The sequence below is a fragment of the Pseudomonas sp. BT-42-2 genome, assembly GCF_025847435.2.
GTDB lineage: Bacteria > Pseudomonadota > Gammaproteobacteria > Pseudomonadales > Pseudomonadaceae > Aquipseudomonas > Aquipseudomonas urmiensis.
In genome coordinates, this window is sequence record NZ_JAOYTM010000004.1 from 273,145 (window position 1) to 328,585 (window position 55,441).

Genomic DNA, 55,441 nt, shown 5'->3' on the forward strand with positions numbered 1-55,441 from the left:
TGCGTTGCTCTGGGCAGCCATTGAGGCTGACACCGGGCAAGGCCAGCAGGCCGTTACGCAGGCGCGCGCTCAAGGCCTGGATGCGTTGCTGCTCGCTGTCGCCGGGCTCGCCGGCGAGGGCGAAGGCGCTGCCCATGGCAACGATTTGATGGGTGGCCAGGGTGCCCGAGCGCAGGCCGCGCTCGTGGCCGCCACCGTGCATTTGCGCGTACAGCTTTGGGCGCGCACGGGCGCCGACGTAAAGCGCACCGATACCTTTGGGGCCATACACCTTGTGCGCCGAGAACGACATCAGGTCGACAGCCTGCTCGGCCAGGTCGAGGTGCACCTTACCCACGGCCTGGGCCGCGTCGACATGCAGCAGCGCACCGTGGGCGCGAACCAAGGCGCCAATTGCAGCGAAGTCAGTCAGCGTGCCAAGTTCGTTGTTCACCGCCATCAGCGACACCAATCGGGTGTCTTCGCGCAATGCCTGGTGCACTGCCTCGGGCTGGATCAAGCCGGCCGCATCGGGCTTGAGCCGGGTCACTGCCCAGCCTTGGCGTTCAAGTTCTGCGACGGTATCCAACACGGCCTTGTGTTCCAGCAGGCTGGTGATCAGGTGGCCTGGTTTACCACCGCCTTGGGCGACGCCTTTGAGCGCCAGGTTGTTCGATTCGGTGGCGCCGGAGGTCCAGACCAGATCGTCCGGTTGCGCGCCTACCCGTTGCGCCACTTGCTTACGCGCCTGCTCGACCAGCTCGCGTGCGGCTTGTCCATAAAAGTGGCCACTGGAGGCGGGGTTGCCGAAGTTCGCTTCTCGTCCAAGACAGGCGAGGATGGTTTCGATAACCCGGTCGTCGACCGGGGTAGTGGCGGCGTAATCGAAGTAGAGCGGGGCGCTGGGCATGATGAGGCGAATCCGTGCATGTCGCCTTGGAGGTGGCGATCGATGCAATTCATGCTACGCGGTGTCGTCGGAAAGATTTTTCCATCTGTTCGGCTGTTTGCACTTTTAGTAGAAAATACTTCTCCAAAACGAGGCGGATATAGCAAGAATTCGCCAGTGCCTAGCCTAGAGAGGTTCAAGCGCCTTTTCTTCTTCGATCACCACCCGCTCGCAGAGCTCGATAATTTGCTCGCGCATCCAGCGGTTGGCTGGGTCCTGGTCAGTGCTTTCGTGCCAGTACAGATGAGTTTCCAAGGGCGGCACTTCCACCGGCAGCGGCAGGTGACGCAGTTTGTGGCGGCGGGCGAAGCGTTCCGGCACGGTCATTACCATGTCGGTCTGTTGCAATACCTGCGAGGCCATCAGGTAGTGCTGCGAGCGCAGGGCAATCTTGCGCTGCACGCCCATCTTGCCCAGGGCCAGATCGACATAGCCCAGGCCGTTGCGGCGGCTGGAGATATGGATATGGGTCATGCCCAAGTAGTTGTCCAAGCTCAGCTTGCCGTCGGCCAAGGGGTGACCTTGGCGCAGGGCGCAGACGTAACGGTCCTGCATGAGTTTGACATGACGCACCTGCGGATCGGTGTTCAATGGCGCGTCGACGGCAAAGTCCAGGCGCCCGGCGGCCAGCTCCTTGGTGGTTTCACGGCGTTTGCACAGGAAACTCTCGATCATCACCGCAGGCGCCAGGCGTCGCAGACGCTGGAACAGCGGTGGCAGGATCACCGCCTCGGTGAGGTCGGTCATGCTGATGCGAAAGGTTTTGTTGGCCTGCTGTGGATTGAAGATGCGGCTCTCTTGCACCGACACCCGCAACAGCGCCAGCGCGTTGCGCACCGGGCCGATGATGTTTTGCGCCATCGGCGTGGGCACCATGCCTTGGGCGGTGCGTACGAACAGCGGGTCGTTGAAGGTCTCGCGCAGCCGCGACAGCGCGTTGGACACCGCCGGTTGGGTGATGCCGACAATCTGCCCGGCGCGGGTCAGGTTGGCTTCGGTATAGATGGCGTCAAAGACGATGAACAGATTCAGGTCAACCTTGCTGAGGTTCATGGGCGCCGCTCGTTGTTGGAGTTATGGCTCGATCATATATCGGTTATGAATGTTTATACACGCGGAAAATAGACTAGGTGGATCGACTGCAGCTGTTCTAGTCTCTGGCCCATGTTCTTCGTCCCGTGAAGGTAGCCCCAATGGATTTCGCCTATTCGCCCAAGGTCCAGGCTCTGCGTGAGCGCGTCACTGCGTTCATGGAGGCCTACGTCTACCCCGCAGAACCGGTGTTCGAGCGCCAGGTTGCCGAGGGCGACCGCTGGCAACCCACTGCGATCATGGAAGAGCTCAAGGCCAAGGCCCGCGCCGAGGGGCTGTGGAATCTGTTCTTGCCTGAGTCAGAACTTGGAGCCGGCCTGAGCAACCTGGAATACGCGCCGCTGGCCGAGATCATGGGCCGCTCGCTGCTGGGGCCGGAGCCGTTCAACTGCTCGGCGCCCGATACCGGCAACATGGAGGTGCTGGTGCGCTACGGCAGCGAGGCGCAAAAACGCCAGTGGCTCGAACCGCTGCTGCGTGGCGAGATTCGTTCGGCGTTCGCCATGACCGAACCCGACGTCGCCTCTTCGGACGCCACCAACATGGCAGCCACCGCAGTGCGCGACGGTGATGAGTGGGTGATCAATGGCCGTAAATGGTGGACCTCCGGCGCCTGCGATCCGCGCTGCAAGGTGATGATCTTCATGGGCCTGTCCAACCCGGACGGACCCCGCCACCAGCAGCACTCGATGATACTGGTGCCCACCGATGCGCCGGGGGTGAAGATCGTCCGCCCACTGCCGGTATTCGGCTATGACGACGCGCCGCATGGCCACGCCGAGGTGCTGTTCGAGAACGTGCGGGTGCCTTATGAGAATGTTCTGCTCGGTGAGGGCCGCGGCTTCGAGATCGCCCAGGGACGCCTGGGGCCTGGGCGCATTCACCACTGCATGCGCTCGATCGGCATGGCCGAGCGCGCCCTGGAATTGATGTGCAAGCGTTCGGTCGAGCGCACCGCGTTCGGTCGGCCACTGGCGCGTCTGGGCGGCAACGTCGACAAGATCGCCGATTCACGGATGGAGATCGACATGGCGCGGCTGCTGACCCTCAAGGCTGCGTACATGATGGATACCGTCGGCAACAAGGTGGCGCGCAGCGAGATCGCTCAGATCAAGGTAGTGGCGCCCAACGTCGCCCTGCGCGTGATCGACCGGGCTATTCAGATTCATGGGGGGGCAGGGGTCAGCGGTGATTTTCCGTTGGCCTACATGTACGCCATGCAGCGCACCCTGCGCCTGGCCGATGGTCCGGATGAAGTGCACCGGGCGGCGATTGGCAAGTACGAGATTGGCAAGTACGTGCCTAAGGAGATGTTGCGCGGGCACTGATAGCGCCAGGCCGGTCTCTTTAGTGGTAACTGGCCGTGTGCAGCACTGCCAGTTACCGGTGTGACGCCCCTCAGGGATCAGGGTGTTTTCAGGTCCACCAGCAGATCCTTGGCCGCCTTGGTGGCCAAGACGCTCATCAGCCTACTCATCTCATCCTGGCGGCCGATGCCTGATTCAGCGCCGCCCATCATCACGTTCGGTACTGGGGCTTTGGCCGCCGCTTCAGCCCATGCGCGGTTGATCTGCACCAGCGCGTCGAGCTTGTTTTGCAGGGCACCATCGGCCTTGAGCGACGCCTCGCGGGCGTAGGCTTCGGCGTCGGCACTGATCTTGGTGGCTTGGGCATTGACCTGGGCTTTATCGCGCAGCAGCTCAGCAGTCTGCTTATCGATCTCGGCGCGGCGTTTTTCCCGATCGGCATTGATCAAGGCCAGCTGCTTTTCCGTCTCCGCCTCGGTGGTGCGCTCGATCTGCTGGCGCAGACTTTCCTGGCGCTTGGCCTCGACGTCCTTGGCGCCACGAGCGGACACCAACTCTTTTTCCTCTTCTTCCTTGAGCCGGTTTTGCCGGGCCACCGCCAGTTCCGCCAGCGCCTGCTGCACCCGCACCATACGCTCTTGATACTGCGGGTTGGGGTCGATATGGGTTACCCGAGCATCGACGACTTCGACGCCAAACAGGCGAAATTGCTGCTGCTTGCGCAGCTCTTGGCCATCTTTGTCGAGCTTCTTTTCGATGACGAAACGGGTGGCGCTGTTGTCGCCGAAACTGCCCTGGTCGGTGCCGGCCTGGAGTACGGCGGTCTGGGCTGGGAAGTGGTCGCGCTGTACGCGGATCTCCTTGCGACTGGTCAGGTACAGGCCATTGCGCAACTGGTTCTCGAACTCGGCACCAAAGTGGCTGCGATTGCCGGCATAGTAATCGTCGGCGCTCATCAGTGACGCCGTGGCTTGCAGGGTTTCCTTGACTGCCGGCAGCAGCGCACGCTGGAGGAAGTTATCCGGCGTGCGGTACTCCTGGGCAATCTTCAGGAACGCGTCCGCTGAGGGCAGGCGAAACTGGGTGCTGAACTCGGCCTTGGCGTCGACATTGCCCAGGAACACGATGGGCAGGTTTTCCAGGGTTACTGACGGATGACCACTGCGATTGCCTTCCTCGTTGTCCGCTTGCAGGGCCGACTGGACGCCGATAGTGCGCCGCCAGGAGGTGCTGCGGCCGAACCATTTGGTTGCGTAGCCCACGTCCTCGACGACTTTCTCCTCGCCGAAGATCGTCCGTACATGGGTCATCTGACCTGCTTCGTTGTAGAACAGCACTTGGTTGAACAGCGCTGCCAAAGCGGCGCAGGCGAGCAGCGGGGTGGCGATGACGGCAATGAGCTTGCGGTTGACGCGCAGTTGGCTGAGGTCAGGTATCGGTGGCTTTTCCATGAGGGCACTCCTTGTGAAGGGACGTGCATGCTGGTTAACAAGGGACAAGCTTCACAGTCAGCCAAATCATACGTGGCTGTAGGAAGCTTCTATTTTTGTTCTGCAAATACCTCCAATGCTCATCCATCACGTGGCAGCTGCGCTACACTCGGCGGCATGATCTATCTAGCCCAATCCACCCTGATGTGCACTTACATGACCGCCTCTGGCGGGCCATGAGGTCACGGCTGCCTAGCATCCCCGGATAGAACCTGAAGGCCCCGCCAGCAATGGACGGGGCCTTTTGCTGCTCCGTTCGCACAATTAAATGGAGACAGAGCATGTTCGAAATTCGTCGCGCCACCCGTGATGACGCCCAGATCGCCTTCGACATTCGCCGACTGGCCATCCGTGCCCAGTGCATCGGCCCCTATAACCAGCAAGACATGCTGGCGTGGACGCGGGGATCACTCAACAAGTGGTTTACTGATTTGGTGCAGCAGCACTTTCAGCTGGTGTGCGCGCAGGGCAGGGTGGTCGCTACCGGCATGCTGGATGTTGAGGTGGGTGAAATCGGCGCGATCTTCGTTCATCCCGAGTTCATGGGACGTGGCATCGGACGGCTGCTGATCGAGCATCTCGAAGGGCTGGCGCTTGAGGCGAACCTGGCCCAGATCAAACTGGATGCCACGCTTAACGCGGTGGCGTTCTATCGCGCGTGCGGTTTCGTCGGCGAGGAGCGGTCGATCTATCAGTCACCTTCGGGCTTGCAGCTGGCCTGCGTGCCGATGCTCAAAGTGCTGGGCCAGTAGGTGAGGCGGTGAGAAAAGTTTAACTTTTTGCCTCAGCGATAAAGAGCTTTCCGCAAGGCGTGTAGGATGTGTCTGTTTCTGGGTTCCGAGGGAAAAAGGACGCCCTGTAACTGCTAGGTTCCGTTGCTCTAGCCAGCATAAGGAAGTTGCACATGCGTGTAGATTTGGGGGGTAAAGGGCAGGCGCTGGACGGTGATCTCACCACCACCGGCGCCACCTGCATCGCCACGGGCGCGAGCTATACGTCCAATGGGCGAATGGTGTTGCGCATGGGTGACAGCACCACAGCGTGTCCGCTGTGTGATGAGATCGGGAAGGTCGTTGAAGGCGTTTCGTTCTTCATCTCCGATGGTCAAGCCGTGGCCATGGATGGCGCGCTGGTGGCCTGTGGTTGTCCGAGTGGAAGTAACCGGGTCGTGGCCCCGCTAAACCGCGTTAAACCGATCGCGCGGGCGACGCCACTGGCAGATTCGTCGTACTCGCAAGCGACCACAGCAACACCGAGCAGCCTGGCCAGCTCTGCGCCACGCCACGCGGTTGATTCGCTGCCGTTCACTCAAGAGCCGGGTTTCTACCTCGTGCCGCGCAGCATGTCCTTTCCACAGGTCCTGATGCACCTGGCCGAACAGGACAGCACTTTACCCATCTCGCGTTTGCAAATGCTCAATCCTACCTACCAGCAGGGCTTCAAAGGGGGCGAGATCTTTGTCATCGGCGATCCGGACAACGGCCATGCCTGCACACGCGAGGAAGGTCAGCTGATGGCTGCGGCGCAGCAGGCCCGTGAATCATTGGCGCGGCTGGACCGTGGTGAGGCGGACTTCATGATGCTTCACCAAGCCGAGATTGCCGGGCTGCTCAACGGTGCCAGCCAGTCGATGGGCGTAGGCAAGGACATGCTCGAGCAGGGTCTGGGGCAGGTCAGAGCCACCTTGGTGGATATCGAACGCCTGCATCAGCAGCAGTTTGCGCGCCACGGGCATCTGAACAGCCCGGCGTTCTTTGCAGCGCGGCAAGGACTGCTCAAGCAACTGGACGGCCAGTTGAAGACCGCCTTTCTCAATAAGCAATTGAATCTGGGTAGTTACGAGAAGTTGCGACGGACTCTTGGAATTTCCACCAAGAGCCTCGTTCACCATTGGTCGAGGGCGGGTGGTCCAGGGCAGATACCGGGGTATGCGATGCATTTGGATGAGGTGGCGAAAACGGCGAAGTACCTAAAGTATGGCGGGGCTGTCGGCACTGGGCTGGGAGGGGCGGCGTCCTATCTGAAGGTGCAAGAGGTTTGCCGCGCAGGAGAGTCGGCTGAGTGTAGAAAAATTCGGATGACGGAGGCTGGGAGCTTCGCGGTCGGAATGGGTGGAGCGACGTTAGGCGCAAAGCTCGGAGGGGTTGCAGCAGGTGCGTTATGCGGTGTGTTCTCCATAGGAACAGGTGCTCTTGGTACGCCCATATGTGCCTTGGTTCCGGTGGGTGGCGGGTCAGCAGTTGGAGGGCTTGGAGGTAGCGCGGCAGGTGAAAGGCTGGCAGAGGAGTTATATGAATTCGGACATGATTGATTTTGACAGTTGGCCTCAGCTTGTAAGAATTGCCTTCTTGGCAGGGCCGTTTTTAGTTGGATTGCCAGGTGTTGCCATGAGCCTGTACATCGCCAGTACTCGCGAATTCCACATCATGTTGTCTGCCATTCAAAGTCGTCCATGGTTTGAGCAACAGAAACGAGGGTGGGGTATTGGCGGGTTAAAGTCTCGCTGGATGCTGGTCTGTTTCGTTTGCGGCTTGCTCTTACTCCCTGGACCACATATACGCAGGGGGGAGCTAGATATTAACGAGCTGCGCAATTTTCCTCGGGGTTTAAAACGAAGGATGCTGGGTTCTGTATGGCTTACCATAATCGGATTCACGTGGATGTTGGTTGCCTTTGTCCTCATCAGACTGTCCCAACCATGAAGCTTGGCGGCATTATGCTTTGAACGGGCAACTCAGACCCGCAAATGCGGGTCTTTCTTTTCTTCAGTGCTAGACGTTTGGCCGGGTTTGACTGCCTGTGAATCGGTAACTTCACCTGTTTCGATGGAGCTATGACCAGCGTCCTCTTGCTGACTGTCCCGCGTCTTGAACAGCGACAACAGCACCCCGCCGAGCAACAAGCCGAACGTCACCCCCAGTGACAGCAACGCCGGCACCTTGCCCACCATCCCGTGGTAGAAAATCTTGCAACCGATGAAGATCAGCACCAGCGCCAGCGCATATTTGAGATAGACGAAGCGGTGCATCAACGCCGCCAAGGCGAAGTACAGCGAACGTAGGCCGAGGATGGCAAAGATGTTCGAGGTGTAGACGATGAAGGGGTCTTGGGTGATGGCGAAGATCGCCGGAACACTGTCGACGGCGAACACCAGGTCAGCCAGTTCGATCAACACCAGGGCCAGGAACAGCGGCGTGGCATAGCGCAGCGCCTTGCTTTGCCCCGGTGGGGTGAGGTGGACGAAAAAGTGCGGGCCGTGGATCTGGTCGGTGACGCGCATATGCCTGCGTACGAAGCGCAGCACTGGATTATTGGCCAGGTCCGGATGGCTGTCTTGTTTGGAAAAGGCCATCTTCACCCCGGTGAACAGCAAGAACGCGCCGAACAGATAAAGCACCCAGGCAAAGTTCTGCACCAAAGCCGCGCCCACGCCGATCATGATCGCGCGCAAGAACACCACCCCGAGAATGCCCCAGAACAACACCCGGTGCTGGTAGCGGCGAGGGATGGCAAAGAAGCTGAAGATCATGGCCATGACGAATACGTTGTCCATCGACAACGACTGCTCGACCAAAAAACCGGTGTAGAACTCCAGCGCTGACTGCGCGCCCAATTCAAACCATACCCACACCCCGAACAGCACGCCCACGCTGAAGTAGCCTGAATACAGCAGCAGGCTTTCGCGCATCTCGATTTCTCGGTCTTTGCGGTGCAACACGCCCAGGTCCAGCACCAGCAGACCAATGACGATGGCGATGAATACCAGCCACAACCAGGCGCTGGTGCCGAGCAATGGGGTGGTGAGATAGGTGTGTAGAGCCGTCATGAGCCCCTCCTTGATTGTCGACGTTGCATGGCAACAGTGATCCGACATGGCGGCTTGGCAGCCGTCAGAGGGGCCCGGTATCACATGGGTTTGAGCCTAGACCCATTTCCCCCAGTGCTCGAATGCGACGCTGTTACATTTCTTTGCTTGGATCCTTGCCCCGGGATGAGGCCAGTACTGGCCAACTCGTCAATACACCCAAACCTCAACCCGCCGATTGCGCAGGCGCCCCTGTTCCTGATCGTTGTCGGCCACCGGCAGTTCATCACCCATGCCGGTCACCTCCTTGATCTGCACGCCATCGCGAGCCAACTCCCGGCGTACCGCCATCGCCCGCAAGCGTGAAAGCAGCGCGGCGCGCCCTGGCGTCTCCTTGGGGTCGCTAAAGCCGACCAGCACTGTCTTGACGTGCAACTTGCCCGTCTGGCGCAGGTAATCAGCCACCCGCCGCACATCGCGCAGCGCCTTGTTGTCGAGGCTGGCACTGCCTTGCTGAAAGCGGAAATTGACGGTCAGACGCTGCGCCTCCTCGGCCAGGTTGCGGTAGCGCGGCGGCATATCCGCTTGGGTGGGCACCGCCAGTGCCTTGACCTGCTGCGAGACAAACCCCTGTTCAGCGACAATCGCCTGGCCTGCCGGGCTCTGCGCGAACTCGGCCAGTGCCCGGGCCAACGGCTGCGGGTTGCTGGGCAGGTAAAAGTACAATCGCCGCGACAGCGGATAGTCTTCGCTGGCCACCCGCGCGCGGCTGGGCAGCAGGGCCGGCGCGTCGCCCTCGGCGATGGCCAGCACCTTGGCCCCGTGCACCGCAGCAAGGCTGCTAAAGCCAATCGCCTGGCGATCAGCCTTGACCCGCTCCGCCAGTTGCTCACTGGATTCAAAACGCAGCGCCTGGCTGTCCAGCACGCTGGCGTGAGTGTCCAGTACCAGCGCCTTGAAGGTTTCGAAAGTGCCGGAGCGGTCATCGCGCGCGTACAGACGAATCGGCCCGCCGGGCACGCCTAACTGCTCCCAGCGCGACACCTGGCCTGAGAACACCTGCGCCAGTTGCTCGGTGGTGAGCTTGGCCAGCGGGTTGTCCGGATGCACGATCAGCGCAACGCCGTCCAGGCCGATCACCTGCTCCTGGGCCGGGCTACGTAGATCGCCCAGTGCCCGCAGGCGCTGGGCTTCGGCTTCGCTGATGGGGCGCGAGGCGGCGGCAAGGTCGGCAGCGCCACTGCCTAGCGCGGCAAACCCTGTGCTAGAGCCATGCGCTGCGATCGCGACGCGGATCAACAGGCCCTTGAGATCGCGCGCAGTGATGTCGGTTTCATTAGGGGCCGCCCCTGGCGCCTGCTCGATAGCGCTGGCGCCTTGGGCTTGCAGCATGCCTTGGATCAGCGCTGGACCCAGCGCCGCGCCGATGGTGTTGGAGCCTTGCACATGCAGCTGCGCCGGCTCAGCCAAGGCCAGCAGGGGCAGAATACACAAGAGCAAGACGCAGAGGCGGTGCATGCCGGGGACCTGTGGCATAGAGATGCACCGCAGATTACGACAGTGGGATGACCGCTAGATGACAGACAATTTGACAGCGGTTGCGCCGCGGGTAATCCAGCGGGGCTGGAGCAGGCAGGTAGCCGCGCTACCTGCCGGGCGACGGCCTCAGTGTGCTTGCGCCGCCAGCACAGCCCCCTTTGAGCGAGGAACAATCTCAGACTGTTGCGCAACCCTGGACCGCAACTGTGTCGGTCCGGCGCCAGCAAAAGCCCTTATGCTGTAACGAAATATGTCTAGAACAGCCTGAAGAAGGAAGTCGCAATGCCACTCAAGGACCTGCTGATTGCCCTGGTGGTGATCATCGTCTGGGGAGTCAATTTCGTGGTGATCAAGGTCGGCCTCGACGGCCTGCCGCCCATGTTGCTTGGCGCCTTGCGTTTTCTGCTGGTGGCATTCCCGGCGGTGTTGCTGATCAAGCGGCCGAACTTGCCCTGGCGCTGGCTGATCGCCTATGGCGCAACGATTTCCCTCGGTCAGTTCGCCTTCCTGTTCCAGGCCATGCATAGCGGAATGCCGCCGGGGCTGGCTTCGCTGGTGTTGCAGTCGCAGGCCTTCTTCACCCTGGGCTTCGCCGCGCTGTTTCTCGGGGAGCGTCTGCGCCCGGCCAGCCTGATCGGCTTGTTGGTGGCTGCGAGCGGCTTGGCCCTGATCGGCAGCGAGAACAGTAGCCATGTGCCGCTGGTAGCCCTGTTGCTGACCCTGTGCGGCGGTGCCATGTGGGGCATGGGTAACATCATCACGCGCCGTTTCGGTTCAGTGAACCTGGTGGCGTTGGTGGTCTGGGGCGGGCTGATTCCGCCGCTGCCGTTTCTGCTGCTGTCCTGGTGGCTGGAGGGGCCGCAGCGCATGGCTGATGCGTTGAGCAACATCGGCTTGAGCTCGGTATTGGCCCTGGCATTTCTGGCCTACGCCGCGACCATGCTCGGCTACACCCTGTGGAGCACGCTGCTGTCGCGTCACCCTGCGGGCAAGGTCGCCCCTTTCTCGCTGTTGGTGCCGGTGGTGGGCTTGAGTTCATCGGCCTGGTTGCTGGATGAACGACTGAGTGCCATGCAGGGCTGGGGCGCGTTGTTGGTGATGCTGGGGCTGCTGATCAATGTATTCGGTCCGCGGATCAGCCAGCGCCTGCGCCCGGCCAGCGCGCAATAAGCGCTTACGAAAACGCCGCAGACCTTGCCGGGAGGGCGGGCAAGGTTTGTTAGCATGCGCTTCTTTTGCCTAATCCAAGGGAGCGCCCGTACATGATCATTTCCACTACCAGCCAACTGGAAGGCCGTCCGGTCGCTGAATACCTTGGCGTGGTCAGCGCCGAATCGGTGCAGGGCATCAACTTCGTGCGCGATTTCTTTGCTCGCTTTCGCGACTTTTTCGGTGGCCGCTCGCAGACCCTGGAGGGCGCACTGAAGCTGGCGCGTGAGCAGGCCACTCAGGAGTTGATGGCCCGGGCACGTCAATTGCAAGCTGACGCCGTGGTCGGCGTGGACTTCGAAATCAGCATGCCGTCGGTGCAGGGCGGCATGGTCGTGGTGTTCGCCACCGGTACGGCGGTGCGTTTGAAGTAAGGCCATGTGCCACTGGTCGGGTCCGTGGATTTTGTCCGGGCGGTCCGAGAATGACCGGCTAGTCTCACTTCAACAGGCCGCTGTTCATCTAGGCAAGTACGCTGCTTGCCGACACGGTCACCTCTGGAGGGAGACAGGGCATGAGCGAATCCTTTTTCGAAGACATGAATGATGCATTCCCGATCAACAGCCAGGTCCGTTGCGGCCAGACGGCTTTGCGCCTGGGCTTTGCCAACATGACCCTGGACGAATCGGAGCAGCTGCAGCCTGCGTCGCTGCAGCGCATCAAGAAGGGTCGCTTCACTCCACGGGTGCCGACCAAGAAGTAAGCCGACCGCCAACGCCCCGCTCAATGGCGGGGTTTTTTTTGCCTTTGTTGATCCTGCTCATGGTATCGGCGTGTTGCCCTCGCACGCGACTCGATGCTGTGGTCTTCTTGCGCGGCATTTCGCCAATGGAGGATTGATTTCGATGCGAATCAGGGAAGAGGCCTACTGGCAGTGGGCCGATGCGCAGTTGCACAGTCGCAGCCACGATGAGGAACTCAGTGATGGCACCAGCATTGATGTGCAGGTGCGCCTGTCGCGCCTGGGGGCCACGCAGTTGTTCCTGGGGCTATATGCCAAGAACGGTGCCGCGTTGCACGAAGAGTATCATCCGACGCGTCCGGGCGAGACCATGACACGAGCGCTGGTCTGGGGCGTTGAGCGCGGGCGGGCGCTGGCCACTGGCGCCTTGCCATTGCCGCAGGTGCAGCGGCCTAGGCTTCAGGCCTGAAGGACGGCGGTTGCAGAAGCGGCGAAACCGCCCATGAAAAAGCCCGGCCTTTGTGGGCCGGGCTCAAGTAGCGGTGTACAACTCAGTTCAGTGGGTCGATCACCTTGACTGCCTGCCGCTCACGGGCGGCGGGCCATTCTTGTTGCAGGGTCTGCAGCACGCGGCCAACGAACTCGGTGTCGGCGGCGGCTTTCTTGCCGACGTAGCCTTGGCCACGGCGGTAGACCTTGAAGCGGGCGCGCATGGTTGGCAGGTCCGCTTCGAATTGATCTTCGACGCTGTTCGGCGGCAGGCGGTCGAGGCGTACCTCGCCGGTCTGGCTGAGCCACAGCAGGTGGTCGTCAAGGCTGTCCTTGCGCGCGGCGAACAGCTGGGCCAATTGGTCGATAGTCGGTTTGTCGTTCAAGTTCATCATAAAGCCCCCATTACCCGTCGATTAGTGATTTCACACTTGGCGCTACCCATGTAGCGCACTACCAAGGCTGCTACAGCAGCATTGCAACAGGGGCTTTCTCACGCTGCCTTTTGGACAGATCCCTCTCCATGGACGGCCTGCGTTACCGCGCAGGCCGTCTGGAACACCCTTGCCACCGCTCCCGATCAGGGAGACGGCTTCATCATGCCCAAGGCCGATTCACGTCGTCAACAGTTTTGTAGTGAATATTTTTTCTCACTACATCTTGTCTGACAATCCACTCGACAACGCCCTGGGCGATGCCCCCGAACAGCGCTAAAAGCTAGATTATTCAGGCGCCTGGATCTGCGTGAGGATGCGATATGCCGCCTCTACCCGGGCCTCGTTGGGGTAGTTGCGATTGGCAAGCAGGGCAACACCCATACCCTTGGATGGGATGAAGGCGACGTAAGCGCCAAAGCCTGCGGTAGACCCGGTCTTGTTGTACCAGGCGGCTTGCGCTGCAGGGCTTGCCGGCAGTAGCCGTTGGGTGGGCTGGGGCTTGAGAGCAAAGTCTGCGCCATTACCCTTGCGCAGGGTGTCGAGGCTGACCGGGTAGGGGTAGCGCTCCCAGCCAAGGCCCTGGGTCATGGCGCCGACCTGGAAGTAGCCGGTGTGGGTGATGGCGATGGCCTGCTTGAGCGTTGGGCTGAGGCGGTCGGGCTGCAGTTGCAGGCGCACGTAGCGCATTGCATCGACCACATTGGTTTTGATGCCGTAGGCCTCATCAGCGAAAGGTCCAGGATTGACCCGCACCGCTCGGTCCTGCGCATCGTAGCCCTGCGCGTAGAGGCCCTGCGCAGCAGAGGGAACCGCCAGGTACGTGTGCTTCAAGCCCAGTTGCGGCAGCACGGTTTGGCTCATCAAATCGGCAAACGGGCGCTGCTGCGCGCGCGCGGCCAGATCGCCGAACAGCCCAAGACTTGGGTTTGAATAGCAACGCTGTGTGCCGTGCTCGCCACGGGGTTGCCACTGTTGGTAGAACGCCAGAGCCTGGGCCGAGGTAGTGACCTCATCCGGGAATTGCAACGGCAGGCAATCGGCGCTGTAAGCGCCAAACTCCAGCACGCTGGCCTTACCCAGTGGCGCACCTGCCAGGGCCGGCTGGTAGCGACTGGCGGGGGCGTTCAGATCAAGCTTGCCTTCGGCACTGGCCAGGGCTGCGAGGGTAGCGGTGTAGGTCTTGCTCAGCGAGCCGACTTCGAACAGCGTTTCGCGGCTTACCGGCTGGCGCTCTTGCTTGTTGGCCAGGCCGTAGGTGAAGTAGTGCTCCTGGCCATTGACGAACACCGCCACCGCCATGCCGGCAATGGCATGGTCGCGCATGAGTGGTTGAATGATCGCGTCGACCTGGTTGTGCAGGTCATCGGCCAGCACCTGACTGCTGGCAAGGGACAGTACAAGGCCCAACTTGAGCAGGCGAACAGAGGTATAGCGCATGGGGTTTCCTGGTCTGAAGCGTGCGCAGTGTCCGTTGAGCGACACTGCTGGGGGTTCCGGCGTTAGCGGTAAAGGTGGCCAGACCTTATCGTCTGCCCTTGCACAATGACAAGACGGAACCTGTGATGAAGTACTTGCGCATGCTCTTTGACAATTTCACCCTGGCCTTGCTCGGGGTCGTGCTGATTGCCACGTTACTGCCATGTTCAGGCGAGGGCGCGGTACTGTTCGGCTGGTTGACCAACCTGGCCATCGGCCTGCTGTTCTTTCTGCACGGCGCCAAACTGTCGCGCGAGGCGATCATTGCCGGTGCCAGCCACTGGCGGTTGCACCTGCTGGTGTTCTCTTGCACGTTCGTGATGTTCCCGCTGCTAGGGCTGGCGTTCAAGCCACTGTTCGTGCCGTTGGTGGGCAACGAGCTGTACCTGGGCGTGTTGTACCTGTGTGCCTTGCCAGCCACCGTGCAGTCGGCGATTGCCTTCACCTCGCTTGCGCGGGGCAACATACCTGCTGCGATCTGCAGCGCGGCCGCTTCCAGCCTGTTGGGGATCTTCCTGACGCCATTGCTGGTGATGCTGCTGCTCGGTGCCGACGGCGATACCGGTTCGGGCCTCGATGCGGTGCTGAAGATCACCCTGCAACTGCTGGTGCCGTTCGTGGCCGGCCAGATGGCCCGACGCTGGATCGGTGATTGGGTCAAGCGCAATGCACGCTGGCTGAAACTGGTCGATCAAGGCTCGATTTTGCTGGTGGTCTACACCGCGTTCAGTGAGGCGGTGGTCACAGGCCTTTGGCATACCGTGTCGGCGCAGCATCTGGCGGGGTTGTTTGCAGTCTGCGGGATTCTGTTGGCCGTGGTGCTGGTGGGCACGCGACTGCTGGGACGGGTGCTAGGGTTCAATGTCGAGGATCAGATCACGATCCTGTTTGCCGGCTCGAAGAAGAGCTTGGCCACCGGCGTGCCGATGGCGCAGGTATTGTTCGTTGGCAGCGGGATTGGCGCAATGATCTTGCCGTTGATGCTGTTCCACCAGATCCAGTTGATGGTCTGCGCGGTGTTGGCGCAGCGTTATGCCAGCCGGGAAGAACCTGCCGAACAGGTCTCGGCGGCGTCCTGAAGTTGACGTGGAGCTGTGCCGGCCTTATCGCGGGGCAAGCCCGCTCCTACAGGGGTTGAGGAGGTTGTGTGGGAGCGGGCTTGTCCCGCGCTAAGGCCGGCACAGCCTAGCGCAAGGTCCGCTCGATCCCACCCAGCAACACACTCTCCATCAGCGCAAGGCTCTGATCTTCAGGCAAGCCCCGGCCATGCAGCCACCCTGGCAACTGATTGAGCAGGGTCGCCAGCACATGCGCAGTGGCCGCCAGCCTCTCACCTGCCAGCGAGGTCTTGGGCGCAATCAGGTGCAACAAGCCCGCCTCGTAACGCTTGCGTGCGACCAGCAAACGCGCTTGCTGGCTTTCGCTCAGGCAGCACAGGTCGCGCTCGGCCAGGCGAAACTGCAGCGGCCGTTCGGCATGCAGTTGCCAATGCGCGGCTACCAGGCTTGCCAACACCGGCTTGCCTCGCGCCAATGCCCGTCGCCCTTGATCGAGGGTCGCTTGCAGCTCCTCGTACAACTCCTCGATCAGGTCGTAGAGCAGGTCCTGTTTACTGGGGAAGTGGTGGTACAGCGAGCCTGCCGTCAGACCGACATGCGCCGCCAGCTCGCGCATGCTGACCTGGCCGAAGCCTTTTTCGGCAAACAGTGCCATGGCCTTGTCGCGACGCTCATCGAAGTTGGCACAGCGCAGGACAGCGTTGGCTGGCATGGCACTCGCTCCAATCAGTAGGTGAAGAACCCGCGGCCACTCTTGCGCCCCAAGTAGCCGGCGGCAACCATTTCCTTGAGCAGCGGGGCAGGGCGGTACTTGCTGTCGTTGAAGCCCTCATGGAAGGCCTCCATGATCGCCAGCAGCGTGTCCAGGCCAATCAGGTCAGCCAATGCCAGCGGGCCGATCGGTTGGTTGCAGCCAAGGCGCATGCCGGTATCGATATCCTCGGCGCTGGCCAGGCCCTCCTGACGGACGAAGATCGCCTCGTTGATCATTGGCACCAGGATGCGGTTGACCACAAAGCCTGGGCGATTGCCGGCGGTGATGGGCGTCTTGCCGAGCTTCTCGGTCACCAGCAAGGCCTGGGCGTAGGTGCTGTCGCTGGTTTGCAGGCCACGAATGATCTCGACCAGCGCCATCATCGGCACTGGGTTGAAGAAGTGCACGCCGATGAAGCGCTCGGGCTGCTCGATGCTGGCGGCCAGCTGGGTGACCGACAGCGACGAGGTGTTGGTGGCGATCAGGCAATCGGCGCTAACGTTGGCCGCCACCTGCTTGAGGATGCGCAGCTTCAGCTCGAGGTTTTCGGTCGCGGCCTCGATCACCAGCTGCGCGCTGCTCAGGGCGGCGTAGTCGGTACTGGTGCGGATACGCGTCTTGGCCGCCTCGGCCTGATCAGCGGCGAGGGTACCTTTGCTGACCTGACGCTCGAGGTTCTTGCTCAGGGTGGCCACGCCGCGTTCCAGGGCAGCATCCGAAACGTCGATGACCAGCACCTGGAAGCCCGCCACGGCACACACCTGGGCGATCCCATTGCCCATGGTGCCGGCGCCGATCACGGCGATCTGTTCAATGCTCATGTTGACGATTCCTTACACGCGTTCGAAGACGACGGCGATGCCTTGGCCGCCGCCGATGCACATGGTAGCCAGGGCGTAGCGGCCCTGGATGCGCTGTAGTTCATGGATGGCCTTGGTGGCGATAATTGCCCCGGTGGCGCCTACCGGGTGGCCCAGAGAAATGCCCGAGCCGTTGGGGTTGACCTTCTGCGGGTCGAAGTCCAGCGCGCGGGCGACCGCGCAGGCCTGGGCGGCGAAGGCTTCGTTGGATTCGATCACGTCCAGGTCGCTGACCGACAGACCGGCTTTTGCCAGCACCTTCTGCGTAGCCGGAATCGGCCCTAGCCCCATCAATGCCGGTTCCACCCCCGCATGGGCGTAGGCCACCAGCCGCGCCAATGGCTTCAGGCCCAGTCGGCGCACCGCATCGCCGGTGGCCAGCACCAGCCCGGCGGCGCCGTCATTGATGCCGCTGGCATTGCCCGCGGTGACGCTGCCATCTTTCTTGAACACGGTCTTCATGCCGGCCAACTGCTCGGCGCTGACATCGCCGCGCACATGCTCGTCCACGGCGAACTGCACGCTGCCCTTACGGGTCTTGAGCTCCAGCGGCACGATCTGGCTGGCGAAACGGCCTTCGGCGATGGCGCGGGCGGCGCGTTGCTGGCTGGTCAGGGCCAGTTCATCCTGCATTTGCCGGGTGATGCCGTGCTTGGCCGCAACGTTCTCGGCAGTGATGCCCATGTGGAAGTGTTCGAACGGATCCTGAAGAATGCCGACCATGTAGTCGATGCCCTGCAGGTCGCCCATGCGTGCCCCCCAACGAGCTTGCGGCAGTAGATAGGGGCCGCGGCTCATCGATTCGGCACCCGCAGCCAAGGCTACATCGCAATCCCCCAGCAACAAGCCTTGGGCTGCCGAGACGATTGCCTGCAGGCCTGAGCCGCACAGGCGGTTGACGTTGAACGCCGGGGTTTCCTTGGGGATGCCAGCGTTCATTGCCGCCACCCGGCCCAGATAGGCGTCGCGCGGCTCGGTGGGGATCACGTTGCCCATGACCACATGACCGATCTGCTCGGCCGCCACGCCTGAACGCTCGATCGCCGCACGGGTAACCGCGCTGGCCAGATCTGCCAGGGGCAGGTCCTTGAGCGAACCGCCAAAGCCACCGATGGCTGAACGCACGGCACTGACAACGTAGATTTCTGCACTGCTCATATGAGGCTCCAATTGCGAAGGCGTGGCGGGATAGGGCCTGGCTCTGCGAGAATGACCGCGGTATCCACAATGGGTCGAGTCTAGGCAAAGGTCGAGGCAGGGCCTATGTCGGATCTGCTCAGTCAACCTGGCATTTTTTGCCACTCAGCCTAGACAGTGAACATCAACCATGCGCGATAGCGATTCGGTCGCGGTGTACTTTCTCAATGCCATGGTGCATGCCCTGCGCGATCAGCCCGAGCAGCGCGATGGCCACTTGTTGGCCGTTGGCATCGACCCCGCCTTGCTCGATCAGCCCCAGGAGCGGGTGCCGGCCAAGGCCTTCGCGCGCCTGTGGCTAGACCTGATCCATGCGCTTGACGATGAGTTTTTCCGCCTCGACAGCCACGGCATGCCGATTGGCAGCTTTGCCTTGATCTGCCGTGGGCTGGTGCAGGAGCCGAACCTGGAGAAGGCCCTGCGTCAGTGCCTGGGTAATTTCGCCCTGTTTTTGCGTGACCTGCGCGGGAGTTTTTCGGTGCGCGGCGGGCGCGCGGTTATCAGTGTGCAGTCGAGTATCGAAGACCCGCTGACCCGGGTCTATGCCGAAGAAACCTACCTGGTGTTGGTGGTCGGTTTGCTGTGTTGGTTGGCGGGGCGGCGTATCGTCATCGACCGCACCGAACTTGCCGTCGCCCGACCCACCCAGGAAGACGACACGCTGTTGTGGGGGCCTGATCTGCGTCTGGGCAGTGGCCGCACCGAGGTCGAGTTCGACAATGCCTACCTGCGCCTGCCGGTGGTGCAAGACGTGGCAGCCTTGAAAACCTTCTTGCGTACCGCACCCCAGGGGCTGGTGATCCGCTTTCGCAATCAAAATGGTTTGGTCGCCGAGGTTTACCGGCATTTGCGCGCCAGGCGCTATGGCCAGTGGCCGACGCTGACTGCCCTGGCTGAACGTCAGGGCTTGAGTGCCAGCAGCTTTCGCCGCCAGCTGGAACGTGAAGGGCGCTCGTACCAGCAGATCAAGGATGAAGTGCGCCGGGCCATGGCCTTCGAGCGTCTGCGCGAGGGCAGCCTGAGCATCGCCGAGATCGCCGAGCAGACCGGCTTTCAGGAACCCAGCGCGTTCCATCGCGCGTTCAAGAAGTGGACCGGGCATAGCCCGGGCAGTTACCGCTCGCGGCTCAATCGCCACGAGCGCTAGGCGCTTTCAGTCTTCGAGTTTGGCCGCCAGTACTTTCATCTGCTCCAGATCGCCTTTGGCCACCTTGGCCACACCTTCGCCATAGGCCGGATCAGCCTTGTACAGGAACGACAGGATGATCAGCTTGCTTTCATCATCGGCTGCTGCCAGCGACTGGCCAAAGCTGTTGATCAGGTCGCGCTGCTCAGCCTCGGAGAAGGAGCGGAACAGCTCGCCAGCCTGCTTGAAGTTCTGCTCACGGGCGATCCCTTGCTGCTGCGTGCTGCCCGCCAGTGGCAGGGCACTGTAGCGCGCCGCCTCAGGCGTGGTGCGTAGTTTTAGGCGGCTGGGTTGATAGTTGACGCTGTCTTTGCTGCGACCGGGGTTGTGCGCGCCATCCTGGTTGCCATTGTCTACCGCTGCCCGTGGCTGATTGATCGGCAGGCTGCTGGCGTTGGCGCCGACGCGATACATCTGCGTATCCGCATAGGAGAACAGCCGACCTTGCAGCAGACGATCCTCGGAAGGCTCGATCCCGGCGATCAGGTTGGACGGGGCCAGGGCCACCTGTTCGGTTTCCTGGAAGACGTTGTCGACGTTGCGATTGAGCACCATTTGGCCGACACGACGTTCGGCTACATCGGGCCAGATCTTGGTGGGGTCTAGTGGGTCGAAATCGAACTTGGCCAGCGCCTCTGGGCTCAGGGTCTGAATGTACAAGTCCCATTTGGGGTGTTCGCCACGACTGATGGCGTTGATCAGGTCAGCGGTCATGTGGCTGAAGTCTTTGCCTTGGATCTGCTCAACGGCGGCTGGGTCGAGGTTGACCTGGCCCTGCAGGCTTTTCCAGTGAAACTTCACATAAGTCGTCTCGCCCTTGGCGTTGACGAACTTGTAGGCGTGCACGCTGTTGCCGTCCATGTGCCGGTAGCTTTTTGGCGTGCCTTGGTTGGAGTACAGCAGGGTCAGCGTGCGGGTGGCTTCGGGCATGTGCGAGAACAGGTCGAAACGCCGTTTGTCATCGCCCAGGTTGGTGCGTGGATCGGGCTTGAAGGCATGCACCATGTCCGGGAACTTGATCGCATCGCGGATGAAGAAGGTTGGGAAGTTGTTGCCCACCAGGTCCCAGTTGCCGCTGGCGGTGTAGAAGCGGGTGGCAAAGCCGCGTGGGTCGCGCAGGGTTTCTGGCGAATGCAGGCCATGCACCACCGAGGAGAAGCGCACGAACACCGGCGTGCGCAGGCCAGGTGTGAACAGCGAGGCTTGGGTCAGCTCGCCGAGGTCTTCGAAGGCGGTGAATATCCCGTGGGCGCCCGTGCCGCGGGCATGTACCACACGCTCTGGGATGCGCTCGCGGTCAAAGCGTTGCAGCTTCTGGATCAGCTGTACGTCCTGCAGCAGCACTGGGCCTGCAGCGCCGGCAGTCTGCGAGTGCTGGTTGTCGCCCACGGGCGCGCCATTGTCGCGCGTCAGGTGGGCGGCATACAGGCCGTTGCTGGCGAACAAGGCCGAAGCGAGCAGCGCGGCTGCCAAGCGGGTGGGACGGGTTACTGGCATCTGAGGAGCCCTTGTCTAGTGGGTCGGGCCTGCGATGCTAAGTAGCTTGCTGCGCCACCACTGTCGGATCTTTCTCCTTCTGCGCGATGCTTTTTAGACGGCTCTTATCAGGCATCGGCTTATTCAGGTGGCCACTGAGGTGCATCCAATCTCTTCATTTCAGCCACAGCCCGCGAGACGGGATAATGCTGCCCTCTGCAACAGGAGTAGTGCTTCATGTCCAACCAACAGTTCATGCGCGAGGCCCTTGATCTGGCCCGCGCCAATATTCAAGCCGGTGGCCGTCCGTTTGGCGCCGTACTGGTCTATCAAGGTCAGGTGCTCGCCCGCGCGGTCAACGAGATTCATCGCAGCCAGGACCCGACTGCCCACGCCGAAATGCAAGCCATTCGCCAGGCCGCGCAGGCCTTGGGCCGGCCACGCCTGGATGGGGCCGAGATCTACGCTACTGGCCACCCTTGCCCGATGTGCCTGGCCGCGATGCATTTGTGCGGCATCGAGCGGGCCTGGTTTGCCTATGACAACGACGAAGGCGAGCCCTATGGCCTGTCTACTGCCGCAGTCTATGCGCAGATGGCCAAGCCACCGCAGCAGCAAAGCCTGCCGCTGCGCCCGCTCAAGCCGGCAGGCGAAGCTGATCTGTACCGCCAATGGCAGCAGGTTCAGCAGGCATGAGAGGCGCTTTGAATCTGCTGCTGGTGGTCTTGTTGGCGCTCAACCTGCGGCCGATTCTCACCAGCATAGGCCCGCTGCTCGAACCGATGCGCGCCAGCACTGGCCTTGGCTATCAACAAGCGGCGCTGCTGACAGCACTGCCGGTGCTGTGCATGGGCCTGATGCCCTTGCTTCACCCGTGGCTACGCCGCTGGCTGAGTGAGCATGGCGGTATGCTGATGGGCTTGGCGGCGATTGCCGTGGCCTGTCTTTGGCGCTTGCAGCTGGACACGGTCAGGGCGCTGATTGCCAGTGCGGTTGTCGCAGGCCTGGGGGTGGCAGTGGTGCAGGGCATGATGCCGGGGTTGATCAACCGCTGGTTCCCCGGCCGTCTGGCGGCAACCATGGGGTTGTACTCGGCGGCCTTGATGAGTGGTGGTGGCTTGGCTGCCGTACTCGGCCCGCACATCAGTGGCTATTTCGGCCATTGGCAGGCGGGCCTGGGTATCTGGGCAGTGCCGGCCTTGCTGGGGTTGCTTGCCTGGGCAGTGCTGCGTCCGCGCCAGGACACGCCCACGTTCGCCAACGGCGGCGGTGGGCACTGGTTCGGCAACCGTCGTGCGTGGCTGCTGGCGGTGTACTTCGGCTTGATCAACGGCGGCTACACCAGCATGGTCGCCTGGCTGCCGGCTTATCATTTGGAGCACGGTGGCACTGCTCAAGGTGGCGCCGATCTGGTGGGCCTGATGACCCTCTTCCAGGTTGCAGGCGCACTGGGTTTGCCGCTGTTGCTGCGGCGTTTTGCCGATCGCCGTCTGGGGCTTTGGCTGGCGTTGTCGATTCAGCTGTGCGGTTTCCTTGGCCTGCTATTGGCGCCGACTGCGGCGATGGGGCTGTGGGTGGCGCTGATCGGTCTGGGCCTGGGCTCGTGCTTCAGCCTAAGCCTGACCTTGACCCTGGAACACCTGAAAACCCCGGCCGAGGCTGGTAGCCTGGCCTCGTTCGTACAGGGCATCGGCTTTATCATCACTGGCATCGTGCCCTACATCACCGGCTGGCTGCGCGATGTCAGCGGCGACTTCCAGGCTTCGTGGATGCTCCTGACCTGCACGGTACTGGCCATGCTGCTGGTGACCGCGCGGTTCGCCCCGCAGGGCTACGCTGGCGCTATCGCCCGACCCGAGCGGGCAGCCCAAGCGCTTAGCTGAGCTGATGCAGGGTATCGCGCACCCGGTCCAGCAGTTCGTTGGCGCTAAAGCCCGGGGCCAGCCCGGGTCGCACCGGCGCTTCGCTGAAGAACGGCGCCAGAGAGTACAGACCTACCTCGACCTTGCGGGCCAGGCTGATCAACAGCTCGACCTCCACCCCGGGGCTGGCCAACGCGCTCAGGTGAAAGCCGGCGTTGGCCGGTACCGCCGTCAACCAGGGCGCCAGGTCGGTGTCCAGGCGCGCCAGGATCCTACGACGGGCTGCCAAGCTCTTCTGGACTCATCCGATTGAATTTTTCTCCCATTGGATACCTCAATAGCGCATGACTAGGCAGGGATTGTTGTGCCAGCACTTGCACGTACGTGATCGACCACGAACTGCACGGCAATCACCGGATTTATCATTTGCCTAGAAAAAATGGACAACGCCGTCACCTGGTATTGGGCCAGTTGCGATGCCGACGTCGGCATCATCCCCAGGTTCAGTGCTTAGTGTTGGACACCTGACCCATTAGCTTGGAGGTTTAGTCATGCAACCAAAGACCGAGGGCACCGAAGAGAAGGGGCCAAGCGATGTCCCCTTCATCAATGACCCGCAAAAGCCTACTTCGCCACCCTTGAATGACGCTGACGCCACGGATGCAGCGGAAGCTGAAGAGGATATACAGGACGATGGCCAGTCAATTTAGCTGGATGAGAAGACTATGGATAACTATCACCTAAACCCGACGTCGGATGGATGGGAGTTGAAGAAAGCCGGTGCTGACCGGGCATCCAAGCGGGCTGCGACGAAGCAGGAACTGGTCAGCATGTTGCCAGCCTTCTTTGAAGGCAAAACGGCTTCTGTGAAAATTCACCAAGCAGATGGCACGATTGAAGAGGAGCGCACTTACCCTCGCTCAGCTGACCCACGTCGAACCAAGGGGTGAACACTGTCACAGCGCGTGATCTCGGAATCGATCTGACCAGTGCCGACGGTTTGTTCAGGTGGTTGCTCGCCAGTTTCCTGATGGGGAAGCGGATTCGCTCAAGCGTCGCAGTGCAGACTTATCGAGTCCTGGTCGACCAACAAGCTGCCGATACACCGGGTAGACTCGCTCGCTGTTCGCATTCGACACTCGTCCGTTTGCTGGGTGAGGGAGGTTATGCCCGTTACGATCAGTCGACTGCCCGGCGTCTCCATGCGCTAGGCTGCACCCTGGCTTCAGAGTGGGAGGGTCAACTTCAAGACATGCAAGCGGGTTCTCTCAGTAGCGACGATTTTAAGCGCTGGCTGCTGAGCTTCGAAGGCGTGGGCCCTAAAACATTGGAGATATTCATGCGAGAATTTTCTCAGCACCATCATTAAGGCCTGTGCGGCAATTGGGTGGCGGCCGGAATCAGTTATGTGTAGATCTTGGGCTCCATATTCTTTCTAATATTTGAGCGCGTTGAATCTGCTGCGCAAAATAACACGATCCTGTTGGTTGATTAAGTTTGACCTGCAGTAGTTATACCATTCGTCTGCTTTTCAGATTTTTGTCCGCACATTTCCTTTACGTATTGCCTCCCATAATAACGCCCGGCAAATAATCGTATTTGCGGCGCTGTATTTGCCGTGGAGGCATAATATGTTCATTCATAACAAACGTTTACAGTATACGGTGCGCGTTGCCCAGCCTAATCCTGGTCTGGCCAATTTGCTGCTGGAACAATTTGGTGGCGCGCAAGGGGAATTGGCCGCGGCGAGTCGATATTTCACCCAGGCGCTGGCGGAGGACGATGCTGGCCGCAAAGACCTGCTGATGGACATTGCAACTGAGGAATTGAGCCATCTGGAGATCGTGGGGTCGATTATTGTCATGCTTAATAAAGGGGCCAAAGGACGCCTGGCAGAAGGGATTGAGGAGGAGGGAGAGCTTTACCGTGCCATCAATGGCGCCGGTAATGACTCGCATATCACCAGCATCCTGTATGGGGCCGGTGCACCACTGACCAACTCTGCAGGCGTGCCTTGGAGTGCTGCATATGTCGACACCATCGGTGAGCCGACTGCAGATTTCCGCTCGAACATCGCCGCCGAAGCGCGCGCCAAAATCGTCTACGAGCGGTTGATGAACGTGACAGATGATCCAGGCGTCAGGGAAGCGTTGGGCTTCTTGATGACACGTGAAATCGCTCACCAGCTCTCATTCGAAAAAGCACTACATGCCATCCAGCCGAATTTCCCCCAAGGCAAGCTCCCGGGCATGCCGGAGTTCACCAACAAGTATTTCAACATGTCGGGTGAGCCTAATGTGCGTGGCCCTTGGAACGAAGGCAGCGAGTGGGACTACGTCGAGGATCCCGCCCCAGCGGTGGACGGTGGGGATGGCAGCGCTTCGGTAACCCTCTCCGAGATGGAGTTAGAAGCGGTTGAGGCCATGAAGTTGCGCACGACCTCTCAGCCGGACAGTAATCCGATTACCGGCGCTGACCTGGGGTCGGGGTTGGTGCAGGGGCGCGACAGCGAGTAGTTCCGATGCGAACCCGAATACAGGCCGGCAATGTCACAAAAGACAAGGGCGCTGAGCTTGCAATGCGCAGGGCCTTGATGGCGTTTGAAGTGGACTCGCGCCTGGCGTGCAGGGCATTGCGAATCCGCATGGCCATGGTGATCTTCGGCGTTGGGACACTGCTTGCGAACGATGTGCCCGAGCCGCCACGCCTGCCAGCTACCCATGGAAAGCATTTTTAACCGATAGTAGTTTTCTGAGGAAATACCCATGCCTGCACGTAAAAGCGTTGAAGATTTGTTCATTCACGAGCTGTCGGATGTGTATAGCGCCGAGAAGCAGATCACCAAGGCCCTGCCTCGTTTGGCGCGCGCCTCGACCAATCCACTGCTTGCTGAAGCCTTCCTCTCTCACTTGGAGGAAACGCAGGGTCAGATCGAGCGAATTGACCAGCTGGTTGAGCTTGCAGGCTTGAAACTCAAGAGAATGAAGTGCGTCGCCATGGAGGGCCTGATTGAAGAGAGCAAGGAGCTTTTGGACGAAATTGAAAAGGGTGCTGTACTGGATGCCGCACTCATCGGGGCTGCACAGAAAGTTGAGCATTACGAGATCGCGGCTTATGGCACGCTTATCGCGATGGCTAAACACTTGCGAATGAAGGAGGCGGCTCAGTTGCTGGCAGACACACTGGTAGAAGAAAAATCTGCCGATGAGAAGCTTTCAGCGATTGCCGAAGAAGGGGGAAATCAGGCGGCTACTCTAGACAAGTAAGTCGCAGGGTGGGAAAGCTCAGCGCATTTTGCTGGGCTTTTTTTTAAGCTAGGCCGTCGGTTTCGAGCTCTTTAATGGCTTCCCTGGCTTCGCGTATCTGCAGTAGGAGGGTTGCATAGAGTGGCAGCGGCATTATGGAATTCACCCAATTGGCATTTATGAAGTGGCGCGCATTCGTACGGCATTGTTTCCTACGGTGTAATTTTTCGGGCTGAGCATCAGTTGACTGGGAGTAGCTCAACTATCGTCCGGCTAAGCGCTTCCAATGTGCAAGGTTTAGCAATAAACCGCGCATTGGCTGGTAAAAAGCCAGGAGGCAGAACCGTATTGCCTGACACGATTATAACCGGTAACTCAGGACGCATAGACCATAGGGTTTTGGCTAAACCGATACCATCACATTGTCCTGGCATCACAACGTCGGTTATCACTAAATCAAATGAATCATTAACGTTCAGCTTAAGCAAAGCTGCGTCAGCGCTAATGCACCCAGTCGCTTCATACCCCAGATGCATAAGGGCTTCCGTCATCAGCCACCTCAGCACATCGTCATCCTCGACGATCAGCACGCGATTAGGCATAGCATTTACTCCTGGGTGTTCCTGTTAGGTGTGGCTTATAGCGAGTCGTTTCAAAAGACAGACAGAAGGTTCACTAGCTGTTGCTATGCGGGCTTACGGCATGGGCTAATCTTGGAGAATGCCTACCCTGCGAGCATCTAGACCGCTATGCGACTGCACGATTTCATCGAGAACAGCATGGAACGTATTCTCCAGGCATGGGAAGACTTTGCTCGATCGGTAGAAACAAAACAGCCGGATCTCGATGCAACCGGGCTGAGAAATCATGCAGAGAAAATTCTGCGAACGATCGCCGCAGACATGCGCAAAGGGCAGACTACACGCGAACAAGCGGAAAAGGCCCAGGGCCAGGGCCCCTTAAATACCAGTGAAACGGCTGCTCAGACGCATGCACTGACGCGCTTGGTTGCCGGGTTCTCACTGGATCAAATGGTCTCCGAGTACCGCGCGCTACGTTCCAGCGTGCTATCGCACTGGCTTGCGCAAGAAGTGTTTGAAGAGGAGCACCATGTTCGAGACATGATCCGCTTCAACGAAGCGATAGACCAAGCCCTCGTGGAATCCATCGCGGCCTACGGATCGGCCTTGGAATCAACGCGTAAGATGCTACTCGCTGTGCTGAGTCATGATCTGCGCTCCCCTTTGGGGGCGGTGCTAATGGCGGGCGGCTTGATCCTCCGCCAAGAAGGCTTGGATGAGAAAGGGAGGGAGCTGGCAGCCCAAGTCTGTACGAGCGCGCGACGCGCCAACAACATGGTGAACGATCTGCTTGATCTTGCTCGTTGCAACATCGGCACCGGCATTCCAGTGCAGTTGGAGCCAGCTGAGCTGAATGAGATCTGTCGCTCGGTTATCGAAGAGCTACGCATTGCCTTCCCCGACGCCAGGATTGTTTTGAGTGAACAGGCGGTCATCCCAGGGCTATTTGACCCCGCACGGATGGCTCAAGTCTTTTCGAATTTGATTAGAAACGCTATCTGCCATGGTGATCCAGCCCTTCCGATCCATGTGAAGGTATTTGACCATCAAGGTGACCCGTGCGTCAGTGTCCATAATTGGGGAGAAGTCATCCCCCCTGAGGCCATGCCGCATCTCTTCAAGCCGGAAGGACGTTACTCGAGCTACGCGGCGGGTGACAGGGGGGTGTCAGCGGGGCTGGGCCTAGGGTTGTTCATCGCGGCGGAGATAGTGGCCAGCCATGGAGGCAAAATCCAGGTCAGCTCATCTGGCGAGGATGGAACCGTCTTCGAGGTAATCATGATTCATGCATCATCGGCCCCCTGAGTTTCCTTCGTATAGGCTAACCATGTCTTTGGGTAAGCTCCTCCAGTCCCTGAGATTCCAAAACGGGGATAAGTGTGCTGACACGCCAGAAATAGCCGAAGGCAAGCGGGTTGGCGAGCGCCGGCAGAACTTGTCGGGGTAGGTTTTCTCGAACCGTTAGCCGTTATAGAAAATCGTGAGCGCGCCGGGCAAACCCCTTGGAAAAAGCCGGATATCGAGGAGCATTGGTAATGATCTACATCGGGTGCGCCGGCTGGAACCTGTCACGGCCTTCTTTGGAAGAATTTCCCGTTTTGGGTAGCCACTTGCAGCGTTACGCGACTCGCCTTAACGCGGTAGAGGTCAACAGTTCGTTCTATCGATCGCATCGGCCCCAAACCTATGCTCGGTGGGCAGCGTCGGTGCCAGAAGGTTTCAGATTCTCGGTCAAGGCGCCACAGACAATCACCCACGAACGGCGGTTGATGAATTGTGAGACACCGCTGAAGGACTTCCTAGAGCAGTGCGGCCAGCTCGAAGGCCGTCTCGGTTGCATTCTGCTGCAGTTACCACCGTCACTGCAGTACGAGGCAAAAATTGCTCAGAACTTTTTTGAGCTAATGCGCAAGCACTACGCGGGGCCACTGGCGCTAGAACCTCGACATCCATCCTGGCGGGATGCAGACGCTAAATTGTCGGCATTTCAAATCGCCCAGGTAGGCGCGAGTCCACCCCGTTTCGGTGACGATGAGCAGCCCAGTGGTTGGCCAGGCATGGTGTATTGGAGACTGCATGGCGTCCCCCGGACTTACTACAGTTCATACCCGAAAGCGTATCTGCAGCGCTTGTCGCAACGGCTCGAAGTGAGTAGGGCCAACAATGTGCCCACCTGGTGCATTTTCGACAACACCACGTCCGGCGCTGCGTTAGGCAACGCTCTTATGATGCAGGCATTGCTCAACCCTGTTGAGGCCGCGAGACAGCGAGTGAGTGTGGCACCAAGTAAGGCGTGTTAGACCAGTGAAGGTCCTGGGTAGCAATTCGCTCTCAGGGATTCACGGCTTGATGAGTTCAGGCGGCATAAGCTGCTATGAGAGACTGTGGCAGGTGGAGCATTGCTCAAGAGCTTGCAGTCGAAGTCCCTGCCTTCTGAATGTCTTTATTTCAAACGGCGCCTGCAGTGTGTGAAGTATTTTTCTCAAATAGCAGATCTGAACGTCGATGATCTTGGTGCCAGGGTTGAATTGATATCCCCAGACCTCGCTGAATATCGTTTTTCTGCTCATCACCGTCCCTTGGTTGAGAAGGAGGAGTGCCAAGAGACGGGCGGGCGTCGCCTGGAGCAATAGGCATCGCTCATTGACGCGTAAGAGATTGACGCGTGTATCCAGGATTAGAGTCGCATCCATGCCGACAGCAGATATCTTTATCTGGCCAGCTTCGCTGTACCAGAACCGCTGTTCGATACTGCTACCCGCCCTCCGCCCGCACTGGGCAACCACCTCGGATCTGGACATGGTATGTCGCTCAGCCGTGGTGCTCGAACAAAAGTGGAACACCACATGAAGCGCTCAGGCGCTCCATGTAGTCACGAACCAGCTTCGGGAACTCAATCTCACGGACGATAGACAGCGACCGAAGCACCGGCCACAGTGTGATGTCGTTGATGCCAAGAGCCTTTCTCTCAGCTACAAGTGGTGCCAAGGCCTCAAGCATAGGCTGGATAGATGCAAGTAGTTTTGGCATGGCTTCGCGCAACATCCCCAGATTACCAAAAGCCAGCTCTTCACGCTGACGGTAGGCCTGTTTCGCCTCTGGCGTGGCGATCTCTGCGAAATTGCCCTCTACGAATCGTGGGATAAACAGTCTGAGTGCTGTTGGCCACACTTCCTTGATCCACTCATCCAGTGCGCGGTCTTGCGGAGCAAGGAGGGCAGTGGGCCCCAAACTATCCAGGTATCGAACAATGTCCAGGCTTTCGCCGATGTGGCTTCCGTCATCCTTGCGCAAGATGGGCAGAGCCTTCTTACCGATCAGTCGAATCGGCGTCTTGGCGTCACCCTCCATGACGACTTCAAGAGTAACTGGAAGACATTTGAGCCCAACGATCATCCGGGCCCGTGTGCAGAATGGGCAGTGTTCGTAGATGTAGAGTTTCATCATGTTGACCTCTCCAATAATCTGTCCGGCGTGATGGACTCAGAACTGCACTGAACGAGTGAGTCCACCGTCGACCAGCAGGTTTGTGCCCGTTGTAAAGCTGGCAGCAGGGCTGGCCAGGAAAACCACGGCCTTTGCTACCTCCTCCGGCGTAGCCATACGTCCCATCGGGTTTTCGGCCAGGCATTTGGCAAAGGTTTCGGGCTGCTCCCGCTCGATGTCACCCCATACACCATCAGGGAAGTACACGTTGCCAGGGGATACTGAGTTGACTCGAATACCCTCGCTTGCATGGCGAACCGACAGGGTTTTGCCATAGTGAAGCAAGGCGGCCTTCAAGATGCCGTAGGGTTCTGCGAACATATCAACCTCACGGCCCGATACGCTTGAGATCAAGACTACCGAAGCTGCTTGCGACTCGCGCAGAGCTGGCAGAGCCGCTTTGACCATCGTGGCACTGCCCAGCAGGTCGGTATCGAAAGCTCGGCGCCAGGTCTGCAGATCATCTCCCCCGGCCAGGGCACTGACGTTTGGTATGACAATGTCGAGCCCGCCCAAGCGCGTCGCCGCATTATCTACCCAGGCACGAACCTGTTCTGGTTGGGTGACGTCTACGGCAGTGCCCGAGGCGTGTTCACCAAATTCGATCTGGGCGTTGCGCACGCCCTTTTCACCGCGAGCGCAGAACGCAACGTGCGCGCCTTCGGCGAGGAAGAGCTGGACGATTGCTCGGCCAATGCCCCGCGATGCGCCGCTGACCAAAACGCGCTTACCCTGCAGACCTAGATCCATGGTTTTTCTCCTCTGTCGAATAGCTCCAAGACGGGGCCCTAGCGAGCCCCGACGCTGGCCTTACTTGCGTAGCTTGTAGGCAATGATCTCGTCGCTGGTTCCGGTTTCCATAAAGGCATGACCTGAAGCAGAAACCAGTACGTATTGCTCGCCGTTGACCTCATAGGAAATCGGATTGGCTTGCGCACCCACTGTCAGCACGTCTTCCCACAGCACTTCACCGGTGGCCGTGTCGATGGCGCGGAACAGGTTGTCAGTTGCAGCCCCAACGAATGTCAGTCCGCCCGCCGTGGTCACGGTGCCACCGTTGTTGGGCAAGCCGATATTGAGTGGCAAGTGCGACGGGATGCCGAACGGGCCGTTGCGACGCGCGGTGCCCAGAGGTTCGTCCCATACGGTCTTACCGGTGTCCAGGCTGACTGCACGAATTCCACCGTAGGGTGGCGCCGAGCACGGCACGCCGGTGCCCCAGTTGCGCCAGCCGGCATTTACGCTGATTGCATACGGTGCGTTGACCTGCGGATAAGTCGAGGCGCCGCCTTCACCTTTACCTGACTTGCTGCCGGCCTTGTTCAAGGCCGTCTCGTCAGGCTTCGGCGCGTAGATAGGTTTAAGCCCCATCTTGTCAGCCTGCTCTCGCGGGATCAGTTGGTTGAGGTTGGGGATGTCGTTGTAGTTGGCAATCAACAGCCGTCGCACCGGATCGATGGCCACCGAGCCCCAATCCGACCCACCGTTGTAGCCAGGGTATTGAATCCATGGGCGATCGACGGAAGGCGGCGTTAGATAGCCCTCGTAGTTCGCCTGGCGGAACTGAATACGGCACATCAGCTGGTCAAGTGGGGAAAAGCCCCACATGTCTGCTTCGGTCTTGGGGGCCTTGCGCAAGGTGTGCCACTCGGAGGTGGGCTGAGTATCGGCCAGGAAGTCTGGCTCCACAGATCCGCCTTTCGGGGCCTTCACCTCGCCGATAGGGATCAGCGGTTCGCCTGTGGCACGATCCAGGATGTAGATATCACCTTGCTTGGTCGGCAGCAGCACCGCGGGTACCGGCTTCCCATCCTTGCCCGGGTAATCCAGCATGGTCGGTTGACTGCCCAGGTCGTAGTCCCAGACATCGTGGCGAATGGTCTGGAAGTGCCAGACGTCTTTACCCGTTTTTACGTCTACCGCCACCAGTGAGGTGGAATATTTGTTCTCGGCTGCGCTGCGGTTGGAGCCGTAGTAATCGATCGAAGAGTTGCTGATCGGCAGATAGACATAGCCAAGCGCCTCGTCGCCAACTGCTGCCGTCCACATGTTCGGCGTGCCACGGGTGTAGGTGCTGCCTTCAGCTGGGCCATGAACGTTTGCCGGGTTAGCCAGATCCCAGGCCCAAGCCATTTTTCCCGTTACGGCGTCATAGCCGCGAATGACACCTGAGGGCGCATCTTCATCCTGGCCGTCCCGAATCTGCGCACCGGTGACAATCACACCGTTGACGATGGCGGGCGGTGCCGTTACTGCGTACCAGCCGGGGACTTTCTTACCCAGACCTTCCCACAGATCAACCGCGCCATTTTGACCAAAGTCTTTGCAAGGCTCACCGGTATGCAGGTCGACCGCGACCAACCTCGCGTCGAGGGTGGCCTCGACAACGCGGCTGCGGCATTGGGCGGATTCAGGAAGCTGCGGGGCGGTATATACCGCGACGCCTCGACAGGCTGCTGCGTGAGGAATGGCCTGGTCGGGGACGCCAGGGTCATGGCGCCAGTTCTCTTTACCTGTTGCGGCGTCGATCGAGATGAGTATGTTTTTGGCAGAGCACATCAGCAGATCGTTGCCGATCTTGACCGGCGTTGTTTCTGGTGAATAGCGGCTGCCCGGGTTCGGTAGATCCCTGGTGTGATAGACGAAGGCGCGCTCCAGGCGCCCGACGTTATCAGGGGTAATCTGCTTGAGTGGGCTGAAGCGCTGGGCATTGTGATCGCCACCGTAGAACGGCCAGTCGCTGCCGACCTGCGGTACGTCCCGAGCCTGAGCGAACTGCATCTGCAGCGTGCAAGAAACCGCAATGGCAAGCACGCCACCGCATTTGACGGATGTGAACATGACAGACCTCGTTACGCAGCAGTGCGGGGAGCGCGGCGCAGCGCCGGCGACAGGAAAAGAATGAGCAACAGGATTACGGTCATGGCCACCAGACGTGGCACCAGCCCCCACCAGTTAAGTCCGACCTCCCACAGTGCCCAGATCACGGTCAGCCCCCAGATAACGGCGAAGAGGTACAGTGCGCTGCGCCGTTGCTTCCAGAGCAAGGCTGCGGCGACTATGCACCCTGCACCTGTGAGGCCGTAGTACCAGCTTCCGCCCAACGCGATTAGCCATACCCCGCCTCCGAACAGGGCCATGCCAAACACAACAAGGGCCACCGCCAATACGACGGTTGCCAGCCGCCACTTCCCGCCAGAACCAGACTGGGCCTGGTCGTTGTTGCGGGATACACCACTACGTTGATTCATGACGCTACTGCTTCCTTCATTACAAGTAATTCAAGCCACCGCCTGATTGGCAGGTGTGACCAGCCCGATCGGGCGGCGGGTACAGAACATCGAGAGGATCGCGCCCACTACCAGCAAGGCGCCGACCACCACGAAGGCCAAGGCAAAGCTGCCGGAGCCGGCAACCACATAGCCGGTCACGATCGGCGCCAGCAGCCCAAACAGATTGCCGACCGCTGTGATGAAGCCTGCTGCAGTGCCGACGTCGTCTTCAGAGCGCACCAAGTCGTTCACAAGCGAGAGGTTCAGAGAAATCGCCGAAGCGCAGGTCGCCAACGACAGGGTGATCACAAACAGAATTGACCAGGTGCTGTCGATCGCTGGCACCAGAAAGATGACCGAAGAGGCGAGCAACACACTCGCTACCACCATGCGACGCTGTCCTGTTTCGGCTGCACCTGGGCGCATCGCCTTGTCACTCAGGCGGCCAATAACGATGGCGAGAATCGCCGCACCAAGGTATGGGATAGCGGTGTAGATGCCGCTGGACATCACTGTCAGGCCTTTCTCAGCCTGCAGGTAGGTCGGCAGCCAGGTCAGGAAAAAGTAGGTAGCGTAAACAGCGCACCCATGCGATAGGGCAATGGCCCACATGCTGCTGGAGCGTGCGAGGCCCTTGAGGCCAAGCGACACAGCCTGCGCCGGCTCGGCCCCGTGTGAGACGCTACCTTCAGCAATCTCCGCGCGTTCGGCATCGTCAAGCCATGGGGCTTTGGCAGGGTGGCTGTACCATTTCAACCAGGCAGCCAGCCAGAGGAATCCCAACGCACCGGCTACGACAAACGCGATGCGCCAGCCAAACGCGCTAATCAGCCAGCCAAAGCCAATGGCGCCGATGGCCGGGCCTACCAGGCTGCCGCTGTGGAACACGGCGGTGGCCATGCCACGCTCTTTGAGTGGCATCCATTCGCGGATGACGCGCGCGCCGGCAGGGTAGGTAGTGGCTTCACCCATGCCCATGATTAGCCGGCACGTGAGCAATGAAATAAACCCGGTCGACAATGCGGTGCAGGCAGTGGCTACCGACCATACCCCGATGCCGTAACCGTTGACCTTTTTAGGGCCAAAGCGGCCTACGAGGTAGCCCATGGGGATGAGGGCCAGAAAGTAGAGCCATACGAAGGACGAGAAGAGGTAGCCCATCGCAACCGGCGAGATATCGAATTCCTCCTTGAGCACTTTGGAGGCAACCGAAAGCGAAACTCGGTCAACGTAGTTGATCAGTGTCAGGGTGAAGAGAAACGCGTAGATCCACACACGCTTTTTCTTCAACAGACTGGTGTCTTTTTGCATCGCCATCACCTTGTAGTTATAGGGACGATCCAGGGACGAAACACTCGGTGCGTCGGCACAATGGCTCGCTCACCTTGCCCGGGCAGTGGGCAACGCAGAGTGAGCGGCCATCGCAGATCAGCAATCGATCAGCCCAGCCAACGCTGGATGTTGGCGACCATGACTTCTTTGGAAATGCCGTAGCGGTCATGAAGGGTCGGCAGCGCACCTGCATCCAGGAACTGGTCAGGCAGCGCCACGTGACGAACTTCCGGTTGCACGCGGGCTAGTAGCAGCGCCATGGCTATGGCCTCACCGAGGCCACCGATCTGGGTGTGGTTTTCCGCGATGACAACCAGCCGGCCTTCGCGGCGACATTGTTCCAGGATGGTCGCGACATCGAGCGGCTTGATCGTCGGTACGTGCAAGACCGCGGTGTCGATTGTGTGCTTGGCCAGTTCGTCTGCTGCTTCAAGGGCGCGCATAGTCATGAGGCCCGAGGAAATGATCAGCACATCTTTGCCGTCACGTAGCAGCTTGGCTTTGCCCAGCTCGAATGTGTAGTCGTACTCATCGAGGATGAGGGGCACGCGTCCACGGGGTAGGCGCATGTAGACCGGGCCGTTATGCTCCGCTATCGCGGCTACACATTGCTCCGTCTCCAGTGCATCGCAAGGGTCGATGACCATCATCTGGGGGATGGCTCGCATCATCGCCAAGTCTTCGGTGGCCTGATGGCTTGGGCCGTAACCGGTAGTCAGGCCCGGCAGCGCTGCACAGATCTTCACGTTCAGGTTCTCTTCAGCGATTACCTGATGAATGAAGTCATAAGCTCGGCGAGTGGCGAATACTGCATAGGTGGTGGCGAACGGTACGAAACCTTCTTTTGCCATACCTCCAGCCGCAGCCATGAGCAGTTGCTCGGCCATACCCATCTGCAGGAAACGCTCTGGATAGCGTTGGGCGAAGATATGTAAGTCGGTGTACTTGGCCAGATCAGCAGTCATGCCGACGATGCGAGGGTTCTTCTGGCCTGCCTTGACCAGGGCGTGGCCAAACGGTGCAGACGTGGTGCGCTGCCCCTCGCTGGCGATGGACGCGATCATGGACGACGTGGTGAGCTTCGGCTTTGCTGGGGAGGCGGCGGTCATTGTGGGCTCCTTGGCGCGTGGATCTCATCGAGGACTGCGAGGGCTTGCTGCCACTCCTGGGGCTCGACCCGGATGAAGTGGTTCTTGTCACGCTGCTCCAGGAAGGGCACGCCTTTACCCATCAGAGTGTCGAAAAGAATGACTCTCGGTTTTTCGCCTTGTACCGCCCGCGCGATGTCGAAGGCCTGGATCACAGCCTGCAGATCATTGCCGTCGACGCGTTGCACGTGCCAACCGAACGCGGCCCACTTGTCGACAAGAGGCTCGAACTGGAGGATGTCGTGGGAAGGGCCGTCCGCTTGCTGGCGGTTGATGTCCACCAGATTGATGAGGTTGCCGAGCTTGTGGTGCGAAGCCGACATGGCAGCCTCCCACACCGCGCCCTCGTCCAGCTCGCCATCGGACATCGAGTTGTAGACGAACGCATCGTTACCTTTCATGCGCAAACCCAGCGCCTGGCCCACCGCAATAGCCAGCCCCTGGCCTAGGGAGCCGCCCGAAATTTCCATGCCGGGTGTGTACGTGGCCATGCCGGACATCGGCAAGCGACTGTCGTCGGAGCCATAGGTTTGCAGCTCATCTTCTGGCAATACGCCGGCTTCCAGCAGCGCGGCATACAGGGCGATTGCGTAGTGCCCATGGGAAAGCAGGAAGCGGTCACGGCCTTCCCACTCGGGTTGATCCGCGCGAATGTTCATCGCGTGGCAGTAGGCAACAGCCAGTACGTCGGCCCAGCCCAGTGCCTGGCCGACATATCCTTGGCCCTGGACTTCGCCCATACGCAGGGCGAACCGTCGGATTCGCCAGGCATGCGTCGACATCCGGGCAAAATGGTCATTGCGACTCTCGGTCATATTGTTCTCCATTGGTGACCAGCGATCCGGAGTTACTGACGCAACGGATTCATCAGTAACCAGCCGAATTGAGTAACCCCTTGATGATCATGTAAAAATACAGGCTCGACAAAAGGTTTAAATTCGCCAGTCAATGAATTGGATTCACCAATGAAGATCTTGAAAAAGGTACCTCTCTCAGCCCTGAGGGTATTCGAAGCGGCGGGTCGAACCTGCTCTTTTGTAGAAGCAGCAAAGGAGCTGGATCTCTCGTCAAGCGCGGTAAGCCATGCCATACGCAAATTGGAAGTCGCCGCTGAAGTCTCTCTTTTCACTCGCAGTACGCGCCATACGGCGCTGACAACCGAGGGCGCCATGCTGCTGGATCATGTGCAGCGTGGTTTCGAGGAGATGAGCCGGGGATTGGCGATTGCGACCAACGAGCCCGCAGTGCCGCTGCGCCTTCACGTGGCACCGACGTTCGCCAGCCAGTGGTTGGTGCCGCGCCTGGCCGGCTTTCTGCGTGATCATCCCGGCATCGACCTGCGGATATCCGCCAGTACTGACTATGCACTGTTCGACAACGATGATTTCGACCTGGACATCGTCTACGGCGAACCCAGGGTCTCTTCGCACGAAAAGACGCCGCTGCGCATTGAAGAGCTAACACCCCTATGCAGTCCTGAGGTTGCCCAGCATCTTCGCTCCCCGCAGGATCTGTACTCCCAGTTTCTTATCCAGAGCGATGGTCAATCCGTGCAATGGAAAGGGTGGTTTGCGGCCAATGGAATGCATCCACCGAACAGTTACGGCTTGGCGTTCGATCGAAGCTCCATGGGTATTGCAGCAGCGGCGGGCGGCCTGGGAGTAGTGCTTGAATCTGACCTGGTGGCTGAGCAGGAGCTGGCAAGCGGTCGGCTGGTCAGCCCGCTTCGGCATGTCAGCAACAGTGTCCGCTACGTTGGCCACTACCTCGTGCATCCTCGGCGGCATAGGCAACCGCACGCAGTGACTCAGTTCAAGCAGTGGCTGTTCAAAGAGTTAGCTGTCCCTTGATGCTGAATGGGGGCTCGGAACTCCTATCATTTCGGGACAAGCTTCAAGTTCAGCTCGTAATATCAGACCGGCTGGCGGCCTTGCTGCACCTGCTGTTTATCGCCTAGAGGCGCCAATTTGTCCAAGATCTGCTCACGACACACGCTTAGCACTTCATCAGCAAGCGGAGAATCGTCCGGGCAGGCTCGAGACAGAATCAAGGCGCCGAGGACGTGCGCAAATGTATCGATGATTTCCGCCCGGCTTACCTTAGGCTCGTTTCCCTGTAAAACCTCCAGCACCCCCTCAATTCCAGCCTCGTAAACTGCTTTGATGTCATCTGACTGGCGAGCAGCGTCTCCTCCCAGTGCCGCTAGCGTGCAACCTTTTCCTTTCTCATCGCGGTGCTTGCGAGACAGGTAGAAATTGACGAAGTCCGCCAACTGGATGCCGTGCAGCTGCTCGACCGTCTTATTGATTCCGCAAGTCGCGGATTCGCCCATCAAGTCCGCCTTGGACTTGAAGTGCTTGTAAAAACCGCCGTGAGTGAAGCCGGCAGCAGCCATGAGGTCGGCAACACCCACGCCGTCGTAGCCGCGTTCACGGAATAACGTAGAAGACGTCTCCACGATATGGGCCCGGTTAGCTTGTGCCTGGGCCTTTGTGACCTTCATTTCTGTGCTGTCTCCGCTATCAAGCCAGCCAATATCATACATTGATGATGTTCATCATCAAAGGCGTTGACTGGTAAGATTATGATCATCATCATTAGCCCATGTCTTCCACCGAGAGAGCAAAACGTCATGAGCTATACCCATTTCACCGTTCCGACCCGCACAGTTGAAGTAGGCGGTGACGCTTTCACTTACCGTCGCTGGGGCAACCCTTCTGGTGTGCCGCTGGTCTTCATCGCCCACTTCCGTGGCGGGCTCGATCACTGGGATCCGATCATCACTGATGGTCTGGCGGCGGGACGTGAAGTCATCCTGCTCAACGGTAGAGGTGTGGCTTCTTCGTCGGGTATTCCGGCCACGACCATTGAGCAAATGGCGGATGACATTGCAGCAGCCATCAAGGCCCTGGGGCTGACCCAAGTCGACCTGCTCGGCTTCTCAATCGGTGGACTGCAGGTTCAGGAAGTGGCACTTCGTCACCCTGAGTTGGTGCGCAAGCTTCTGCTGATCGGCACCGGACTGCGCGGCGGCGATCCAACCATGGCGGAGGGTGTGAAAGAAGCCGCTTCGAACCCCGTTCCGACCATCGAAGACTTCCTGTTTCTTTTCTTCGGTCGTTCGGAAACTGCCAAAAAAGCGGGCCTGGCTTTCTGGGAACGGCGCAACCAGCGTTCCGATCAGGACACCCCAAGCTCGATTGACGTTGCCCTGGCCCAGGGCGCTGCTTTTGCAGCCTATGTCCAGTCGGCGCAGGGAGAGAACCGCTTCTCCTACCTCCACGATCTCAAGCAGCCCACCTTGGTAGTCAATGGCGTCGACGACGTCATGATCCCTTCGATCAATTCGTGGAACCTGGTGCAGAACATCCCCGATGCCCAGTTGCTGATCTACCCCGACTCCGGTCACGCCGCTCATTTCCAGTATCCCGAGCGCTTCCTGAAGCACGCGCTCCAATTCCTGGAAGAGTAAGACCACGCCTGCTGGGCTGCTGCAAGCGGACCTTTACCCATTTGAGATTACCCACATGACTCAGTCTTTTGACACTGAAATCAAGTACATCGCTGCACCCAACAAGACTCTCAAGGTCGATGGTGTTGCCTTCGCTTACCGTGAGCTGGGACGCAAAGGTGGTGTCCCCCTCATCCTCCTGAACCACTGGGGGGCCGTTCTTGACAACTTCGATCCACGCATCGTCGATGAGTTGGCCAAGCATCACCATGTGATTGCCACGGACTATCGCGGCGTTGGTTTGTCTGGTGGCGTTGCACCGCTCACCGTCGCAGAAATGGCCCGCGATTGCGTGGCGTTTATCAAGGCGCTGGGCTTCGACAAGGTCGACCTCTTCGGCTTCTCGTTGGGTGGCTTTGTTGCTCAGCAGATCGCGATCACCCAACCCGGCCTGGTGCGCAAACTGATTCTGACCGGCACTGGCCCTGCAGGGGGTAAGGACATTGACCAGGTCGCCGTAGTGTCCATGCCGCTGATTGAGAGGGCGACGTCCGAAGGGATCGATCCGAAGACCTATCTCTTCTTCACTTCGAGTGAGGCGAGCCAGCAGGCTGCCAACGCTTTTCTGAAGGCCATGCTTGAGCGCCAGACCGACCGGGATGTTCCAGTCACCCAGGAAGTATTCGGTCGCCAGCTTCAAGCCATCCAGGCTTGGGGGCAGCAAGCCCCGCAGGACTTGTCTAGCCTGGATATTCCAGTACTCATCGCCAACGGCGACCAAGACATCATGGTGCCGTCCGAACTGAGCGGTGATATGGCAGAGCGCATTTGCGGCTCTACGCTGGTTATCTACGAGGATGCGGGCCACGGGGGGATTTTCCAGAACCACGCTGACTTCTCCGCGAAAGCGCTCGCCTTCCTTGCTGCCTGATCCATTTATCAACATTTGAGCAAGAGCGGGGCTTCCCGTTTTTCTTGCTGAAGGAGTACCTCATGACATTCAAAGCGCTGCTTCTCACCAAAGAGGGCGAATCGGTCTCGTCGAACGTGGTGAATTTCTCTGAAGCGGATCTCATGCCAGGGGACGTCACGGTCGCTGTGGAGTTCTCCACGGTGAACTACAAAGACGCGATGGCACTCACGGGGCGCGGTGGTGTGGTGCGCAGTTACCCCTTGATCCCTGGGATCGACTTCGCCGGCACCGTCATCGAGTCGAGCAACCCGGAATTCAAGGCAGGAGATCGGGTGCTCGCAAATGGCTGGGAGCTGAGCCAGAGCCACCATGGTGGTTTTGCTCAAAAGGCCCGGGTGAAGGGCGAGTGGCTGGTCAAAATCCCGGATGAATTCACCACCAAAGACGCCATGGCCATCGGAACCGCTGGTTACACAGCGATGCTGAGCGTACTGGCACTCGAGCACGGCGGACTGACTCCCGAGCGTGGCGATATCTTGGTGACCGGGGCCAACGGTGGTGCTGGCTCTATCGCTATCGCGCTGCTGTCGAAGCTCGGCTATCGAGTGGTCGCCTCAACAGGTCGTCTCAGCGAGTCGGACTACCTCAAGTCGCTTGGTGCCGCTGAGGTCATCGACCGTCATACGTTGTCTGAAGCAGGTCGCCCAATCGGGGCTGAGCGTTGGGCCGGTGCGATCGATTCGGTGGGTAGCTACACCCTGGCCAACGTACTGGCCCAAACCAAGTATCGCGGTGTTGTAGCCGCCTTTGGTTTGGCTCAAGGCGCTGACCTTCCTGGGTCGGTGCTGCCCTTCATTCTGCGCAACGTCACGCTCGCCGGCATCGACTCGGTGAATGCACCGCGTGAAGTGCGCCTTCAAGCGTGGTCTCGCCTGGCACGCGACCTCGATTTGGTCAAGCTGGGTCAGACCGTCCAAACCGTTGGTTTGGCAGATGTACCGCGGGTTGTTCGCGAGCTTTTCGAAGGGAAGGTGCGTGGACGTACTGTGGTCAATGTGAACGAGTGAGGCCATCACTTCAAGGAGTCGGATAAATGAGTCAGCCTACTGCAATCGTGTTTGGTGTTGGTACTGCCCGAGGTGTTGGGGGAGCGGTCTGTAAGCGTTTTGCCCAAGAGGGGTATCACGTCATTGTCACAGGCCGAACCTTGGAAAAGATTGAGGAAGTCGTTGCAGACATTCGGAGTTCTGGCATCGGGAGCGCCGAAGCGTTGCAAACTGATGTCACCGTCGAAGAGCAAGTCATCGCAGCGTTTGACCTTGCGATGTCTCCAGGCGCGGGCCGAGCCCCTGCCGACGTCGTGGTCTTCAACGCGGGCAATAACGCCCTGATCGATTTCACTCAGCTCACGGCCAGCCAGTTCGAGGACTTTTGGCGAGTAGGCTGCTACGCAGGCTTCCTCGTTGGCAGAGAAGCAGCCAGGCGGCTGGTTCCTCTCGGGCGAGGCACCGTGATTTTTACCGGTGCTTCTGGAAGCTTGAGGGGCAAGCCTGGCTTTGCCCACTTTGCCGCCGCCAAGGCGGGATTGCGGATGATCTCTCAAAGCATGGCACGCGAGTATGGGCCTAAGGGTATTCATGTTGCTCATGTCGTCATCGATGGCGGCATCCTGGGTGATCGACTGCGAAATGCCGCCCCGGGCAGGGTGGAGAGCATCGGGGAAGAAGGGCTGTTGGGATACGAGGCGATTGCTGAGAACTACTGGACGTTGCATCGCCAGCCACGATCCGCCTGGACTCAAGAACTCGACCTTAGGCCGTTCAAAGAAAGTTGGTGATTGCCTGATCACCTGCACTTCGGGCACATCTGCATGTTGGAATTTTGAAGATATGAAAGCGTTTCTGATTGATCGCTACGGCAAAGACGTCGTTGGTGATATCACTGAAGTTCCAGAGCCAAAGGTGGGTGATTTCGATGTTCTGGTTGAGACCCACGCTGCAAGCGTGAACGTTCTTGATATCAAAATTCGGAAGGGCGAGTTCAAGTTGATTCTGCCTTTCAAGATGCCCCTGATCTTGGGTAACGATGTCGCTGGCACCGTGAAACGGATCGGTGGGAAAGTCAGCCGCTTCCGAGTGGGCGACGAGGTCTACGCACGTGTAGATCAGGCGCGTATGGGCGGCTTTGCGCAATTCGTCGCCGTCAACGAAGCGGCAGTCTCGCCCAAGCCTACCAATCTGAGCATGGAGGAGGCGGCTTCACTGCCATTGGTGGCTCTCACAGCCTGGCAGGCTTTGGCGGAAATGGCTAACGTTCAACCAGGGCAAAAGGTTTTGATCCATGCCGGCTCCGGTGGCGTCGGTAGCATCGCCATCCAGGTCGCCAAGCACCTGGGAGCATTCGTCGCAACAACCACGAGTACCGTCAATGTGCCGTGGGTTAAGGCGCTGGGTGCCGATGTGGTGATCGATTACAAGACCCAGCAGTTCGAATCGCAGCTGAGTGATTACGATGTCGTGCTCAGTGGACTGGGGGGGGACGTTCTCGAAAAATCCCTCCAGGTACTCAAGCCAGGTGGTCAGTTGATTTCCATCTCTGGCCCACCTACCCCTGAGTTTGCTGAGCAGCTTCGCCTTTCCTGGTTGTTCAAGCAGGTCGTGCGTTTGATCAGCCGTGGGATCAGGAAAAAATCTGAGCAGAAGGGCGTCAGCTACAAGTTTCTGTTCATGAGGGAGAGTGGTGCGCAACTGGCTGAACTGGCCAAGCTGGTTGAAGCCGGCGATATCAAGCCTGTGGTAGATCGCACCTACCCGTTGGGCTCGACGCGTGATGCTCTGGCTTACGTCGCGCAAGGCAGAGCCAAAGGCAAGGTGGTCGTGAAGGTGAGGTGATCACCTAAGAGCAAAGGGGAGCGAAAGCTCCCCTTTTTGATGGCTAGGGGGTTCGTAGGGGTGTGGCTCAATAAACCATCGACGACGTATTCCGCCCTGGCCCTGGTTCGGTAGTCAAGAAGCACACGAATGCTGTGACCATGACACTCACGAGCACCACTCCAAGCACCGCATGCGAGGGCAAACGTGAGCAGGGTGCCGCAGGTGGTCTTCAGGTAATCCTTTCGATCCATTGCGGTCATTCACATCCCTCTGTTTGAAATGCCTGTCTCAGAGATCAGCCTTGCCGCCCAGCTTTCATATGCAGGGGACGACTGGCGAGGGCCGCATCGCCCTGCTAGCCTGAAACATCGTGTTCAAGAAGCTGTGTTCAATCATGAACTTATCTAATTCATGATTCAGTCTGATAACCGCTCAAAGCAATCGGTCAGATCGCGATCACCGTTCCGTTCTATGGAAATAGGAGCTTCCATGCAAAATATCACTGATATAGAGCCGGCTCAGGATTTGTCATCTTTCATCGGTACCCACTTCATCTATACGTACGCCAACGGCTGGAAATATGAATGGTACGCTCGTAATGCGCACACTTGTGACTACCGAATTCATCAGGGGCTAGTCGGCGGACGGTGGGTAACGCATCAAACGATGACCTTGGTGCAAGTCGGCCCGGGTCTTTTCAAAGTTGATTGGCATGAGCCGACCGGGACCTGTGTGAGCCTTTTGTTCGACGTTGCGCAACGCCGACTTCACGGAACAATTTTCTTCCCCCAATGGATTGCTGGAGAAGGGCAGCACCCGGAGAAAACAATCTGCTACCAGAATGACTTCATAGAGGACATGAATCGATTTCGAGACGAGGGCCCGGCGTACCCTTATGTCATTATCAGCGAATTCGCCAAAATAACATTTATGGAACAACGCGGCGCTGATAATGATGAAGTGATAAATGCTGCGCCCGGACAACTTCCAGACGGTTTTCTCGATAGACAAAATTGAGGTCTAGTTTCGATTGAGTCCGACGCTCAGCGATTGCGTCCTAGTAATATGCGTTGGGGTGGGTAAAAGGCCATTCGAGCGTATTCCCTGACCTGCTTTCTGCTGCCCCACCCCGGGTTGACCGGCTTCTCGAGCGCTGAGGCTCAAGGTAGGCCAGGAGTGACGGCAGCAGCTCTCTCTGCACTTGAACGCAGTTCTGCGATGTCGCGCTTTGGCGGTGTACCGAATTGACGCACGTACTCGCGGCTGAACTGTGACGGGCTTTCATAGCCGACCTTGAAGGCAGCGGTAGCGGCATCCAGATGCTCGTTGAGCATCAACCTTTTTGCCTCGTTCAACCTCAGCCATTTTTGGTACTGCAGCGGGCTCATGGCGGTGAGCTGACGGAAATGCTGATGGAAGGTGGAGAGCCCCATCTGAACCCGGGAGGCCAGTTCGTCCACTCGCAGCGGCGCGGCGTAGTTCAGCTTCATCCAGTCGATGGCCTTGGCAATTCGATGGCCCTTGCTGCCTACGGAGGCGATATGGCGCAGCAGAGGGGCCTGGTCACTCAACAGCAACCGATAGTGGATCTCTCGTTGTACCAGAGGCCAAAGTACCGGTATCGCAGCCGGCTCCTCTAGCAGCTGAATCAGACGGGCGAAGCTCTCCAGCAATTTCGGGCTCAGTTCTCCCACGCCAGCGCTGGTATGGAAAGGCTGACCATTTACAGGAAGATGACCATCTTGCGCAATCAGCTCCGCCAGCGTGCGCAGGTCGAGCTTGAATACCAAGCCAAGACACGGTGCTGCATCGCTGGCCATCGTGACGGCTGAATTGGCGGGAATGTTCAGCGAGGTGACCAGAAAGCGAGTCGTATCGTAGGGGAATACAGCACCGCCAATGACCATTTCCTTGGCGCCCTGCGCGACCAGCACCACGCTCGGCTCGACGATGCAGGTGATTGGAGGGGCTGGGGCGTTACGTCTATACACGCTGAGGTCGGCAATGCCTGTCGCGAAATCACCAGCAGTGGGCGCGTGGGCGCCGATCACCCTGCACAGGGTGGCCAGTGGGTTCGTGCTTACGGGTAGCGGTGCGGTGGCGGCCATGGTGAGGATTCCGATCATCGTATGGCAAAACACTACTTGCGCGTCACTTCAACTGTCCATGTCCGAAGCGTACGGTCTGGACATTTAGGCAAGAAAACTGACCGTTTGCTCTACTGATGCGCCGCTTCACGCGCAGAAGATTAGGGCTAGGCGAGATGGTCAGTGTTTTTAGCAATGAAGGCCACTCGTTGCACTTCCATTTTGAGCAGACAGGAAGATGTGCATGAGGTCTTTATTCGTTGCGTTTGCCTTGATGGTCATTCCATTCACTGCGGGAGCCGCCGATATGTCCTATGGGGCCAACAATTTCTACAAGAGTGAGCAGGTTTCACTCGAACGGGTTTCCTTCAAAAACCAGTTCCAGATGACCACGGTCGGCAACCTGTACCTTCCGAGAAAACAGAGCGTCAATGCCAAGCATCCTGCCATCATCGTCGGGCACCCAATGGGGGCGGTGAAGGAGCAGAGCTCGAATCTTTACGCACAGAAACTGGCTGAACAAGGCTTCGTTACCCTTGCCATCGACCTGTCGTTTTGGGGCGAAAGCGACGGGCGTCCACGTAACCTGGTATCACCGGACATCTACGCCGAAGACTTCAGTGCGGCAGTCGACTATCTCAGCGCCCAGGGCTTCGTGGATCGTGACCGTATTGGCGTGTTGGGCATCTGCGGCAGCGGTAGCTTCGCCATCAGTGCCGCGAAGATCGACCCACGCATGAAAGCCATTGCGACGGTCAGCATGTACGACATGGGCGCCGCCAATCGCAATGGACTCAAGCAGGGTGTTACTGTCGAGCAGCGCAAGCAGGTTATTGCCGAAGCGGCTGCCCAGCGTGATGTCGAATTTGCCGGTGGGGACACCCAATACACCAGCGGCACGGTTGATCAGCTGACTGAGCAGTCCAATGACATCGAGCGGGAGTTTTACGATTTCTACCGCACCCCACGCGGTGAATTCACCCCCAAAGGGTTGTCGCCGCTTCTGACGACGCATCCCACGCTGACCAGCAATGTCAGGTTCATGAACTTCTATCCGTTCAATGACATCGAGACGATCTCGCCACGTCCGATGCTGTTCATTGCAGGGCAGAACGCTCATTCCCGTGAGTTCAGCGAGGAGGCCTATCGCCTGGCCGGTGAGCCTAAAGAACTGGTAATCGTACCAGGCGCAGGCCATGTCGATCTCTACGACCGCGTTGAATTGATCCCCTTCAGCACGTTGACCACTTTCTTCGGCGAGAACCTCAAGTAACTACTGCTGTCACTGGGCCCCGCTCTTACACGCTGGGCTAGGGCATCCGTGTCTTTTGAAATGGGTACATCGAGAACCGCCATGAGCAGCACTGCAATATCCCTTCAACATTCAAGCCGTCAGATATGGGGCGCTGTCCTTGCGATGTCGCTCTGTGCCTTCGCCCTGGTGGCCTCTGAGTTCCTGCCAGTGAGCTTGCTCACGCCGATTGCGTCCGAGTTGTCACTTACCGAAGGCCAAGCTGGGCAGGCCATTTCCATCTCGGGTTTGTTCGCTGTAATCACCAGTCTGCTGCTTGCCACCGTCACCCAGGGGATCGACCGCAAGCCTGTGCTGTTGGTCACAACTTCGCTCATGCTGGTTTCCGGGGGGATGGTGGCGTTTGCCCCAAACTACCTGACGTTGATGGTAGGGCGCGCCGTGCTGGGCATTGCCATTGGCGGCTACTGGTCGATGTCCACTGCAGTGATGATGCGCATCGCACCTGAGGCGCTTGTGCCCAAGGCCATTGCCGTTATGCAGGGCGGTACCGCGTTGGCTACGGCAATTGCGGCGCCCGCTGGAAGTTATCTGGGTGGCATGATTGGTTGGAGAGGAGCATTCGTTTGCGTTGTGCCTTTGGCCGCCTTGGCGTTGATCTGGCAAGCCTTCACGCTGCCAGCCATGCCGAGCGAACGGACCCAAGTATCGGCCCTCGGATCCCTGCGTTTGCTGGTAGATAGCGAGGTCGCCCTCGGCATGGCTGCAGTAGCCTTCCTGTTCATGGGACAATTCACACTGTTCACTTATCTACGACCTTTCCTGGAAACGGTCACGCGTGTCGATGTGCCCACCCTCTCGCTTCTACTGTTGATTATCGGTGCCGCAGGTTTGCTGGGCACTATGTTGGTCGGCCCTCTTGTTAGCCGTAACCTGAATCGCGTTCTGGTGGGAATACCGTTGATCATGACAGCCATCGCATTCGCCGCTATCGCTGTGGGTGGCTGGATAGTTCCAGTTGCGGTTTTACTCGGCATATGGGGACTGATCGCAACGTGTGCGCCAGTGGGGTGGTTTACCTGGTTGGCCAAGGCGCTGCCGCACAATGCAGAAGCCGGTGGCGGGCTGATGGTGGCGGTGATTCAATTGGCTATCACTGCAGGCGCAACAGTAGGCGGTTTGTTGTACGACGGGATCGGCTACCCGGCTACCTTTCTTGCCAGTGGCGTATTCTTGCTCATCGCAGCCACGCTGAGTGTTATCACAAATCGCAGGCCAGCGACGCTAGCCATGTAGAGCAGGCTTTCGACTTTTTTGGCGTCCCGCATTGCAGGCATTGTGGGCCGCTCGAAGACTACGGACCTTCTTCAGTTGAAACCCGCACCCGCTCTGACAAAGGTCTCGGCCAACTCTGCATAAAACGCCGACGCCTGCGGCTTGAAGAGACCGTCGGCGTTCTGCATCATTTTTGTGGCGCGTAAACTTCTTCTTTACCGGCTGCCTTTTCGTTATTGAGGGCAGCGATTTCCCGCTTAGCGGTCTCTACGTCAAACGAGTTATCCCACTTCGCTATTGCGATGGTGCCAATGCCATTTCCGATGAGATTGGTTACTGCTCTGGCTTCATTGAGGAACCTGTCGATGCCCAGCAGCAGTACAAGACCAACGAGAGGAATTGAATGAATGGTGGTGAGGGTCGCGGCAAGTGTGATGAAGCCCGCACCTGCGACACCTGCAGAACCCTTCGAAGTGAGTAGGAGAACACCCAGCAAGACCAGCTGATCCATGATCGATAACGGTGTGTTGGTCGCCTGGGCCACGAAGATCGCAGCCATGGTCAGGTAGATGCAGGTGCCGTCGGCGTTGAAGGTGTATCCGGTGGGTAGCACCATTCCCACCACGGATTTCTTGCAGCCGAGCTTTTCAAGCTTTGCCATCATTCGCGGTAGCACGGCTTCGGTTGAGCAGGTACCCAATGTGACCAGGATTTCATCCTTGAAGTAGCGCAGGAACTGCGTCAGCGGAAGGCCAGACCAGCGAGCTACTGCCCCCAAAATCACCACAATGAAGATCAGGGTGGTCACGTACAGGGCGATCAGCAATTGGCCCAGTGACAGAAGCGTGCCAACTCCATACTTACCGATGGTGAAAGCCATCCCGGCACCCGCTCCAATTGGGGCCAGACGCATGACCATTGCGACAATCTTGAACAGGCCATGCAGGAACAGGTCGATGATGTTGATTAGCGGTTTGCTGGTTGGGCCCATTTGCACCAAGGCAACGCCCATCAGCACCGACAGTAGAATCACCTGCAGCATCGAGCCTTTCGCGAAGGCATCCATGAAGGTGTGAGGGATGATGTTGAGGAGAAAGTCGACAGTTCCGCCCTGTTCCTGGGCGGCTTGGCTGTACTTGCCGATAGCGCTTGCGTCCAAGGTATTGGTGTTGATGTTCATCCCTACGCCCGGCTTGACGACGTTGACGACTACCAGGCCGATAATCAGAGCCAGCGTTGAGAGAATTTCAAAATAGATCAGCGCTTTCACGCCGATGCGACCCACCTCTTTGATGTCGCCCATTTTGGCGATACCCACCACTACCGTCCCGAAAATGATCGGAGCGAGCAGCATCTTGATGAGCTTGATAAAACCATCTGCAAAGGGTTGCAGCGTTGCACCTATGGCAGGCTCCAAGTACCCAATCAGCCCGCCGATGACGATGCCAATCAATACCTGGATATAGAGCTGGCTGTACCAGCGGGACTTGGTCGTTTCCACGAGCGCACCTCATTTTATTGTTGTGATCGGCTGTGTGCTGAGCGTCATCCTGACGCTTTGGTAGTGCTGCCTCGTGGTCAAGGCAGCAACATTTGAGGATCAGCCTTCTCCCAGTTCCCGCATGACCGCATACAGCGCAGACTTGGCTTCGAAGCCAACGCCTGGAATGTCCGGCAGCCCGACATAGCCGTTTTCCACGCGGATGCCATCCGCGAATCCGCCGAAGGGCTGGAACACATCGGGGTAGGACTCGTTACCGCCCAGGTGCAGGCCTGCTGCGATGTTCAGTGACATCTGGTGGCCGCCATGGGGGACGACTCGACGGGAAGACCAGCCCAGCTCTTCCATGACCTTCAAGGTGCGCATGTACTCGACCAAGCCGTAGGAAAGGGCGCAGTCGAACTGCACGTAGTCACGATCAGATCGCATGCCTGCATGGCGGAGCAGGTTCCGGGCGTCCTGGTGCGAGAACAGGTTTTCGCCGGTCGCCATTGGCAGTTCGTAGTGATTCGCCAGCTCTGCCTGCAGGGCATAGTCGAGCGGGTCACCTGCTTCTTCGTACCAGAACAGGTTGTACGGCTTGAGGGCTTCGGCGTACGCGATGGCGGTTTTTTGGTCGAAGCGGCCATTGGCATCGACAGCCAGGCGGCGACCATCACCGACCACTTTGATCACCGCTTCGATGCGGCGGATGTCGTCTGCCAGCGGCGCTGCGCCGATCTTCATTTTGACAACGTCATAGCCGCGATCCAGATAGCCGCGCATCTCGTCCTGCAGCTTGGTGTCGTCCTTGCCTGGGTAGTAGTAACCGCCTGCTGCGTAAACCCAGACCTTGTCGTCAGCCTTGCCACCACGATAGCGGTCGGCCAGCAGGCGATACAGTGGCTTGCCTTCGATCTTGGCCACGGCATCCCAGACCGCCATATCGATGGTACCAACGGCCACCGAGCGCTCGCCGTGCCCACCAGGCTTCTCGTTGGTCATCAGGGTTTTCCAGATGGCGAACGGGTCAAGGTTGTCGTATTCCTTGTCGATCAGCGACCCTGGATCGGCTTCGGTGATGCGAGCCAGGAAGCGATCACGCATCAATGCGCCTTGACCGTAGCGACCGTTTGAGTTGAAGCCGTAGCCGATTACAGGCTTGCCGTCGCGGATCACGTCGGTGACCACGGCAACAACTGAGCAGGTCATTTTGGAGAAATCAATGTAGGCGTTGGCGATGGGCGAGGCGATGGATACGGTCTTTTCGCGGATGTCGACGATACGCATGATGCGCTCCTCTTTGTTGTTGGAGGCTTCACGGTATGCTTGGCGAAAGCGTGCGCCCAATGCTATTAATCCAGCACCCCATGCTGAAACGGCATTGCCCATGGAACTCGTCTGGCTAGAGGACTTCATTGCGTTGGCTGAGAACGGAAGCTTCGTTCGCGCGGCTGACGCACGTCATATCACCCAACCGGCGTTCAGCCGCAGAATCCGTTCGCTGGAAAGCTGGATGGGGGTGGAGTTGTTCATCCGCACGCCTCAAGGCGCGACGCTGACAGAGGCAGGCAAGCTAATCTTGCCTGGTGTGCTCGATGAGGTGGGCAGACTCTATCGAATCCGCTCCGAAGCCCAGGAGGTAGCCGGCAAGGTAGCCAAGGTGCTGCAGTTTGCGGCTACTCACTCCCTGTCATTCACGTTCTTCCCAAGGTGGATCAGATGTGCTGGTCGGGAGGCGCCCATCGAGGCCGTGCGGCTACATTCCGACAGCATGGCCAGCTGTGAGCAGATGCTCATGCACGGCCAGGTGCAATTCCTGCTTTGCCATGGCCACCCCGAGGTGCCGGCGCTGTTGCCGCCCGATCAATACGTCAGTAAGAAAGTCGACGATGACATCCTGATTCCTCTAGCAAGCCCGGCAGCCAGCATCGATCCTTCGCACTCGGCTATCCCTTATCTTGCCTACACCGACGAGTCGGGACTGGGGCGTATCGTTAACCATCGCTTGCGCGGCAAGCACGCCAACCTGAAGTTGCAACCGGCGTTCAGCAGCCATCTCGCCGCAGTTCTGATGTCGATGGCTCTTGAGGGTAAGGGGGTGGCCTGGCTTCCAAGAAGCCTGACGGAACAGGAGGTGGTAGATGGTCGATTGGTAAGGGCGCTGAATGCCAGCTGGGACATACCTCTCGATATCAACCTCACACGCCCACTTGCATCCATTAATCCATTTGCCGAGGCATTTTGGCGTCAGTTGCAGCAATAGCGGGCTCCATTAACGAAGCCGACTTCAAGCGCAGGTGTGCTTGCCCACCTGCGTCTTGCGCGGTTGAGCAAGACCCTCAGTTGAAAACGTCGATGGTGCCAGTCGCGATAGCCGCGACGAACATTACCAGGCACGTACCGATGCTCCATCCGATGGATGCTCGCTGGTTGTCGCCGTAGTCCAGATCGAGCAGCCCACAGAGAAGGTAGGTTGAGGCAACCAGCGGGCTGAGCAGATGGACTGGCTGCCCGATCAAGCCGGCGATGGCCATCTCTTTTGCACCAATGCCGTAGTGGCTCGCGGTTTCGGCCAGGATGGGAAGGATCCCGAAGTAGAACGCATCGTTGGTCAGCACGTAGGTGAAAGGCATGCTGAGGAACGCAGTGATGACCGACATGAAATGACCAGCGGATTCAGGGATCACATGGATCAGGCTTTCCGAGATCGCTTTGATCATTCCTGTGCCGGACATGATCCCGACGAAGATGCCGGCGGCGAAGATCAGCAGGGTGACCGCCATGACGTTGTCGGCGTATTTACCGACGACTTCTTTTTGGTCTTTGACGCTTGGGAAATTCACCAATACGCCCAGGCCGAAGGCGAGCATAAAGAGGATCGGCAGGGGCATGAGGCTGAGCATCATCATGGTGATCAGCGTGATGGTGAGTACAGCGTTGAAGAGGAAGCGCCAGTCGGTCAATTTGAACTCGGTAAAGTGGCTCATGACCTCATCGTGATCGAGTTGCACGACACCCAGACGACGGCGCTCCCGACTACCCAGATAGAACGCCGCGAAAATCACCCAGCCCACACCCGCGATCATCAGTGGCAGCATCTCGATGAACAGTTCAGTGATGTCTACGTGCATGGCGCTTGCCGCACGCGAGAAGGGCCCCGCCCAAGGGAGGATGTTCATCACTCCGTTGGTCAGCAACAGAACGGTGGCCAGAACCTGCAGGCTCATCCCTGTACGTCGGTATAGCGGAAGGAGTGCTGCGGTGGTGATGATGTAGGTCGTGGCGCCGTCGCCGTCCAGGCCCACGCAAATTCCGAGCACAGCGGTGCCGATGACAATCTTCAGCGGATCGCCTTTCACGCATTTGAGGATCAGCTTGATCAGCGGGTTGAACAAGCCTGCATCGGTCATCATGCAGAAGTAGAGGATCGCGAAGGTCAGCATGATCCCGGTCGGGGCCAGCATCTTCACGCCATCGAACATCATCGGGCCAAGCTGTGTTGCAAACCCGCCTAGGCTGGCGAATGCAACTGGCACCAGGATGAGCGCCACCAGTGGAGACAGCCGTTTGCTCATGACGAGGTACATGAAGCAGACGATCATTGTGTAGCTCAAGAGCGTGAGCATGTTTGCCCTCTTATTATCTGTTTTGTATGAGTTCTATGGCTCGCCAGGCTCTTTTGAGGTGCGAGCAAAGTCCGTGCGCCATGTGCACAGGGCTGCAGTACGAAGTAGTTAGGCTGGCGCGTGCGAGAACATTCGCTTCCCTGCGTGGCCGGGGTCAGCCCTCAATATGTGACCTGTCGATGAGTCAGTAATGAATAGGCCGCGATTACCTTCGCCACCAAAGGCGAGGTTGGTAAGAGTGCGACCTTCAGTGCATGACTTGAATCGATAGAGCGGCACGGCGTGGGAGTCGAATGCCCACACGCATCCATTGCCTGCATCGCAGACATACAGGTTTCCTGACTCATCCAAGGCCATACCGTCAGCGCCACTCACGCCCCCGGCCATGGCGGTGAAGACACCCACTTTGGAAGTAGTGCCATCGGGCTGTAGAGGGAGTCGCCAGACTGCGTTTGCGCGAGTCATCGCTACCAGCAGCGCTTTTTCTTCAAGATCCAGCACCAGGCCATTAGGGCTAGGGCCGTTATCCACCAAGCAATCCAGGCGTTGTTGCTCCAGGTCGTAGCGGAAAACTCGACCCGATGGATCGTGCATGCCTGTCTGACCTTGGTCGGTGAAGAAGAGGTGCCCTTGGCGATCAAAAAACAGATCATTTACACCCTTGAAGCTTTCACTCCGGCGATGCGTCAGGAATGGCTCGATGCGTTTGCTGATCGGGTCGAGAACGAGGATACCGTTCTTGTAGTCGGCAATGAAAATCCGACCGTCACGATGGATTTTTAAACCATTGGGCCAGCCGTCGTATTCAATAACCAGCTCCCAGTCACCCTGTGGGGAAACCCGGAAGACGCGGCCATATGGGATGTCAGTGACATAGAGATTGCCGGCCTGGTCGAAGGAGGGCCCTTCCAGGAAACTCGCGACTTGCTGGCCTGCTTTATTGGCTCTCACCCAGTCGGAATCCCCATCACGCCAAAACTCTTTCGGCAGTCTGCTGAAGACTTCGGTTGGGCGTTCCTCGGGAGGGGCATACAGGCTCATGGCAAATCTCCATGTAAAAACAGGCGCCAGACGCTGAGGCTCAAACGGCAGGGTTGGGCCAATCTCATCAGTGTACGTTGCCTGGGATATCTTGTTGTTTCGAGAAATCGTTCTGTTAGATAGAACAATATTGCTCTTGGTAGAACACTTTCCAAGCTATTTTCTTTGCTGTCAAGTCTCGCTGGAAGCGCTCCCTCTCTTTCGAAAGCCAGCCGAAAAGGCAACCACCTCCGTTCATCGTCAGCCTCATTGACAGATGCGGAAATGTGGGGAGATACTGAAACAGAACGCAATTCTGCCTGACAGAACAATCATAAAAACAGCGCTCCGCCTCGTTGCTGCACTGGATGAATGTTCGGGCAGGCTCTCCCCAGCTACAGGAGAACCTCCGTGAAAGAAGCGACAGATATCGACATCCTCGTCAGCGAAGTCGGGCCCAGAGATGGCTTACAGAGCGTCAAGGCCAGCATGCCCACCGAGTTGAAGCTGGAGTGGATTTCGGCTCTGGCGGGCGCCGGTTTGAGAGAAATCGAAGTCGGGTCGTTTGTATCGCCAAAGCTGCTGCCGCAGATGGCAGATACTGCCCAGGTAGTAGCCCACGCCCTGACTCTGCCAGGTCTTTTCGTCACTGCGCTGGTGCCGAACCTCAAGGGTGCCGAAGACGCTTTCAAGGCGGGTGTGCACAAGATCACGCTGCCCATTTCCGTGAGCGAGCAGCACTCGCTGTCAAACATCCGCAAGACACACGCTCAAGTCTTTGATGAGGTTCAGGCGGTGGTTGCCTTGCGTAATGAGCGCTTCCCGAATGTCCTGATCGAAGCCGGCGTTTCGACAGCCTTCGGATGCACACTTAAAGGTGTTGTAACTGACGACGAGACCATGGCGATTGCCTTGAAGATGGCGGAACTGGGAGTAGACGAGGTCGGCCTTTCAGACACGGTCGGCTACGCCAACCCGGTTCAAGTGCGTCGACTGTTCACTCGCCTGTTCCAAGAGCTCGGCGCGCTCGCAGGCAGCGCCCACTTCCACAACACTCGCGGCCAAGGGCTGGCCAACGTCGTCGCCGCTCTGGAGGCAGGCGTGAAGACCTTCGATGGCTCCCAAGGCGGCTTGGGTGGCTGTCCGTACGCGCCGGGGGCCTCGGGCAACATCGTCACTGAAGACCTGGTGTATCTCCTGGAGTCCATGGGCCTGAAAACCGGTGTGGACATTGATCGCTTGGTTGCGGCGCGTGAAGTGCTTCGCCGTGGGCTACCAGGCGAACCCGTGTACGGCTTCATTCCAGATGCCGGTGTCGGCAAGAATTTCATCTATGCGAAGGAGGCCGTATGAGCCAGCAAGAAATGCAGTCTCTGCCCCTGGCAGGTATTCGCGTAGTCGAGTTTGTTCACATGGTGATGGGCCCAACCTGCGGGTTGCTGCTTGCCGATCTCGGTGCCGAGGTCATCAAGGTAGAACCCGTTCCAGAGGGTGACAACACTCGCCGTCTGATGGGTTCTGGCGCCGGCTACTGGATGACCTACAACCGC

54 protein-coding genes and 2 pseudogenes (2 of these 56 running past the window's edge) are annotated in these 55,441 nt (G+C 58.9%); 29 read left to right on the plus strand and 27 right to left on the minus strand.

Translation table 11 applies throughout. The features are described 5' to 3' along the window. On the minus strand, positions 1-889 hold the 5' portion of the coding sequence (locus OIU19_RS03885; RefSeq protein ID WP_264233467.1) for a cysteine desulfurase family protein. It extends 266 nt beyond the left edge of the window; the window shows 889 of its 1,155 coding nt (coding positions 1-889); the start codon lies at positions 887-889; the stop codon falls past the left edge of the window. A gap of 165 nt (positions 890-1,054) precedes the next feature. Beyond that, the gene (locus OIU19_RS03890; RefSeq protein WP_264233469.1) at positions 1,055-1,981 is read right to left on the minus strand and encodes a LysR family transcriptional regulator; all 927 of its coding nucleotides are present in this window, start codon (positions 1,979-1,981) and stop codon (positions 1,055-1,057) included. 140 nt (positions 1,982-2,121) lie between these two features. Between OIU19_RS03890 and OIU19_RS03895 the strand changes: the two genes are divergently transcribed. Further along, entirely contained in the window at positions 2,122-3,348 is a 1,227-nt protein-coding gene (locus OIU19_RS03895) for an acyl-CoA dehydrogenase (RefSeq protein WP_264233470.1), read from the plus strand. A gap of 77 nt (positions 3,349-3,425) precedes the next feature. On the opposite strand, the gene OIU19_RS03900 is transcribed toward OIU19_RS03895, so the two are convergent. Continuing rightward, complete coding sequence (locus tag OIU19_RS03900; RefSeq protein WP_264233472.1) at positions 3,426-4,778, minus strand: SPFH domain-containing protein; 1,353 nt, start codon at positions 4,776-4,778, stop codon at positions 3,426-3,428. A gap of 320 nt (positions 4,779-5,098) precedes the next feature. Here OIU19_RS03900 and OIU19_RS03905 point away from each other — a divergent pair, with 320 nt between their 5' ends. Together OIU19_RS03905 and OIU19_RS03910 are read left to right on the plus strand one after the other, a co-directional pair. Continuing rightward, entirely contained in the window at positions 5,099-5,569 is a 471-nt protein-coding gene (locus tag OIU19_RS03905; RefSeq protein ID WP_264233474.1) for a GNAT family N-acetyltransferase, read from the plus strand. A 152-nt stretch (positions 5,570-5,721) separates the two neighbouring features. Then, entirely contained in the window at positions 5,722-7,128 is a 1,407-nt protein-coding gene (locus OIU19_RS03910) for a PAAR domain-containing protein (RefSeq protein WP_264233476.1), read from the plus strand. A 423-nt stretch (positions 7,129-7,551) separates the two neighbouring features. Here OIU19_RS03910 and OIU19_RS03915 read toward each other — a convergent pair whose 3' ends face one another. Together OIU19_RS03915 and OIU19_RS03920 are read right to left on the minus strand one after the other, a co-directional pair. After that, on the minus strand, positions 7,552-8,643 hold the full coding sequence (locus tag OIU19_RS03915) for a TerC family protein (protein WP_264233478.1): 1,092 nt from the start codon (positions 8,641-8,643) through the stop codon (positions 7,552-7,554). Positions 8,644-8,832: 189 nt separating this feature from the next. Continuing rightward, positions 8,833-10,140: a phosphate ABC transporter substrate-binding/OmpA family protein gene (locus OIU19_RS03920; RefSeq protein WP_264233479.1), complete on the minus strand. Its 1,308-nt coding sequence runs from the start codon at positions 10,138-10,140 to the stop codon at positions 8,833-8,835. A 303-nt stretch (positions 10,141-10,443) separates the two neighbouring features. Between OIU19_RS03920 and OIU19_RS03925 the strand changes: the two genes are divergently transcribed. The 4 genes from OIU19_RS03925 to OIU19_RS03940 all read left to right on the plus strand — a co-directional run bounded on the left by OIU19_RS03925 (position 10,444) and on the right by OIU19_RS03940 (position 12,521). Then, the gene (locus OIU19_RS03925; protein ID WP_264233481.1) at positions 10,444-11,331 is read left to right on the plus strand and encodes an EamA family transporter; all 888 of its coding nucleotides are present in this window, start codon (positions 10,444-10,446) and stop codon (positions 11,329-11,331) included. 92 nt (positions 11,332-11,423) lie between these two features. Beyond that, positions 11,424-11,744: a YbjQ family protein gene (locus OIU19_RS03930; protein ID WP_264233483.1), complete on the plus strand. Its 321-nt coding sequence runs from the start codon at positions 11,424-11,426 to the stop codon at positions 11,742-11,744. A 140-nt stretch (positions 11,745-11,884) separates the two neighbouring features. After that, the gene (locus OIU19_RS03935; protein ID WP_264233485.1) at positions 11,885-12,073 is read left to right on the plus strand and encodes a hypothetical protein; all 189 of its coding nucleotides are present in this window, start codon (positions 11,885-11,887) and stop codon (positions 12,071-12,073) included. Between the two features lie 142 nt (positions 12,074-12,215). Further along, positions 12,216-12,521 carry a hypothetical protein gene (locus tag OIU19_RS03940; RefSeq protein ID WP_186555167.1) on the plus strand — a complete coding sequence of 102 codons (306 nt, stop codon included), beginning with the start codon at positions 12,216-12,218 and terminating at the stop codon, positions 12,519-12,521. Between the two features lie 82 nt (positions 12,522-12,603). Here the strand turns inward: OIU19_RS03940 and OIU19_RS03945 are convergent, their stop codons facing one another. Next, on the minus strand, positions 12,604-12,936 hold the full coding sequence (locus OIU19_RS03945; RefSeq protein WP_186555168.1) for a hypothetical protein: 333 nt from the start codon (positions 12,934-12,936) through the stop codon (positions 12,604-12,606). Positions 12,937-13,263: 327 nt separating this feature from the next. After that, on the minus strand, positions 13,264-14,415 hold the full coding sequence (gene ampC / locus OIU19_RS03950; RefSeq protein WP_264233487.1) for a class C beta-lactamase: 1,152 nt from the start codon (positions 14,413-14,415) through the stop codon (positions 13,264-13,266). A gap of 125 nt (positions 14,416-14,540) precedes the next feature. Here ampC and OIU19_RS03955 point away from each other — a divergent pair, with 125 nt between their 5' ends. After that, positions 14,541-15,533 (plus strand): bile acid:sodium symporter family protein, encoded by a 993-nt coding sequence (locus tag OIU19_RS03955; RefSeq protein WP_264233489.1) that lies wholly within the window; start codon positions 14,541-14,543, stop codon positions 15,531-15,533. 106 nt (positions 15,534-15,639) lie between these two features. On the opposite strand, the gene OIU19_RS03960 is transcribed toward OIU19_RS03955, so the two are convergent. Genes OIU19_RS03960 through OIU19_RS03970 form a run of 3 tightly spaced genes read right to left on the minus strand, consistent with a single transcriptional unit; the run spans position 15,640 to position 18,284 of the window. Beyond that, positions 15,640-16,224: a TetR/AcrR family transcriptional regulator gene (locus tag OIU19_RS03960; protein ID WP_264233490.1), complete on the minus strand. Its 585-nt coding sequence runs from the start codon at positions 16,222-16,224 to the stop codon at positions 15,640-15,642. Positions 16,225-16,238: 14 nt separating this feature from the next. Beyond that, positions 16,239-17,087 (minus strand): 3-hydroxybutyryl-CoA dehydrogenase, encoded by an 849-nt coding sequence (locus OIU19_RS03965; protein WP_264233492.1) that lies wholly within the window; start codon positions 17,085-17,087, stop codon positions 16,239-16,241. 12 nt (positions 17,088-17,099) lie between these two features. Further along, complete coding sequence (locus OIU19_RS03970) at positions 17,100-18,284, minus strand: acetyl-CoA C-acyltransferase family protein (protein WP_264233494.1); 1,185 nt, start codon at positions 18,282-18,284, stop codon at positions 17,100-17,102. Between the two features lie 169 nt (positions 18,285-18,453). Here OIU19_RS03970 and OIU19_RS03975 point away from each other — a divergent pair, with 169 nt between their 5' ends. Next, entirely contained in the window at positions 18,454-19,470 is a 1,017-nt protein-coding gene (locus OIU19_RS03975) for an AraC family transcriptional regulator (protein WP_186555174.1), read from the plus strand. Between the two features lie 6 nt (positions 19,471-19,476). Here the strand turns inward: OIU19_RS03975 and OIU19_RS03980 are convergent, their stop codons facing one another. Beyond that, positions 19,477-21,006 (minus strand): catalase, encoded by a 1,530-nt coding sequence (locus OIU19_RS03980; RefSeq protein WP_264233496.1) that lies wholly within the window; start codon positions 21,004-21,006, stop codon positions 19,477-19,479. 216 nt (positions 21,007-21,222) lie between these two features. On the opposite strand from OIU19_RS03980, the gene OIU19_RS03985 reads away from it, so the two are divergent. Then, entirely contained in the window at positions 21,223-21,681 is a 459-nt protein-coding gene (locus OIU19_RS03985) for a nucleoside deaminase (protein WP_264233497.1), read from the plus strand. Beyond that, entirely contained in the window at positions 21,678-22,868 is a 1,191-nt protein-coding gene (locus tag OIU19_RS03990; protein ID WP_264233499.1) for a CynX/NimT family MFS transporter, read from the plus strand. The genes OIU19_RS03985 and OIU19_RS03990 overlap by 4 nt, the downstream gene beginning before the upstream one ends. Here the strand turns inward: OIU19_RS03990 and OIU19_RS03995 are convergent. After that, positions 22,861-23,133: pseudogene (locus tag OIU19_RS03995) on the minus strand (PLP-dependent aminotransferase family protein); the annotation flags it as partial. The gene OIU19_RS03990 and the pseudogene OIU19_RS03995 overlap by 8 nt on opposite strands. Positions 23,134-23,231: 98 nt before the next feature. On the opposite strand from OIU19_RS03995, the pseudogene OIU19_RS04000 reads away from it, so the two are divergent. From OIU19_RS04000 to OIU19_RS04015, 4 genes and pseudogenes are all read left to right on the plus strand, one after another. Continuing rightward, positions 23,232-23,352 (plus strand): annotated as a pseudogene (locus OIU19_RS04000) (DUF6555 family protein); the annotation flags it as partial. Between the two features lie 220 nt (positions 23,353-23,572). After that, on the plus strand, positions 23,573-23,797 hold the full coding sequence (locus OIU19_RS04005; RefSeq protein ID WP_264233501.1) for a DUF2188 domain-containing protein: 225 nt from the start codon (positions 23,573-23,575) through the stop codon (positions 23,795-23,797). 681 nt (positions 23,798-24,478) lie between these two features. Beyond that, the gene (locus OIU19_RS04010; RefSeq protein WP_264233505.1) at positions 24,479-25,363 is read left to right on the plus strand and encodes a manganese catalase family protein; all 885 of its coding nucleotides are present in this window, start codon (positions 24,479-24,481) and stop codon (positions 25,361-25,363) included. A gap of 249 nt (positions 25,364-25,612) precedes the next feature. After that, the gene (locus OIU19_RS04015; RefSeq protein WP_264233507.1) at positions 25,613-26,113 is read left to right on the plus strand and encodes a ferritin-like domain-containing protein; all 501 of its coding nucleotides are present in this window, start codon (positions 25,613-25,615) and stop codon (positions 26,111-26,113) included. Between the two features lie 218 nt (positions 26,114-26,331). On the opposite strand, the gene OIU19_RS04020 is transcribed toward OIU19_RS04015, so the two are convergent. Beyond that, positions 26,332-26,694: a response regulator gene (locus OIU19_RS04020; RefSeq protein ID WP_264233509.1), complete on the minus strand. Its 363-nt coding sequence runs from the start codon at positions 26,692-26,694 to the stop codon at positions 26,332-26,334. 147 nt (positions 26,695-26,841) lie between these two features. Here OIU19_RS04020 and OIU19_RS04025 point away from each other — a divergent pair, with 147 nt between their 5' ends. Continuing rightward, a complete protein-coding gene (locus OIU19_RS04025; protein ID WP_264233510.1) occupies positions 26,842-27,978 on the plus strand; it encodes a sensor histidine kinase in 1,137 nt (378 codons plus the stop codon). A 230-nt stretch (positions 27,979-28,208) separates the two neighbouring features. Next, the gene (locus OIU19_RS04030) at positions 28,209-28,973 is read left to right on the plus strand and encodes a DUF72 domain-containing protein (RefSeq protein WP_264233512.1); all 765 of its coding nucleotides are present in this window, start codon (positions 28,209-28,211) and stop codon (positions 28,971-28,973) included. Between the two features lie 72 nt (positions 28,974-29,045). Here OIU19_RS04030 and OIU19_RS04035 read toward each other — a convergent pair whose 3' ends face one another. The 8 genes from OIU19_RS04035 to OIU19_RS04070 all read right to left on the minus strand — a co-directional run bounded on the left by OIU19_RS04035 (position 29,046) and on the right by OIU19_RS04070 (position 36,726). Next, complete coding sequence (locus OIU19_RS04035; RefSeq protein ID WP_372353284.1) at positions 29,046-29,474, minus strand: winged helix-turn-helix domain-containing protein; 429 nt, start codon at positions 29,472-29,474, stop codon at positions 29,046-29,048. 10 nt (positions 29,475-29,484) lie between these two features. After that, positions 29,485-30,120, minus strand: a complete 636-nt coding sequence (gene grxB / locus OIU19_RS04040) for a glutaredoxin 2 (RefSeq protein WP_264233513.1) — start codon at positions 30,118-30,120, stop codon at positions 29,485-29,487. A 36-nt stretch (positions 30,121-30,156) separates the two neighbouring features. Beyond that, on the minus strand, positions 30,157-30,909 hold the full coding sequence (locus OIU19_RS04045; protein WP_264233515.1) for an SDR family NAD(P)-dependent oxidoreductase: 753 nt from the start codon (positions 30,907-30,909) through the stop codon (positions 30,157-30,159). Positions 30,910-30,969: 60 nt separating this feature from the next. Next, positions 30,970-33,000 carry a pyrroloquinoline quinone-dependent dehydrogenase gene (locus OIU19_RS04050; protein WP_264233516.1) on the minus strand — a complete coding sequence of 677 codons (2,031 nt, stop codon included), beginning with the start codon at positions 32,998-33,000 and terminating at the stop codon, positions 30,970-30,972. Between the two features lie 11 nt (positions 33,001-33,011). Further along, the gene (locus tag OIU19_RS04055) at positions 33,012-33,410 is read right to left on the minus strand and encodes a glucose dehydrogenase (RefSeq protein ID WP_264233518.1); all 399 of its coding nucleotides are present in this window, start codon (positions 33,408-33,410) and stop codon (positions 33,012-33,014) included. 30 nt (positions 33,411-33,440) lie between these two features. Then, entirely contained in the window at positions 33,441-34,742 is a 1,302-nt protein-coding gene (locus OIU19_RS04060; protein WP_264233520.1) for an MFS transporter, read from the minus strand. A gap of 128 nt (positions 34,743-34,870) precedes the next feature. Further along, a complete protein-coding gene (locus tag OIU19_RS04065) occupies positions 34,871-35,872 on the minus strand; it encodes a transketolase family protein (protein WP_264233521.1) in 1,002 nt (333 codons plus the stop codon). Continuing rightward, a complete protein-coding gene (locus OIU19_RS04070) occupies positions 35,869-36,726 on the minus strand; it encodes a transketolase (RefSeq protein ID WP_264233523.1) in 858 nt (285 codons plus the stop codon). The genes OIU19_RS04065 and OIU19_RS04070 overlap by 4 nt, the downstream gene beginning before the upstream one ends. A gap of 150 nt (positions 36,727-36,876) precedes the next feature. Between OIU19_RS04070 and OIU19_RS04075 the strand changes: the two genes are divergently transcribed. Next, positions 36,877-37,761 (plus strand): LysR substrate-binding domain-containing protein, encoded by an 885-nt coding sequence (locus OIU19_RS04075; protein WP_264233525.1) that lies wholly within the window; start codon positions 36,877-36,879, stop codon positions 37,759-37,761. Between the two features lie 62 nt (positions 37,762-37,823). On the opposite strand, the gene OIU19_RS04080 is transcribed toward OIU19_RS04075, so the two are convergent. Further along, positions 37,824-38,414, minus strand: coding sequence for a TetR/AcrR family transcriptional regulator (locus tag OIU19_RS04080; protein WP_264233686.1), 591 nt, complete (start codon positions 38,412-38,414; stop codon positions 37,824-37,826). A gap of 129 nt (positions 38,415-38,543) precedes the next feature. On the opposite strand from OIU19_RS04080, the gene OIU19_RS04085 reads away from it, so the two are divergent. From OIU19_RS04085 to OIU19_RS04110, 6 genes are all read left to right on the plus strand, one after another. Beyond that, the gene (locus OIU19_RS04085; protein ID WP_264233526.1) at positions 38,544-39,383 is read left to right on the plus strand and encodes an alpha/beta fold hydrolase; all 840 of its coding nucleotides are present in this window, start codon (positions 38,544-38,546) and stop codon (positions 39,381-39,383) included. A 55-nt stretch (positions 39,384-39,438) separates the two neighbouring features. Next, positions 39,439-40,293, plus strand: a complete 855-nt coding sequence (locus OIU19_RS04090; protein ID WP_264233527.1) for an alpha/beta fold hydrolase — start codon at positions 39,439-39,441, stop codon at positions 40,291-40,293. Positions 40,294-40,355: 62 nt separating this feature from the next. After that, the gene (locus OIU19_RS04095) at positions 40,356-41,342 is read left to right on the plus strand and encodes an MDR family oxidoreductase (RefSeq protein ID WP_264233528.1); all 987 of its coding nucleotides are present in this window, start codon (positions 40,356-40,358) and stop codon (positions 41,340-41,342) included. A gap of 26 nt (positions 41,343-41,368) precedes the next feature. Continuing rightward, positions 41,369-42,112 carry an SDR family NAD(P)-dependent oxidoreductase gene (locus OIU19_RS04100; protein WP_264233530.1) on the plus strand — a complete coding sequence of 248 codons (744 nt, stop codon included), beginning with the start codon at positions 41,369-41,371 and terminating at the stop codon, positions 42,110-42,112. Positions 42,113-42,164: 52 nt separating this feature from the next. Beyond that, a complete protein-coding gene (locus OIU19_RS04105) occupies positions 42,165-43,166 on the plus strand; it encodes an NADP-dependent oxidoreductase (protein WP_264233532.1) in 1,002 nt (333 codons plus the stop codon). Between the two features lie 471 nt (positions 43,167-43,637). Beyond that, on the plus strand, positions 43,638-44,165 hold the full coding sequence (locus OIU19_RS04110; protein WP_264233533.1) for a phenolic acid decarboxylase: 528 nt from the start codon (positions 43,638-43,640) through the stop codon (positions 44,163-44,165). Positions 44,166-44,308: 143 nt separating this feature from the next. Here OIU19_RS04110 and OIU19_RS04115 read toward each other — a convergent pair whose 3' ends face one another. Next, entirely contained in the window at positions 44,309-45,256 is a 948-nt protein-coding gene (locus OIU19_RS04115; RefSeq protein WP_264233535.1) for an AraC family transcriptional regulator, read from the minus strand. Between the two features lie 223 nt (positions 45,257-45,479). Here OIU19_RS04115 and OIU19_RS04120 point away from each other — a divergent pair, with 223 nt between their 5' ends. Beyond that, positions 45,480-46,508, plus strand: coding sequence for an alpha/beta hydrolase (locus OIU19_RS04120; RefSeq protein ID WP_264233537.1), 1,029 nt, complete (start codon positions 45,480-45,482; stop codon positions 46,506-46,508). Positions 46,509-46,589: 81 nt separating this feature from the next. After that, positions 46,590-47,783, plus strand: coding sequence for an MFS transporter (locus OIU19_RS04125; protein ID WP_264233540.1), 1,194 nt, complete (start codon positions 46,590-46,592; stop codon positions 47,781-47,783). 166 nt (positions 47,784-47,949) lie between these two features. Here OIU19_RS04125 and dctA read toward each other — a convergent pair whose 3' ends face one another. Next, a complete protein-coding gene (dctA, locus tag OIU19_RS04130; protein WP_264233541.1) occupies positions 47,950-49,263 on the minus strand; it encodes a C4-dicarboxylate transporter DctA in 1,314 nt (437 codons plus the stop codon). Between the two features lie 99 nt (positions 49,264-49,362). Then, entirely contained in the window at positions 49,363-50,532 is a 1,170-nt protein-coding gene (locus tag OIU19_RS04135; RefSeq protein WP_264233543.1) for a mandelate racemase/muconate lactonizing enzyme family protein, read from the minus strand. A 100-nt stretch (positions 50,533-50,632) separates the two neighbouring features. Here OIU19_RS04135 and OIU19_RS04140 point away from each other — a divergent pair, with 100 nt between their 5' ends. Continuing rightward, positions 50,633-51,508, plus strand: coding sequence for a LysR family transcriptional regulator (locus OIU19_RS04140; RefSeq protein WP_264233545.1), 876 nt, complete (start codon positions 50,633-50,635; stop codon positions 51,506-51,508). Between the two features lie 76 nt (positions 51,509-51,584). On the opposite strand, the gene OIU19_RS04145 is transcribed toward OIU19_RS04140, so the two are convergent. Both OIU19_RS04145 and OIU19_RS04150 read right to left on the minus strand, forming a co-directional pair. Beyond that, a complete protein-coding gene (locus tag OIU19_RS04145; protein WP_264233547.1) occupies positions 51,585-52,871 on the minus strand; it encodes a CitMHS family transporter in 1,287 nt (428 codons plus the stop codon). 108 nt (positions 52,872-52,979) lie between these two features. Then, positions 52,980-53,912, minus strand: coding sequence for an SMP-30/gluconolactonase/LRE family protein (locus tag OIU19_RS04150; RefSeq protein ID WP_264233550.1), 933 nt, complete (start codon positions 53,910-53,912; stop codon positions 52,980-52,982). 390 nt (positions 53,913-54,302) lie between these two features. Here OIU19_RS04150 and OIU19_RS04155 point away from each other — a divergent pair, with 390 nt between their 5' ends. Continuing rightward, a complete protein-coding gene (locus tag OIU19_RS04155; protein ID WP_264233552.1) occupies positions 54,303-55,244 on the plus strand; it encodes a hydroxymethylglutaryl-CoA lyase in 942 nt (313 codons plus the stop codon). Continuing rightward, positions 55,241-55,441 carry the 5' portion of a CaiB/BaiF CoA-transferase family protein gene (locus OIU19_RS04160; RefSeq protein WP_264233554.1) on the plus strand. It continues 1,002 nt past the right edge of the window, so the window shows 201 of its 1,203 coding nt (coding positions 1-201); its start codon is at positions 55,241-55,243; its stop codon lies beyond the right edge, outside the window. Before OIU19_RS04155 ends, OIU19_RS04160 begins: the two co-directional genes overlap by 4 nt.

What these genes read in the sequence shown, in the direction of transcription:
- OIU19_RS03890 (WP_264233469.1), bottom strand. Translation starts at nt 1,981, where the DNA reads ATGAACCTCAGCAAGGTTGACCTGAATCTGTTCATCGTCTTTGACGCC.
- OIU19_RS03895 (WP_264233470.1), top strand. Translation starts at nt 2,122, where the DNA reads ATGGATTTCGCCTATTCGCCCAAGGTCCAGGCTCTGCGTGAGCGCGTC.
- OIU19_RS03900 (WP_264233472.1), bottom strand. Translation starts at nt 4,778, where the DNA reads ATGGAAAAGCCACCGATACCTGACCTCAGCCAACTGCGCGTCAACCGC.
- OIU19_RS03905 (WP_264233474.1), top strand. Translation starts at nt 5,099, where the DNA reads ATGTTCGAAATTCGTCGCGCCACCCGTGATGACGCCCAGATCGCCTTC.
- OIU19_RS03910 (WP_264233476.1), top strand. Translation starts at nt 5,722, where the DNA reads ATGCGTGTAGATTTGGGGGGTAAAGGGCAGGCGCTGGACGGTGATCTC.
- OIU19_RS03915 (WP_264233478.1), bottom strand. Translation starts at nt 8,643, where the DNA reads ATGACGGCTCTACACACCTATCTCACCACCCCATTGCTCGGCACCAGC.
- OIU19_RS03920 (WP_264233479.1), bottom strand. Translation starts at nt 10,140, where the DNA reads ATGCACCGCCTCTGCGTCTTGCTCTTGTGTATTCTGCCCCTGCTGGCC.
- OIU19_RS03925 (WP_264233481.1), top strand. Translation starts at nt 10,444, where the DNA reads ATGCCACTCAAGGACCTGCTGATTGCCCTGGTGGTGATCATCGTCTGG.
- OIU19_RS03930 (WP_264233483.1), top strand. Translation starts at nt 11,424, where the DNA reads ATGATCATTTCCACTACCAGCCAACTGGAAGGCCGTCCGGTCGCTGAA.
- OIU19_RS03935 (WP_264233485.1), top strand. Translation starts at nt 11,885, where the DNA reads ATGAGCGAATCCTTTTTCGAAGACATGAATGATGCATTCCCGATCAAC.
- OIU19_RS03940 (WP_186555167.1), top strand. Translation starts at nt 12,216, where the DNA reads ATGCGAATCAGGGAAGAGGCCTACTGGCAGTGGGCCGATGCGCAGTTG.
- OIU19_RS03945 (WP_186555168.1), bottom strand. Translation starts at nt 12,936, where the DNA reads ATGATGAACTTGAACGACAAACCGACTATCGACCAATTGGCCCAGCTG.
- ampC (WP_264233487.1), bottom strand. Translation starts at nt 14,415, where the DNA reads ATGCGCTATACCTCTGTTCGCCTGCTCAAGTTGGGCCTTGTACTGTCC.
- OIU19_RS03955 (WP_264233489.1), top strand. Translation starts at nt 14,541, where the DNA reads ATGAAGTACTTGCGCATGCTCTTTGACAATTTCACCCTGGCCTTGCTC.
- OIU19_RS03960 (WP_264233490.1), bottom strand. Translation starts at nt 16,224, where the DNA reads ATGCCAGCCAACGCTGTCCTGCGCTGTGCCAACTTCGATGAGCGTCGC.
- OIU19_RS03965 (WP_264233492.1), bottom strand. Translation starts at nt 17,087, where the DNA reads ATGAGCATTGAACAGATCGCCGTGATCGGCGCCGGCACCATGGGCAAT.
- OIU19_RS03970 (WP_264233494.1), bottom strand. Translation starts at nt 18,284, where the DNA reads ATGAGCAGTGCAGAAATCTACGTTGTCAGTGCCGTGCGTTCAGCCATC.
- OIU19_RS03975 (WP_186555174.1), top strand. Translation starts at nt 18,454, where the DNA reads ATGCGCGATAGCGATTCGGTCGCGGTGTACTTTCTCAATGCCATGGTG.
- OIU19_RS03980 (WP_264233496.1), bottom strand. Translation starts at nt 21,006, where the DNA reads ATGCCAGTAACCCGTCCCACCCGCTTGGCAGCCGCGCTGCTCGCTTCG.
- OIU19_RS03985 (WP_264233497.1), top strand. Translation starts at nt 21,223, where the DNA reads ATGTCCAACCAACAGTTCATGCGCGAGGCCCTTGATCTGGCCCGCGCC.
- OIU19_RS03990 (WP_264233499.1), top strand. Translation starts at nt 21,678, where the DNA reads ATGAGAGGCGCTTTGAATCTGCTGCTGGTGGTCTTGTTGGCGCTCAAC.
- OIU19_RS04005 (WP_264233501.1), top strand. Translation starts at nt 23,573, where the DNA reads ATGGATAACTATCACCTAAACCCGACGTCGGATGGATGGGAGTTGAAG.
- OIU19_RS04010 (WP_264233505.1), top strand. Translation starts at nt 24,479, where the DNA reads ATGTTCATTCATAACAAACGTTTACAGTATACGGTGCGCGTTGCCCAG.
- OIU19_RS04015 (WP_264233507.1), top strand. Translation starts at nt 25,613, where the DNA reads ATGCCTGCACGTAAAAGCGTTGAAGATTTGTTCATTCACGAGCTGTCG.
- OIU19_RS04020 (WP_264233509.1), bottom strand. Translation starts at nt 26,694, where the DNA reads ATGCCTAATCGCGTGCTGATCGTCGAGGATGACGATGTGCTGAGGTGG.
- OIU19_RS04025 (WP_264233510.1), top strand. Translation starts at nt 26,842, where the DNA reads ATGCGACTGCACGATTTCATCGAGAACAGCATGGAACGTATTCTCCAG.
- OIU19_RS04030 (WP_264233512.1), top strand. Translation starts at nt 28,209, where the DNA reads ATGATCTACATCGGGTGCGCCGGCTGGAACCTGTCACGGCCTTCTTTG.
- OIU19_RS04035 (WP_372353284.1), bottom strand. Translation starts at nt 29,474, where the DNA reads ATGTCCAGATCCGAGGTGGTTGCCCAGTGCGGGCGGAGGGCGGGTAGC.
- grxB (WP_264233513.1), bottom strand. Translation starts at nt 30,120, where the DNA reads ATGATGAAACTCTACATCTACGAACACTGCCCATTCTGCACACGGGCC.
- OIU19_RS04045 (WP_264233515.1), bottom strand. Translation starts at nt 30,909, where the DNA reads ATGGATCTAGGTCTGCAGGGTAAGCGCGTTTTGGTCAGCGGCGCATCG.
- OIU19_RS04050 (WP_264233516.1), bottom strand. Translation starts at nt 33,000, where the DNA reads ATGTTCACATCCGTCAAATGCGGTGGCGTGCTTGCCATTGCGGTTTCT.
- OIU19_RS04055 (WP_264233518.1), bottom strand. Translation starts at nt 33,410, where the DNA reads ATGAATCAACGTAGTGGTGTATCCCGCAACAACGACCAGGCCCAGTCT.
- OIU19_RS04060 (WP_264233520.1), bottom strand. Translation starts at nt 34,742, where the DNA reads ATGCAAAAAGACACCAGTCTGTTGAAGAAAAAGCGTGTGTGGATCTAC.
- OIU19_RS04065 (WP_264233521.1), bottom strand. Translation starts at nt 35,872, where the DNA reads ATGACCGCCGCCTCCCCAGCAAAGCCGAAGCTCACCACGTCGTCCATG.
- OIU19_RS04070 (WP_264233523.1), bottom strand. Translation starts at nt 36,726, where the DNA reads ATGACCGAGAGTCGCAATGACCATTTTGCCCGGATGTCGACGCATGCC.
- OIU19_RS04075 (WP_264233525.1), top strand. Translation starts at nt 36,877, where the DNA reads ATGAAGATCTTGAAAAAGGTACCTCTCTCAGCCCTGAGGGTATTCGAA.
- OIU19_RS04080 (WP_264233686.1), bottom strand. Translation starts at nt 38,414, where the DNA reads ATGAAGGTCACAAAGGCCCAGGCACAAGCTAACCGGGCCCATATCGTG.
- OIU19_RS04085 (WP_264233526.1), top strand. Translation starts at nt 38,544, where the DNA reads ATGAGCTATACCCATTTCACCGTTCCGACCCGCACAGTTGAAGTAGGC.
- OIU19_RS04090 (WP_264233527.1), top strand. Translation starts at nt 39,439, where the DNA reads ATGACTCAGTCTTTTGACACTGAAATCAAGTACATCGCTGCACCCAAC.
- OIU19_RS04095 (WP_264233528.1), top strand. Translation starts at nt 40,356, where the DNA reads ATGACATTCAAAGCGCTGCTTCTCACCAAAGAGGGCGAATCGGTCTCG.
- OIU19_RS04100 (WP_264233530.1), top strand. Translation starts at nt 41,369, where the DNA reads ATGAGTCAGCCTACTGCAATCGTGTTTGGTGTTGGTACTGCCCGAGGT.
- OIU19_RS04105 (WP_264233532.1), top strand. Translation starts at nt 42,165, where the DNA reads ATGAAAGCGTTTCTGATTGATCGCTACGGCAAAGACGTCGTTGGTGAT.
- OIU19_RS04110 (WP_264233533.1), top strand. Translation starts at nt 43,638, where the DNA reads ATGCAAAATATCACTGATATAGAGCCGGCTCAGGATTTGTCATCTTTC.
- OIU19_RS04115 (WP_264233535.1), bottom strand. Translation starts at nt 45,256, where the DNA reads ATGGCCGCCACCGCACCGCTACCCGTAAGCACGAACCCACTGGCCACC.
- OIU19_RS04120 (WP_264233537.1), top strand. Translation starts at nt 45,480, where the DNA reads ATGAGGTCTTTATTCGTTGCGTTTGCCTTGATGGTCATTCCATTCACT.
- OIU19_RS04125 (WP_264233540.1), top strand. Translation starts at nt 46,590, where the DNA reads ATGAGCAGCACTGCAATATCCCTTCAACATTCAAGCCGTCAGATATGG.
- OIU19_RS04135 (WP_264233543.1), bottom strand. Translation starts at nt 50,532, where the DNA reads ATGCGTATCGTCGACATCCGCGAAAAGACCGTATCCATCGCCTCGCCC.
- OIU19_RS04140 (WP_264233545.1), top strand. Translation starts at nt 50,633, where the DNA reads ATGGAACTCGTCTGGCTAGAGGACTTCATTGCGTTGGCTGAGAACGGA.
- OIU19_RS04145 (WP_264233547.1), bottom strand. Translation starts at nt 52,871, where the DNA reads ATGCTCACGCTCTTGAGCTACACAATGATCGTCTGCTTCATGTACCTC.
- OIU19_RS04150 (WP_264233550.1), bottom strand. Translation starts at nt 53,912, where the DNA reads ATGAGCCTGTATGCCCCTCCCGAGGAACGCCCAACCGAAGTCTTCAGC.